The following is a 56,053-nucleotide window of genomic DNA, read 5'->3' as shown; positions in this document are numbered from 1 at the left end:
TCGGGCGCGAGTACCGCGAGACGTACGGGGGCAAGGGGTCCGACATGGCCGTCCAGGCGGCCCGGCTCGGCGCCGACGTCGCGTACGTCGGGGCGGTGGGCGACGACGCGCACGGCGCGGAGTTCCGCGCCCTCATGGCCGCCGAGGGGGTCGACGACTCCCGCGTGACGGTCGACCCGACCGCGCCGACGGGGGTCGGGTTCATCGTCAAGGACACCGGGGGGCGCAACCTCATCGTCGTCGACAAGGGCGCCAACGACGGGCTCCTGCCCGACGTGCTGGACGCGTCGGCCGACGCGCTGCGCGGGGCCGACGTCGTCCTGGCCCAGCTCGAGATCCCGCTCGGCTCGGCGCTGCACGCGCTCGATGTCGCGCGGGACGCCGGCGTGCCGACGGTGCTCAACCCGGCACCCGCCGTGGACCTGCGGGGCGTCGACCTGTCGGCCGTGGACGTGCTCACGCCGAACGAGCACGAGGCACGGGTCGCGCTGGGCCTGCCGCCCGGCGACCCGACCCCGGTCGAGGAGCTGGCCCGGCGGCTGCTCGCCCTCGGCCCGCGGGCCGTCGTCGTCACCCGCGGGGAGGACGGGGCGCTCGTGGCGGACGCCGCGGGCACGACGGCCGTGCCGACCGCGTCGGTCGACGTCGTCGACTCCAACGGCGCGGGCGACAGCTTCAACGCGGCGCTCGCCGTCGCGCTCGGGGAGGGGCGCGACCTGCGGGGCGCCGCCGCCTTCGCCGGCGTCGTGGCGGCGCTGTGCTGCGAGCACTGGGAGACGGTGCCGTCCTACCGGACGCGCGCCGAGGTCGAGGCGTTCCTCGCGAGGACGAAGGAGACGGCATGAGAAGCGGACGGATCCTGCACCCCGGCCTGGCCGGGGCGCTCGCCACGCTGGGGCACACCGACGTCGTGCTGGTGACCGACGCCGGGTTCCCGATCCCGCAGGGCGCGCACCGCGTCGACCTCGCGCTCACGCGCGGGCACCTCGACGTGCGGACGATCCTGCGGGTGCTGCTGGAGGAGGTCTTCGTCGAGGAGGTGCACATGGCCGGCGAGGTGCGGACGCACCACCCGCGCCTCTACGGCGACGTGCAGGACCTCTTCACCGGCTCGGGCGCGACGTTCCGCGGCACGACCCACGAGCACCTCATCGAGCACTGGGCGCCGCGCGCCAAGGTCGTGGTGCGCTCCGGCTCGTTCGAGCCCTGGGCGAACTTCGCGCTCGTCGCGTCCACCGCGCCGTTCGAGTGGTTCGCCGACGACGACGTGACGATCCTGCCGGAGTACGTCGAGCGGCGGCGGCTGATCGCCGAGGGCGTGCGACCCGAGCTCGGGTAGCACGCCCCCGGCGACCGGCGTGGGCCGGTCGAGGACCGGCCGGGGCGACCGTCAGGCGTCGTCGAGCGCCGCCAGCCAGTCGGCCCAGAACGCCTTCCACAGCTCGGCCTCGGCCGCGGAGCCGAGCCGCTCATGGGTCACGGTCAGGCGCAGCCGCGACCCGGCCGGGTCCAGCGAGAACATCGCGACGCCGTGCTCGCCGTCGTCGTCGGACACCCCGAACCGCGGGCTCTTCACGCCAGGGCGCGACCGCGGTGCGAGCGTGAGGCCGGGTACGAGGCCGGCGCGGTCGGCGTCGTCGTCGAGCAGGGCGCGCAGCGCGTCGCGGTCGACGGCGAGCAGCCGCGACCGGCTGACCGAGAACGTGCCGTCGGGCCGCTGGCCGGGCACGCGCAGCCCGGTGATGCGCTCGTAGCCCACGGTGACGGACTGCGCCCACCAGCCGGAGACGCCGTGCTCGCCTGCGACCCAGGCGGCGATGGCGGTGTGCCCGGCGTCGCGGCCGGGGCCGGCGTCGACGAGCGCGACCCACTCGTCCCACCCGCGGCCGGTGCCCTCGCGGATCGTGTCGTCGGAGAGGTCGGGCTCCGACACCCAGGCGCGGGCGCCGGCCGGGGGAGGTGCCGCCCGGTCGAGGAGGGTGCGGCGCGCGGCGCTGTACTTCTCGCCCGTGGCGGCCATGCGCGCGCGGACGCGCTTCTTGAACGACTCCTGCGTGGTCATGAGGACTCCTGCGTGCTCGCTCGGTGCGCCACCCGCGGCTCGCGCCCGCCGGCAGGCACCGGTGAACACGGTGTCCTGACCGCGTCGAGCACTCGAGGTCCCCTCTGTCCCCACCGCTCGCGCGGTCCCGACGGCGCGAGCGCCGGTCCGGGGATCGGGCGGGACGCGCCGCCCTGCCGACCAGCATAGGGCGCGGCGCCGCCGGGCGCCCGGGACGGCGCCCGCGACGTCAGGCGGCGGGGGTGACCAGCGCGCGCAGCTCGTCGCGGGGGAGGTTCGCGCCGAACGCGGGGGTGCCGGGCTGCAGGCGCGCGCCGGCGGAGAGCGGGCCCGCGACGACCGGGTCGAAGCCGAGCCGGTCGACGAGGCCGGCGACCTGCGCCACGTCGTCGGCGTCGTCGCCCGCGACGGCGATCGCCCGGCGGCCCGGCGCTCCCGCGGGACGAGCCCCGGCGTCCAGGTCGTGGTAGCCCATGTGGTTGAACGCCTTGACGACCCGCGAAGCGGCCAGGAACTCCTGCACGAGCTCGCTCGTCGAGGCGGCCGGGTCGCTGAGGTCGGCCCGGTGCCCGTCCACCTCCCACCAGTAGTTCATGGCGTCGACGACGAGCTTGTCGGCCAGCGCGTCCGCGGGCACGGTGCGGTACCGGCCCAGCGGCAGGGCGAGCACGACGACGTCGGCCTTCGCCGCGGCCTCCTCCGCCGTGACGGCCTGCGCGCCGGGCGCGAGCACCTCGACGGTCAGCGCGATCCTCGCGGGGTCGCCGGAGCCCGCGACGAGCACGCGGTACCCGGCCTCCACGGCGAGCCGCGCCAGGACCGTGCCGACCTTGCCCGCGCCGAGGACGCCGATCGTGGCGGTCACGCGGCACCGCCCGCCCTGACGGGCTCCACCGGGGACGCCGTCGACGCCGCGGCCGCCGCGGCGTGCTCGGCGACGAGCTCGCGGACCCGCGGGACCACCTGCGTGCCGTACAGCTCCACGTTGCGCAGGCGGGCCTCGGCGGGCTGCGCGCCGGTGGTGTAGATCATGTCGAACCGGCCGACGCCGAGCTCGGTCACCGCGGACGCGATCTTGCGGGCCACGGTCTCCGGCGAGCCGATGTACAGGGATCCGTGCGCGACCTCGGCGTCGTACTCCTCGCGCCGGATCGGCGGCCACCCGCGGGAGGCGCCGATGCGGTCGCGCTGGAGGCGGTAGTGCGGCCAGAAGATCTCCACGGCCTCCTCGTCGGTGTCGGCCACGAACCCGGGGGAGTGCATGCCGACCGGGTGCGTCGTCGTGCCGAGCTGGGCGGTCGCGCGCCGGTACAGGTCGACGTACGGCGCGAACCGGCCGGGCTCCCCGCCGATGATCGCGAGCATGAGGGGCAGGCCGTAGTGCGCGGCCCGGACCACGGACTGCGGGGAGCCGCCCACGCCCACCCACGTCGACAGGTGGCCGGACTCCGTCTTGGGGAAGACGTCGGCGTCGCGCAGCGCCGGCCGGGTGGTGCCGTTCCAGGTGACCGGCTGCTCCTTGAGGAGCTCGGTGAAGAGGTGGATCTTCTCGTCGAAGAGGAGGTCGTAGTCGGCCAGGTCGTAGCCGAACAGCGGGAACGACTCGGTGAACGAGCCGCGCCCGAGGATGACCTCCGCGCGGCCGTCCGAGAGCGCGTCGAGGGTGGCGAAGCGCTGGAAGACGCGCACCGGGTCGTCGGACGACAGCACCGTGACGCCCGAGGCGAGGCGGATCCGCTCCGTGCGCGACGCGATCGCGGCGAGCACGGTCTCCGGCGTCGAGATCGCGTACTCGGGGCGGTGGTGCTCGCCGAGGGCGACGACGTCGACGCCCACCCGGTCGGCCAGCACGGCCTCCTCGACGACCTGGCGGATCGCGGCGGCGTGCGAGACGAGCTCGCCGTCGGCGCCCACCGGGCGGTCGCCGAACGAGTCGAGCCCGAGCTGGAGCGTGGTCATGATGCCTCCCGTGACGGTGTCGGTCGGCGGGGGTAACGTCGGAATTGACGTGTCAATTCCCGAGGGGCTGGAGGGCGGCATGACCCGGGGCCGGGACGGCGGTCGGCGCTCGCCGACCAGCGACCAGCTGCGCACCTGGCGCGAGTTCGTCGAGACCACGGACGCGCTGCGCTCGCGCCTGTCCGCGCGGCTCCAGGTCGAGTCGGGGCTCTCGTCGTCCGACTACGCCGTCCTGCTCGCCCTGCACGACGCCGCGGGGCACTGCCTGCGCTCGTCGGCGCTCGCGGACGCCGTCGGCTGGGAGCGCAGCCGGCTGTCGCACCAGGTGGGCCGCATGGAACGGCGCGGCCTGGTCGCCCGGCAGGGGAGCCGCGCGGCCGGCGTCGCGCTCACCGACGACGGCGCGGCGACGTTCCGCCGCGCGTCCGTCGCGCACCTGCGCGTCGTGCGGCAGCTCTTCGTCGACGCGCTGACCGACGACCAGCTGGCCGCCGCCGGCGAGATCGCCGCCGCGCTGCGGGCCGCGCTGGACCGCCCCGTGCCGTCCCCGGAGCAGGCCCCGACCGAGGGCTGAACCGCTCGGCGGGCAGGCCGCGCGCGCGTCGGTGGGCCGTGCCACGCTCGTCGCATGTCCACCTCTCCCGGGCGCGGCCCGGTGACCCCGCTCGTCGACCTGCACGGCAGGTCCGCGTGGAGCGTGCTCCCGCCGCTCATCCTCGGCTTCTTCATGATCATGGTCGACACGACCATCGTGAACATCGCCATCCCCACCCTGACCGAGCAGTTCTCCGCCTCCCTCATCGAGGTCGGCTGGGTCAACAGCGCCTACCTGCTCTCGTACGCGGTGCTGATGCTCCTCGCCGGCCGGCTCGGCGACCGCTACGGGCAGAAGTCGGTGTTCATCGCCGGCCTGATCGTGTTCACGACGTTCTCGTTCCTGTGCGGCTTCTCCGGCAACATCGGCTCGGCGCCCGAGATCGGGTGGCTCATCGGCTTCCGGGTGGTCCAGGGCGTCGGCGCGGCGATGATGACGCCGCAGACGATGTCGATGATCACGCGCGTCTTCCCGCCCACCCAGCGCGGAGCGGCGATGGGGCTGTGGGGCGCGACGGCGGGCGTGGCGACGCTCGTCGGCCCGCTGCTCGGCGGCGTCTTCGTGGAGACGATCGGCTGGGAGTGGATCTTCTACGTCAACATCCCGGTGGGCGTGGCGGCGCTGTGGTTCTCGGTCGCGCGGCTGCCGCACCTGCCGTCGCACGGCACCACGATCGACCCGCTGGGCGTGGTGCTGTCCGTCCTGGGCCTCGCGGCCGTCGTCTTCGGCCTCCAGGAGGGCGAGAACTTCGACTGGGGCCACATCTGGGGGCCGATCTCCGTGTGGTCGCTCGTGGGCCTCGGCGTCCTCGTGCTCGCGGTCTTCGTGTGGTGGCAGCACCGCCAGGGTCCGCGCGCGCTGCTGCCGCTGCGGCTGTTCCGCTCGCGCAACTTCTCGCTCGCGAACGTCGACGGCATGGTCGTGACCTTCGCGATGATCGGCATCTTCTTCCCGCTGACGATCTTCCTGCAGTCGATCCTCGGCCTGACGCCCATCAACGCGGCGCTCGTGATGATGCCCGGCTCGCTCGTGTCCGGCGTCGTCGCGCCGTTCGCGGGCCGGTTGTCGGACCGGGTCCCCGCCAAGTGGGTGGTGGCGGCCGGGTTCGCCGCCATCGCCGGCGCGGTGCTGTGGCTGGCCGCGGTGCTCGACCCGGACCTGTCGCCGTTCGCGCTGCTGTGGCCGATGGCGCTGTTCGGCGTCGGCACGGGGCTCACGTTCTCGCCGCTGTCCAACCTGGCGACGTCGGGGCTCGACGCGCGCACGGCCGGCGCGGGCGCCGGTGCGTTCAACACCAACCGGCAGGTGGGCGGTGTCATCGGGTCCGCGGTCGTGGTCGCGACGCTCTCGGCGCGCCTCGGCGTCACCGTCCCTGCGGCCGCGCAGGACGTCGCCGCACAGCTGCCCGAGCAGTACCGCCAGGCGTTCGTCGACGGCATCTCGCAGGCGAGCGGCAGCCTCGGCACGACAGCGGTCGGGTCGGTGCAGCTGCCCGACTCGGTGCCCGCATCGGTCGCCGAGCAGGTCGGGGCGGCCGCCCAGCAGGCGTTCTTCGCGGGCTTCGCCGACGCGGCGGCGCAGACGCTGCTGCTGGTGGGCGTGGTGCTCGTCGTCGGGGTGCTCTGCGCGGCGGCGATGTCCCCGGTGCAGCACCGCGAGCACGAGGCCGCGCCGACGGCGGCCTGACACCACCGGGAAACGCTGTGGGCGCTCGTCCGGCGCCATTCCTTCCCGGAACAGAGCCAGACGAGCGCCCACGACGCTCGGGGGGTCAGGCGCGGATGTCTCCGCTGAAGTCGACGTCCCTGGTCTCCTTCTGCAGCCACAGCGCGACGAACGTGATCGCGGCCATCGCCGTGAGGTACACGCCCACCAGCACCGGGGACTCGGCGGCCTCCCACAGCCACACCGCGACGAACGGGGCGACGGCGGCACCCAGGATCGACGCGAGGTTGTAGGCCACCGAGGCGCCCGTGTAGCGCACGTTCGCGGGGAACAGCTCGGGCAGCAGGGCCGCCATCGGGCCGAACGTCAGGCCCATGAGGGTGAAGCCGATGACGAGCAGGGACTGCACGCCGATCGTGCCGCCCGCGAAGAGGGGCACGAACAGCAGGCCGAAGGCGGCGATGCCCCCGGTGACGACCAGCAGCATCGGGCGGCGGCCGTACTTCTCGGCCAGGGGCCCGGACGCGAGCGTGAAGAGGCCGAAGAACACGCAGCCCACGATGAGCATCCAGAGGAAGTCGATCTTCTCGTAGCCCAGGCCCGCGGGGGAGCCGTCGGTGGGGGAGGTGGCCGCGACGCCGTAGTTCAGCGTGAACGTGGTCATCAGGTAGAAGAGCCCGTACGTGGCCAGCATGATGAACGTGCCCGAGACGATCTTGCGCCACGAGGTGCGGAAGACCTCGGCCACCGGCACCTTCGCCACGGCCTCCGCCTCGACGACCTTGGTGAACGCGGGCGTCTCGATGAGCTTGAGCCGCACCCACAGGCCCACGATGACGAGCACCGAGCTGGCGAGGAACGGCACGCGCCAGCCCCACGACGTGAACTGCGCGTCGGTGAGGGTCTGGGACAGCCCGATGAAGACGAGGTTGGCCAGGATGAAGCCGATCGGCGCGCCGAGCTGCGGGAACGTGCCCCAGATCGCGCGCTTGCCGGCCGGCGCGTTCTCGGTGGCCAGCAGGGCGGCGCCGCCCCACTCGCCGCCGAGGCCCAGGCCCTGGCAGAACCGGCACAGCACGAGGACGAGCGGCGCGAGCACGGCCCAGCCCGGCGTGGTGGCCGCGGGGATCACGCCGATGACGACGGTGGCGATCCCCATGGTGAGGAGCGACGCGACGAGCGTCGTCTTGCGCCCCACCCGGTCGCCGAAGTGCCCGAAGAGCACCGACCCGAGCGGTCGGGCGACGAACGCGACGCCGAACGCGGCGAACGACGCGAGCAGCGCCGTCGTGCCGTCCTGGTTCGGGAAGAACAGCGCCGGGAACACGAGCGAGGCCGCGGTCGCGTACGCGTAGAAGTCGTAGAACTCGATGGAGGTGCCGATGAGCGACGCGACGATGACGCGGCCGCGCGAGTTGACGGCCGGCGTCGGCGTGCTGGGGGCGCCCGACGTGACGGAGGTGGTCATGGTCGTCGACCGTAGGCCCGGCGTCCCGCATCATGAACAATCGTCTCAGGATATGAATCGCGCCCCGCTGCGTGCCGGTGCCCGCCGCGTGAAGGTGTGGTGAACGTGAATAAGCCCGCCGGGGCGCGTGTTGGCACCACCGTGCCGGGCGAGGCAGGATCGACGGCGCGCTGGGACGACGGCATCGACGGCATCCCAGGACCACTGCATCCGTAACGACGGGACGAACACGACGACATGAACGATCTGCTGCACGTCAACGGCGGGACTCCTCTCGAGGGCACGATCACGGTCCGGGGGGCGAAGAACTTCGTCTCCAAGGCGATGGTGGCGTCGCTGCTGGGCGAGTCGGCGAGCGTCCTGCGCAACGTGCCGCAGATCCGGGACGTGGGCGTGGTCACGGGCTTGCTGGAGCTGCACGGGGTCACGGTGAAGTCGGACCCGGACGCCGGGATCCTGGACCTCGACCCGTCCAACGTGGAGTCGGCGCACGTGGCGGACATCGACGCCCACGCGGGCTCGAGCCGGATCCCGATCCTGTTCTGCGGGCCGCTGCTGCACCGGCTCGGTGAGGCGTTCATCCCCGACCTGGGCGGCTGCCGGATCGGCGACCGGCCGATCAACTACCACCTGGACATCCTGCGCCAGTTCGGCGCGGTGGTGGACAAGATGCCCAACGGCATCCAGCTGCGCGCGCCGCGCCGGCTGCAGGGCACCAAGATCTCGCTGCCGTACCCGTCGGTGGGCGCCACGGAGCAGCTGCTGCTCACCGCGGTGCGGGCCGAGGGCATCACGGAGCTGACCGGCGCGGCGACCGAGCCGGAGATCATGGACCTGATCGCGGTGCTGCAGAAGATGGGCGCGATCATCTCGGTGGACACCGACCGGGTGATCCGGATCGAGGGCGTGGACCGGCTCGAGGGGTACTCGCACACGGCGCTCGGCGACCGGATCGAGACGGCGTCGTGGGCGTCGGCCGCGCTGGCCACCGGCGGCGACGTGACCGTCAAGGGTGCGACGCAGCCCGAGATGATGACCTTCCTCAACACGTTCCGGAAGGTGGGCGGCCGGTTCGACGTGCAGGAGGACGGGATCCGGTTCTGGCACCCCGGCGGGGACCTGGACTCGATCGTGCTGGAGACGGACGTGCACCCCGGCTTCATGACGGACTGGCAGCAGCCGCTCGTCGTGGCCCTCACGCAGGCCAAGGGCCTGTCGATCGTGCACGAGACGGTGTACGAGAACCGGTTCGGGTTCGCCGACGCGCTGCGGAAGATGGGCGCGACGATTCAGGTGTACAAGGAGTGCCTCGGCGGGCGCGACTGCCGGTTCGGGCAGCGCAACTTCCACCACTCGGCCGTCATCTCGGGCCCGACGCCGCTGTCCGCGGCGGACATCGAGGTGCCGGACCTGCGGGGCGGGTTCTCCCACCTGATCGCGGCGCTGGCCGCGAAGGGGACCTCCACGGTGCGGGGCATCAGCCTGATCGACCGCGGGTACGAGTCGTTCCAGGACAAGCTCGTCGCGCTCGGCGCCGACGTCTCCCGCGGCTGAGGCGCCTCGACCGCCGGGGCGCGGGAGGTAGGCTCTGGCCCCGTGCCGATCGCCCGACCTGACTCCCGTGGTTACCGCCTCGTCGCGCGCATCGTGCGGCCGCTGCTGTTCTCGATGGTCCGCTACGACTGGGACGGCGGCGAGGAGAACCTGCCCCGTGAGGGCGGGTTCATCGCCGCCGCCAACCACGTCACCGAGTACGACGCCCTGACCCTGGCGCACTACCTCTTCGACAAGGGGTTCGAGCCGCGGATCCTGGCGAAGCGCGGTCTGTTCACCGCGCCGGTGGTCGGGTCGGTGCTGCGCGCGACGAGGATGATCCCGGTGGACCGCGGCACGTCCGCGGCCGCCCGGTCGCTCGAGGACGCGGGCAACCAGCTCGGCAGCGGGGCCTGCGTGGCGATCCTGCCGGAGGGCACGCTCACGCGGGACCCCGACCTGTGGCCGATGGAGGGCAAGACCGGCCTGGCGCGGCTGGCGCTCGTCAGCCGGCTGCCGGTCGTGCCCGTCGCCCAGTGGGGCGCCCACAAGATCCTGCCGCGGTACGGGCGCCTGCTGCGGCCCTTCCCGCGCAAGCCCGTGACGATCGTCGCCGGCCCGCCCGTCGACCTGTCGGACCTGTACGACCGGCCGGTCGACACGCAGACCCTGCGCGAGGCCACCAACCGCGTCATGGCCGCGATCACCGTGCAGCTCGCGGAGATCCGCGGCGAGGCGGCCCCGTCCGCCCGCTTCGACCTGCGCAAGCACCCCGAGTACGAACGCAAGCAGACCGTCTACCCGCCCGTGGAGCGCCCATGACGAACCCGACCACCGCACCCCCGTCCGGGAACCCGTCGGCGCGCACCCGTGTCGCCGTCCTGGGCTCCGGGTCCTGGGGGACGACCTTCGCGATGGTCCTCGCCGACGCGGGCTGCGACGTCCGCCTGTGGGGCCGGGACGCCGCCGTCGCGGACGAGGTGACGACCCGGCGCACCAACAGCAAGTACCTGCCCGGCATCGAGCTGCCCGCGATGACGGGCACCACCGACGCCGCCGCGGCGCTGGCCGGCGCGCAGATCGTCGTCGTCGCCGTGCCGTCGCAGGTGTCGCGCGCGACGCTCGCCGGCCTGCGCGACCTCGTCGAGCCCGACGCCGTCATCGTCTCCCTGATGAAGGGGGTCGAGCTCGGCACCGACGAGCGCATGAGCCAGGTCATCGTCGAGGCGCTCGACGTGCCGCTGTCGCGCGTGGCCGTCGTCTCCGGCCCGAACCTCGCCGCCGAGATCGCCCGCCGCCAGCCCACGGCGACCGTGGTGGCCTGCCAGGACGAGTCGACGGCGAGGTTCGTCGCCGACGCCTGCTCGAACTCGTACTTCCGCCCCTACACCAACGACGACGTGGTCGGCGTGGAGCTGTGCGGGGCGGTGAAGAACGTCATCGCGCTGGCCGTCGGCATGGCGCAGGGCCGCGGCTTCGGGTCGAACACCGCCGCGACCGTCATCACGCGCGGCCTGGTCGAGATCACGCGCCTCGGCCTCGAGCTCGGGGCCGACGCCGCGACCTTCTCCGGGCTCGCGGGGATGGGCGACCTCGTGGCGACCTGCACGTCGCCGCTGTCGCGGAACAACACCCTCGGCCGCCACATCGGCGAGGGGATGTCGCTGGAGGAGGCGGTGGTGGCCACCGGCACGACGGCGGAGGGCGCCAAGTCCTGCCGCTCCGTGCTCGACCTCGCCGCCAAGCACGGCGTCGACATGCCGATCACCGCCGGGGTCGTCGCGGTGCTGTACGAGGGCCTCCCGGTGGAGGAGATGGCCCGCGGCCTGCTCGCCCGCCCGCAGAAGTCCGAGGGCGTCGACGGCTGATCGTCGCTCGCCGTACGGTGGCGCCATGACTCCCGCGCCCCGGCCCGTCCTGGTGTTCGACGTCCTCGGCACGCTGGTCGACCAGGCGGGGAGCCTCGAGGCCGCGGTGCAGGGCGCGGGGCTCGACGCGGGGACCGCGCGCGACGTCGTGGCGACGTGGCTCGGCCGGGTCACCGACCGGGAGCGGGACGTGGTCGCGGGGCGTCGTGGCTTCGCGCCGAGCGGCGTCCTGGACCGCGAGGTGCTCGCAGGGCTGGCGGCCGAGGGCGCGCTGCCGGCGTCCGCCGTCGACCGCCTCGCGACCGCCGCCGAGCGGCTGCGCCCCTGGCCGGACTCCGTGACCGGCGTGGCGGCGCTGGCGGGTGACTTCACCGTGCTCGGCCTGTCCAACGCCGACCGTCGTACGCTCGCCGCGCTGCGCGGGGACGCCGGCCTGACGTGGCACGACGTGCTGTCGGCGGAGGACGTCGGTACCTACAAGCCGGATCCGGCGCTCTACGCCGCGGCGGTCGCGGCGGCGACGGGCGGTGCGACGGACGGTGCGACGGGCGAGATGAGCGCCGGCCCGCCCGTCATGGTCGCCGCGCACGCCTGGGACCTGCGCGCGGCGGCCGCCGCGGGGATGCGCACCGCCTACGTGCCGCGGCCGCGGGGCGACGCCCCGCGGGACGACGACGCGTTCGACCTGCACGCCGCCGACCTGGCGGACCTGCACGGTCGCCTGCTCGCCGGGGAGCTGCGGACGGTGGACTGACGCGTCAGGCGGCGGAGCCCGCCCCCGCGCGCAGCGCCTGGTCGAGGTCCGCCCAGAGGTCCTCGACGTCCTCGATGCCCACGGACAGGCGGAGCAGGTCCTCGGGCACGGTGAGCGACTCGGTGGCGAACCGCCGGCGACGCTCGAGCGTGGACTCGACGCCGCCGAGGGACGTGGCGGGCACCCAGAGTCGCACGGCGGCGACGACGGCGTCGGCGGCGGCGGGACCGCCGTGCGGGCGGAGGCCGAGGATCGCGCCGAAGCCGTTCATGAGGCCGGCGGCGCGCTCGTGCCCCGGGTCGCCGGGCAGCGACGGGTGCCGCACCTCGGCGACGCCGGGGTGCTCGGCGAGGCGGCGGGCGAGCTCGGCCGCCGAGGCGTTCGCCCGCTCCACCCGCAGGTGCAGCGTGCGCAGGCCGCGCAGCGCCAGCCACACCTCCATCGGTCCGGGGATGGCGCCGTGCAGCGTGCGGTACGCCCGCAGCCCGGCGGCGGTCTCGTCGTCGCGCGTGACGGCGGCGCCCAGCACGACGTCGGAGTGCCCGGCCAGGTACTTGGTCACCGAGTGCACGACGACGTCGGCACCGAGGTCGAGCGGGCGCTGGCCGAGCGGCGTCGCGAACGTGTTGTCGACGACGCTGCGCACGCCGCGCTCGCGCGCCGCCGTGAGGATCGCGGGCAGGTCCGCGACCTCGAGCATGGGGTTGGTGGGAGACTCGGCGAGCAGCACGTCGGCGCCGTCGAGCGCCGCGACCACCTGCGCGGTGTCGGCGATGTCGACCCGGCGCACGTCGACCCCGTGCCGGGCGGCGAGGTCGTCGAGGTAGCCCAGCGACACCTGATACGCGTGCCGCGGCACCACGACCGCGCCTCCGTCGGGCACGTCGCCGACCGCCGCGATCACGGCCGCCATGCCCGAGCCGAAGACCACGCCGTGCCGGGCGCCCTCCAGCGCCGCCAGCGCCTCCTCGAACGGGTGCCACGTCTCGGTGTCCATCCGCGTGTACAGGAGCTCGCCGGGGCCGGTCACGCCCTGGTTGACGTAGGTCGAGCTGAGCACGACCGGCGGGTTCACGGGACCGCCCTGGACGCGGGGCGGTCGGCCCGCCGTCACGGCGAGGGTGGCGGGGGAGAGCGGCACATGCGGTCCGTGCGGGTCGTGCGTCATGGCCGCAGGGTACGACGGCGCACCCGGCCGGCGGCGCGCCGTCCCACCGACCTGTCAGGACGAGCGCGCGGTATACCCGGCGCTCGCCCTGACACGTCCTGACGACTCGGGTCAGACGGCGGCGCGCGGCTCGACGAGGCGGGCCAGCAGCTCGACCAGCAGACGCTCGACGAGCGGCGCGGGCAGCGCCTCCACGAGCGCCAGCAGCGGCGCCATGGGCCCGACGCCGGGCGCGGCGTCCGGGTCGCCGCCGACCGCGCCCAGGCCGACCGCGTCCAGCAGGGCCGCCGCCGTCGCGGAGTCGAGGGGCGCGGCGGGGTCGAGGGGCGGGAGGGAGCCGAGCAGCGCGCCGGCGTCGGGCCGTGGCAGGCCGCGGACGTCGTCGGCCGCCGCGCGCAGCACGGGCACGAGCTCGCCGAGCACCCCCTCGGTGACGGGGGTGACGGTGAGGTGCGTGGTGTGCGGCAGGCGGGTGCCGTCGGCCTGCTCCAGCCCGGGCTGGGCCTGGAGCGTCCAGCCCCGGGTGGCGACGGCGTCGGCCCACACGTGCGGGTCCACGCGGCGCTCCGCCGGCACGGCGTCGTCGGCGGCGACGGCGAGCAGCGGCCCGACGGGGGAGCCGACGACGCGCAGCCCGTCGATCCCGGCCGGCCCGTCGACGGCGTCGCGCAGGGCGAGGGTGGCACGCCGGGCGCGGCCGGCGAGCGTCGCGAGCCCGTCCCTGCCGAGGGCCTGCAGGATCGCCCACGCGGCGGCGAGCGGGCCGCCGGAGCGGGAGCCGAGCAGCGTCGGGTTCACCACGGGGTAGCCGGGCCAGCGGGTGGTGGCGAAGTACTGCGCCCGCTGGCGGTCGCGGTCCCGGTGCAGCAGCACGGACGCGCCCTTGGGGGCGAAGGCGTACTTGTGCAGGTCGGCGCTCACGCTCGTGACACCGGGCACGCGCAGGTCCCACGCGGGCAGGCCGGGCCAGAACGGCAGCGCGAAGCCGCCGATGCACGCGTCCACGTGCACGGGCACGCCCGCCGCGGAGGCGAGGGCCGCGACGTCGGTCACCGGGTCGGCCGCGGCGTGCGGGTACGACGGCGCGGAGACGACGACGAGCGCGACGTCGGCGGCCCCCTCCGGTCCGGCGGCCAGGCGCGCGCCGAGGGCCGCGGCGTCCACGGCGCCCGCCGCCGGGCCGTCGGCGGCGACGGGCACGAGGTCGAGCTCCAGCCCGTACAGGTGCGCGGCCTTCTGGAACGCGGCGTGCACCGTGACGGGCGCGACCAGCCGGGGTCGCGCCTCGCCCGGCCGCAGCCCGCGGGCGGCGAGCCACCCGTCCCGCGCGGACTGCACCGCGAGCAGGCAGCTCTCCGTGCCGCCGCTGGTCACCGTGCCGACGGTGTCGGCGTCGCCGCCGAGCAGGTCGCGGGCGAAGGCCACGACGTCGCGCTCCAGGGCGGCCACCGAGACGAACGTCGTCGGGTCGAGCCCGTTGACGGGCTGCATGGCGCGCGCGGCGTCGCCGGCGAGCGCGTCGAGCTCGGGGACGCCGGGGTCGTACACGTAGCTGAGCACCCGGCCGCCGTGGGTGGGGGCGTCGCGGTGGCGCAGGGTGGCCAGCGCGGCGAGCACGGCGGCGGGGTCCTGGGCCAGGTCGAGCGCGTCGGCGGGCAGGGCGGGGCGGTTCACGGGGCCTCCTGGGGTCGGTGAGCGGGGGCGACGTCGGGCGCGTCGTCGGGCGCGTCGACGTCGCGGCGGCGCAGGGGGTACCGGCCGAGGGGCAGGAGGCTGGCGGCCACGAGCAGCGCGGGCAGGAGGCTGAACGACGCGACGATGCCGAGCACGGCGGCGGCGGGCTGGACGACGGTCTGCCCGCCCGTGGACTCCACGTAGCCGGTGACGGCGAGCACCACGGTCAGCAGGGTGGTGCCGAGCGCCATGCCGGTGGTCTCGCCCGCGGTCCAGACGCCGCCGAACGCGCCGGCGCGGTCGGTGCGCGTCGTGCGGGCGTCGTGCGCGACGACGTCGGGGAGCATCGCCATCGGCAGCGACTGCATGCCCGCGTACGCCGCGCCGGCGAGGGCCACGGGCCCGTACACCCAGGCGCCCGGCGCCCAGGCGAGGGGCAGCAGCGCGAGCGCCGCGACGGCGAACAGCACGGATGCCAGCCGGAACGCACGCTCCTTCCCGACGCGCCGGGCGAGCACGCCCCACGCCGGCGTCACGACGAGCGCCGGCCCCACCAGGGCGACGAACAGGAACGTCACGGCGGCGGTGTCGTGCAGCACCCAGGTCGCGACGTACTGGGCGCCCGCGAGCATGGCGCCGGTGGCGAGCGCCTGCAGCACGAAGGTGCCGAGCAGCGTGCGGAACGGCCGGCTCGAGCGCAGCAGCCCGAGTCCCTCGCGGTAGTGCGCGGCGAGCCGCGCCCGCGCAGGGACCGGACGGGGCGGGGCGGGCGGCCCCGCGGAGCGCTCGACCGTCGACGCCACGAGCAGCGCCGCCCCGAGCACCAGCGACGCGGCCGTCGCCATGAGCAGGTACCCGAGCCGCTCGTCGTCGCCCCCGAGCCCGCGCAGCGCGGGCCCGCCGCCGCCGAACAGCAGGATCGCGGCGGTGAGCACCACCACCCGCGCGGTGAGGAGGCGGGTCCGGGCGTCGTAGGTGCCGGCCAGCTCGGCGGGCAGGGCGATGTACGGCACCTGGAACAGGCTGAACGCCGTCGCCGCCGCGAGGAACGCGAGGAGCACCCAGGTGGCGGCGCCCGCCGGGGCGAGGGAGGCGGGGACGGCGAACGTCAGGGTGAAGAACACCGGCAGGGCGAGGCCGCCGACGACCATGAGGCGGCGACGGCGCCCGGTGCGGGCGCGCTCGCGGTCGCTGGCGGCGCCGATGAGCGGGTCGATGACGACGTCCCACACCTTCGCGGCGGTGACCAGGAGGCCCGCGAGGGCCGCGGCGACGCCGAGCGTGTCGGTGAGGTAGAAGACGAGCACCAGGCCGGGGAGCGTCGCGAACCCGCCGGTGCCGACGGACCCGACGGCGTACCGGGCGACCGTGCCCCTGCGCAGCGTCATGACGCGGGATCGTAGCGGTCCGGGAATGCCGCGGGCGCCGCCGTGCTTGTGCGTGCTGTGACCCAGGCGACGAACTCTGCCCCGGCCGGCCCCGCGCTCGGCTCCCTCGACCTCGACGCGGCGCCGCTGGTGCTCGGCGGCAACGTGTTCGGCTGGACGGCGGACGACACGGCGTCCTTCGCCGTCCTCGACGCGTTCGCCGACGCCGGCGGCCGCATGGTCGACACCGCCGACGGCTACTCCGCGTGGGTGCCGGGCAACTCCGGGGGCGAGAGCGAGGAGACGATCGGGCGCTGGCTGGCGCGCACGGGACGTCGCGACGACGTGCTGGTCGCGACCAAGGTCTCCGCGCACCCGCAGTTCCGCGGGCTGGCGGCGTCGAACGTCCGAGCCGCCGCGGAGGCGTCGCTGAAGCGCCTCGGCACCGACCGCATCGACCTGTACTACGCGCACTTCGACGACGCCGAGGCCCCGATCGAGGAGACGGCGGCGGCGTTCTCCGCCCTCGTCGACGACGGCCTCGTGCGCGAGATCGGCGTCTCCAACTACACGCCGGAGCGGATCGACGAGTGGTTCGCCGCCGTCGACGCCGGCGGGCTGCACCGTCCCGTGGCACTGCAGCCGCACTACAACCTCGTGGAGCGCGGGTTCGAGGACGCGCTGCGGGGAGCCGCCGAGCGGCACGGGCTCGGGGTGCTGCCGTACTACGCGCTCGCCTCCGGCTTCCTCGCCGGGACCTACCGCGACGGCGAGGCGCCCGACAGCCCGCGTGCGCAGGGCGCGGCGCGCTACCTCGACGACCGCGGGCGGCGCGTGCTGGCCGCGCTCGACGACGTCGCGGCCGCCCACGACGTGCCCGTCGCGTCCGTCGCGCTGGCCTGGCTGCGCGCGCAGCCGACCGTCGTCGCGCCCCTCGCCAGTGCCCGGCACGCGGGCCAGCTCGGCGCCCTGCTGCGCTCGATGACGCTGGAGCTCACCCCCGACGAGCTCGCCCGGCTGGACGGCGCCTCCGCCTGAGCCCCGCAGGTGTCAGGACCAGCGCGCGGTATGCCCCGCGCTGGTCCTGACGACTCCGGGGGCGGGGGTCAGTCCTCGAGCGGTCCGAGCACCGCCTGCGCGACGGTGGAGTGCGCGGACTCGTCGTCGCTGGGGTGGAAGATGCCGGCCAGGACGTCGCGGTAGAGCCGCCCCAGCTCGGAGCGGTTGAAGTACGTGGAGCCGCCGGAGCAGCGGATCGCCTCGTCCACGACCTGCCGGGCCGTCTCCGTCACGCGGACCTTGAGCCCCGCCGTCGAGCGGAAGAAGCCGGCCCCCTTGTCGACCTGGGCGTCGACCTCCCCCGCCACGAGGTCGAGCTGCGGCCACAGGCCGTCGAGCGCGAGGGCGGCCGTGCCGATGCGCCAGCGGATGTCCGGGTCCTGCGAGTAGGCCTTGCCGGTCTTCATCGAGCGCCGCTTGCCCACCGTCTCGACGGCGAGGGCCAGCGCGCGGTCGGCGATGCCCAGGTACACGCTCGCCAGCAGGATCTCGAACGACGTGAAGATGCCCAGCACGTACGGGTCGAGGCTGGGGCCGGGCGTGATGCGGCGCAGCACGCGGTCGGCGGGCGCGTGCGCGCCGTCGAGCACCGTGGTGCAGGACTGCGACGCGCGCATGCCGAGCGTGTCCCAGTCGTCCTTGATCTCGAAGCCGCCGCCGTCGCGGGTGACGAACGCGTGCACGATGCGCGGGTCGTCGGCGTCGGTCGCGTCGTCCAACCCCATGACGCCGAGGCGGGTCCACCCGGGGGAGTTGGACGTGAAGATCTTCGTGCCGTGGAAGGAGTACCCGCCCTCGCCGTCCGGGCGGGCCTCGGTGCGCGAGCCGAGCAGCACCAGGTCGTTGCCCGCCTCGGAGTAGCCGAAGCCGAAGACCTCGCCGTGCGCCGTCTCCTCGAGCAGCCAGTCCAGCGAGTGGTCGCCGCGCTCGTGCAGGAACCGGGCCACGCCCACCCACACGTGGTGCATGTTCACCGCGAGGGCGGTGGCGGGGGCGGCGCCGGCGAGCCGCGCCTGCTCGCGCGCGGCCTCCCGCAGGGTCAGCCCGGCGCCGCCCAGGTGCTGCGGCACCATCGCCTGCAGGTACCCGGCGGCCTTCAGGTCGGCGAGGTCGTCGGCGAAGAACGCGTTCTCGCGGTCGTACGTCGCCGCGCGGCCGCGGATGGTCTCGAGGAGCTCGTCGGTGAGGATCTGGCGCGGGGCGGAGAGCGGGGAGGGGAAGGACGACGGCGCGGCGTCCGGCGAGGTCACAGGCATGACCTCACCGTACGCCGCGCCCTGGCCCGGCCGCCCGGGCTTCGACGGCGGCGGGCCCGACGACGGTTCAGACGTCCGCCGTCGCCTCCTGCGCCTGCGGCAGCAACCGGCGCAGCACGTCGGCGAGCGTGACGACGCCCAGCACGTCCCCGTCGCGGCGCACGAGCGCGAGCTGCTCGCCGGCCTCGCGCAGCAGCGCGATGGCGGCGTGCACGGTGGTCGACGCGTCGAGCACGAACGGCGCGCGCGCCACCGGCGCGACCGACGCGTCGTCCGCGAGCAGCAGCGTGTCGCGCACGTGCACGACGCCGGTCACCTCACCGTCGACACCACCGTCGGCACCGCCGTCGCGCAGCAGGATGCGCAGGTGCCCGGAGGTCACGGACGCCGCACGCACGTCGGCCGCCGTCGCGTCCGCCGGCACCGCCGTGGGCCGCGCGCCCGGGGCCACGAGCGTGTCGACCGTGAGGGTCTCCAGCTCCAGGGCGCCCGCGATCTGCGAGGAGTACGCGGCGTCGAGGGCCCCGACGTTCGCCGAGTGCTCCACGAGGTGCCGCAGCGTGGTCGGGTCGTGACCCGCCTCGATGTGGTCCACCGGCTCCACGCCGACGGCCCGCAGGCACCGGTTGGCCAGCGCGTTGAGCCAGCGCAGGACCGGCCGGGTGAGCCACATGAACGCCCGCATCGGCAGGGCCAGCAGCGTGGCGGACGCCTCGGGGTGCGCGATGGCCCACGACTTGGGCGCCATCTCGCCCACCACGAGGTGCAGGAAGGTGACGATGATCAGCGCGAGCACGAAGCCCGCGACGTCGGCCACCCAGTACGGCGCCCCCCACCCGGCGAAGAGCGGCGTGAGCCAGTGGTGCACGGCCGGCTTGGTCACGGCGCCGAGCGCCAGGGTGCACGCCGTGATGCCGAGCTGGGAGCCGGCGAGCAGCAGCGTGAGCTCGGACGAGCTGCGCAGCGCGGCCCGCGCGGACCGGCTGCGCGGAGCAGCGTCCTCCAGCCGGTGGCGGCGCGCCCCCAGCAGGGCGAACTCCACCGCCACGAAGAACGCGCTCAGCGCGATGATGACGACGGTCGCCGCGACGACGACCCAGGGGTTGCTCATCGGTCGTCCTCCTTCGCGGGGGCGGGCGTGGCGTCCGGGGCGGGCTCGACCGTGCCCTCCGCGGTGCCCTCGAACAGGCGCACGCGCACCAGGTGGGGCACGTGCCGCTCGACCGAGATCACGTCGACCTCCAGCCAGCGACGGCGGGGCTCGTCGTGCACGAGGTCCGCCGGGTCCGGCGGCAGCTCGACCGTCACCGCGTCGCCCGCGCGGGGCAGCGCGCCGGTCTGCGCGATGAGCAGCCCGGCGACCGTCTCGTGGTCGCCGCGCGGCAGGTCGTGCCCGATGGCGCGCTCCGCCTCGTCCAGGTGGACGTCGCCGCCCATCACCCAGGCGCCGTCGTCCTCGGACGACACGGTGACCGGCAGGGCCGGGTCGTGCTCGTCGGTGATCTCGCCGACCAGCTCCTCGGCGAGGTCCTCGAGGGTGAGCACGCCCGCGAAGCCGCCGTACTCGTCGACGACGACGGCGAGCTGGTTGCGGGTCCGCGTCAGCTCGGTGAGGGCGTCCGGCAGCGCCATGAGGGTGGGCAGCACCGTGACCGGCCGCATGAGCTCGGTGACGGGAGCGGCGTCGCCGAGGCCGGTCCGCAGCAGGTCGGTGAGCTGGACGACGCCGAGAGCGCGGTCCTCGGCGTCCACCACGGGGTAGCGGGAGTGGCCGCCGGCCATGAGCGTGCGCAGCTCGCCCACCGTGAGGGCGGGGTCGACGGTGCCGACGCGCGAGCGCGGGATCATGGCGTGCTCGACGTCGTGCTGCGGGAAGTCGAGGATGCGGTCCAGCAGCACCGACAGGTCGTCGGGCAGGTCGCCGCTCTCGCGGGAGTCCGCGACGATGTGCTCGAGGTCGCGGGCGGTGGCGGAATGCTCGACGTCGTGCACGGGCTCGATGCGCAGCAGCCGCAGCAGCGCGTTCGACGCCTTGTCGAAGACGGCGATGAGCCAGCCGAGCACCGTGAGGTACGCCGTCGTCGAGCCGGCCAGGCGCAGGGCCGTGGGCTCGGGGCGGGCGATGGCGAGGTTCTTCGGGAACAGCTCGCCGAAGAGCATCTGCACCAGCGTCGAGACGACGAGGGCCGCGACGGTGCCGACGGCCACGCCGACCCCGGTCGGGACGCCGACGCCGCCGAGCAGGGTGCCCAGCGCGTCGCCCACGAGGGGCTCGGCCACGTAGCCGACCAGCAGGCCGGTCACGGTGATGCCGAGCTGGGCGCCCGAGAGCACGAAGGACGTGCGGCGCGTGACGGCGAGGGCCCGCTTCGCGGTCACGTCACCGGCCTCCGCGCGGGCGGCGAGCCGGGAGCGGTCCACGGTCATGTAGGCGAACTCCTGGGCGACGAAGTAGGCCGTCGCCGCCGTGATCACGAGGATCACCAGGATGCCGAGGAGGAGGGAGAGGACGGCGGTCACCGGCGGTGCACCGCCTCAGGGTCGAGCGGAGTCGGGGGCTGCGGCGAGCCCGGACTATGACTGGGATCGTCGGCGGGCGCGGCCTGGTCCTCGGCCGCGGGCGCCGCGAGGGCGTTCGTGTCGTTCGTGATGTCCACGATCGCCCCAACGTCGCTCCCGTGCCATCGGTTCCCGGCGCTACGCTCCCGTGCACACGGTCGACGAGGACCGTGCCGCACGAAGGGACCGCCATGTCCGAGACCAGCACCGACCGCTCCCTCATCCGCAGCCCGCACGCCGACGTCGAGATCCCCGACGTCACCCTCCACGAGTTCCTCTTCGCCTCGCTGGACGACGCCGACCGGGACCGTGTCGCCCTGGTCGACGGTCCGAGCGGTGCCACGACCACGTACGGCGAGCTGCGCGAGCGCGTGGACGCCATCGCCGGGGCGTTCGCCGCCCGCGGCCTGGGCGTCGGGGACGTGGTGGCCCTGCACAGCCCCAACGTGCCCGCGTTCGTCGCCGTCTTCCACGGCCTGCTGCGGGCCGGCATCACGGTGACCACGATCAACGCGCTCGCGTCCGGGCGCGAGGTCGCGAAGCAGCTCGAGTCGTCGGGGGCGAAGGCGCTCGTGACGGTCTCCGCGCTGCTGCCGGCCGCCGAGGCGGGTGCCGACGCCGTCGGGATGGCGGCCGCCGACGTGGTCGTGCTCGACGGCGCGGAAGGCCACCCGTCCCTCGGCGCGCTCCTCGCGGGCGGTCACGCCGCGCCCGACGTCGCGTTCGACCCCCGCACGCACCTCGCCGTCCTGCCGTACTCGTCCGGCACGACCGGGCTGCCGAAGGGCGTGATGCTCACCCACCGGAACCTCGTGGCGAACGTGGTGCAGACGGAGGCGTACCTGCCCCTCACGCGCGACGACGTCATCCCCGCGGTGCTCCCGTTCTTCCACATCTACGGCATGACGGTGCTGATGAACGGCGCGATCTACCAGCGGTCGACGCTCGTCACGCTGCCGCGGTTCGACCTCGCCGAGTACCTGCGCGTCGTCGAGCAGCACCGGGCCACCGTGCTGTTCGTCGCGCCGCCGATCGCGCTGGCGCTCGCCAAGCACCCCGCGGCCGCCGGCCGCGACCTGTCGAGCGTGCGGATGCTCATGTCGGGGGCGGCGCCGTTCGACGAGCACCTGGCCGAGGCCGTGGCCCGACGCCTGCCGGGCGCCCGGGTGCTGCAGGGGTACGGGATGTCGGAGATGTCGCCGGTCTCGCACGTCGTGCCCGTCGACCGGACCGACATCTCCCCGGGCACCGTCGGCCTGCTGGTGCCGAACATGCTCGCCCGGGTCGTCGACCCCGCCACGGGGGAGGCGATCGCGCAGCCGGCCGAGGGCGTGAGCGCGCCCGGCGAGCTGCTGTGCGCCGGTCCGAACGTCATGGTCGGGTACCTCGCGGACGAGCAGGCCACCCGCGACACCCTCGAGCCGGACGGCTTCCTGCACACCGGCGACATCGTGACGGTCGACTCCGACGGCGCGTTCACCGTCGTCGACCGGCTCAAGGAGCTCATCAAGCACAAGGGCTACCAGGTGGCGCCGGCGGAGCTGGAGGCGCTGCTGCTGACGCACCCCGAGATCGCGGACGCGGCCGTGATCGGCGTGCCCGACCCGGAGTCGGGGGAGGTGCCGAAGGCGTTCGTCGTGCGGGCCGAGGGCAGCGCGTTGACCGCCGCGGACGTGCAGGGCTTCGTCGCGGAGCAGGTCGCCCCGTACAAGAAGGTGCGGGTTGTGGAGTTCGTCGACGCGGTCCCGAAGTCCGCCGCGGGGAAGATCCTGCGCAAGGAGCTCCGCACCCGCTGAGGCGGTCGGGACGGCGGGCCGGGGTCCGGTAGGTTGGGCGGCGATGTCCGACGCCACCGCCGCTCCCACGACGAGCCCCGTTCCTGCCGTCCCGCCCGCGGGAGCCGGCACCCCGCGCAAGACCCGAGTCGCCGTGCTGTTCGGCGGGCGCTCGGGCGAGCACGCCATCTCCGCGTCCACCGCGGCCGGCGTCCTGCGTGCGATCGACCGCGACCGCTACGACGTCGTGCCCGTGGGCATCACGCGCGAGGGCCGCTGGGTGATCGCCGCCGACGACCCGGAGCGCTGGCAGATCACCGACGGCCGCCTCCCGGAGGTGACCGCCGACTCGGGCGCCGAGGTCGTGCTGTCGCTCACCCAGGGCGAGCGCACCCTGCGCGTGCTGGAGCCGGGCCAGGTGCCCGCGCTGCTCGGCGAGGTCGACGTCGTCTTCCCGCTGCTGCACGGCCCGTTCGGCGAGGACGGCACGGTGCAGGGCCTGCTGGAGCTGTCGGACGTGCACTACGTCGGCGCGGGCGTGCTCGCGTCGGCGGTCGGCATGGACAAGCACTTCATGAAGCTCGTGCTCGCCGGCCAGGGCCTCACGGTCGGCCCGTACGTCGTGATCCGGCCCCGGGACTGGGAGCGGGACCGCGCCGCGTGCGTCGCCGCCGTCGAGCCGCTGGGCCTGCCGCTGTTCGTCAAGCCCGCCCGCGCGGGGTCGTCGCTCGGCATCACGCGCGTGGACGACCTGGCCGACCTGCCCGCCGCCGTCGAGGCCGCGCGCGAGCACGACCCCAAGGTGGTCGTCGAGGCCGGGATCGAGGGCCGCGAGATCGAGTGCGCGGTGCTCGGCGGGCACGACGGCGCCCGGGCGCGCGCGTCGCTGCCCGGCGAGATCGTCGTCGACCACGGCAGCCACGCGTTCTACGACTTCGAGGCGAAGTACCTCGACGAGGCGCACGTCGACCTGCGCTGCCCGGCCGAGCTGCCGCAGCCCGTCATCGACGAGATCCGCGAGGTCGCGGTGCGCACCTTCGAGGCCGTGGAGGCCGAGGGGCTGTCCCGGGTCGACGTCTTCGTCACCCCCGACGAGCGCGTGATCGTCAACGAGATCAACACCATGCCGGGGTTCACGCCGTTCTCGATGTACCCGCGCATGTGGGAGGCCTCGGGAGTGAGCTATCCCGAGCTCGTCGACGAGCTCATCCAGCTCGCCCTGGAGCGCCCGACCGGCCTGCGCTGACCGCGCCTCGCCCGGAGGGTCAGGGCACCACGAGCTCGCCGAGCGGGCCCGGCGCGTGCGCGACCTCCCACAGGAACCCGTCGGGGTCGGTGAAGTAGCCGGAGTAGCCGCCCCACTCGCGCCGCACGCCGTCGCGGACGGTCGGCGCGCCGGCCCGGCGCGCCTGCTCGAGGACGGCGTCCACGCCGGCAGGGGCCCCGACGTTGTGCGCGAGGGTCAGCGGCGCGGTGCCGCCGCGCACGACCGGCCCGATCTCCTCGGTGGCGTGCTCCTCGTCCCACATCGACAGCACGACGTGCTGGCCGACCTGGATCATCAGCACCTCGCCGGGGGCCTCGAGGAGCGGTTCCCAGCCCAGGCCGTCCACGTAGAACCGCCGGGTGGCGGCGAGGTCGGCGACGACGAGGGTCACGAGGCTCAGGCGCTGGTCCATCCGGACACCGTGCCACGGGCGTCCGACGCGCGCCTCGGCAGTCGCGTCAGGTGCACTGCGCGGTCGGCGGCACGTTGCTCACGGCCTGCGCGAGGTCGCCGATGAACGACGTCGAGTGGCTCTCGGTGACCGACGGCGGCACGACGACCTCGACGGCGGGCTCGCGGCCGTAGGTGGTGAACCGCCACGTGCCGTCCTTCCCGGCCTCGACGATCCAGTCGACGGCGCCGGCGGGCGACTCGACCCGCTGGCAGTCGGGCGACGGCCCGGGCGGGGTGACGCCGCAGCGCAGTGTCACGGCGGCCCCGGGCTCGCCCCAGGCGGCGGTGGCCTGGGCGTTGGTCTTCGCCTTGTCGAGGTCGCCCGCGAGCACGTCGGGCAGCGCGAGCATGACGGGCGCGCAGTCCGGGTTCGCGGCGTCCTCGGCGGGCGTCGCCCCGATCGTGGTGGCGCAGGCCGCCAGCGGGAGGACGAGGACGCCCAGCGCGGCGGCGCGGGCGGCACGGGACGGCATCAGGGCACGAGCACGACGGGGCACGGCGACCACGCTACCGGGCGGGACGAGCCGGCCGACCGCCTACAGTCGTCCCCGTGACCGACGCCACCCGCCCCCTCGTGCGAGACCTGTCCGAGGAGGACCTGCTCGCGCGGATCTTCCCGCTGCTGCCCGCGGCGTCGGCGACCCTGCTCGGCCCGGGCGACGACGCGGCGGTGGTGGCGGCCCCGGACGCGCGGTTCGTCGTCACCACGGACGTCCTCGTCGAGGACCGGCACTTCCGCCGGCGCTGGTCGGGCGGGTACGACGTCGGGGCGCGGGCCGCGACGGCCAACCTCGCGGACGTCGCGGCGATGGGCGCGTGCCCGACCTCCCTGGTCGTGTCGCTCGTGGTCCCGGGGGACCTGCCGGTCGACTGGGTGACCGGGCTGGCCCGCGGCCTCGCTGACGTGGCCGCGCCGGTCGGGGCGGGCGTCGTGGGCGGGGACCTGTCGGGAGGCGAGAGCGTGGTCGTGGCGGTCACCGCGCACGGTGACCTGGAGGGGCGTGCCCCGGTGACGCGCGCCGGCGCGCGGCCGGGCGACGTGCTGGCCTACGCGGGGCACCGCGGGCTCTCGGCGGCAGGCCTCGCGCTGCTCGACGCCGGCGCGGCGACCCCGGCCGACGCGACGACCGTCGACGACGCGGGGGTCGGGGCCTGCGTGGTCGGCTACCTGCGCCCTCAGGCCCCGCTCGCCGCGGGCCCGGCGGCGGCCCGGGGCGGGGCGACCGCGATGCTCGACGTCTCCGACGGCCCGCTGCGCGACGCCGGCCGGCTGGCTCGTGCGAGCGGCGTCGGCGTGGACGTCGAGGCGGGCGCGCTGGCGGGCGACGTCGAGCGGCTGCTGCCCGCCGCCCGGGCGCTGGGGCTCGGCCCGGAGGCCGCGCTGGGGTGGGCGCTCACCGGGGGAGAGGACCACGGCCTGCTCGCCACGTTCCCGCCCGGTGTCGCGCTGCCGACGGGGTTCCGGCGGGTGGGGAGCGTGCGGCCGGGGCCCGCCACCGTCACCGTCGACGGCACGGAGCCCGCCGCGCGCGGCGGCTGGGACCACTTCGGCGGCTGAGCCGCGGGCGACGATGCTCAGCCGCGGCGGTAGCGCACCTCGGTGACGGGGGTGTCGCCGATGTCGTCCATGCGCTCGACGCCGTCCGCCTGGAAGCCGTGGCGGCGGTAGAAGTGCTGGGCGCGCTCGTTCTGCGCGAGCACCCACAGCGACATCGGCGTGCCGACGGGGACGTCGGACAGGACGGTGCGCATGAGGTCGCGGGCCACGCCGCGGCCCCAGGACTCGGGATCGAGGTAGATCGCGTAGAGCTCGAGGTCGCCGTCCTCGGCGTCCTCGTCGCGCGACGGCCCGTAGCTCGCGAAGCCCAGCAGGCGCCCGTCGCCCTCGGCGACGAGCGTCGTGCGGCTGCCCTCGTCGAGGATCTGCTGCCACTGGGCGGCGCGCTCGGTCGCGTCGAGGGAGTCGAGGTACTCGGCCGGCAGCACGCTGGCGTAGGCGCCCTTCCACGAGGTGAGGTGCACCTGAGCGATCCGCCCGGCGTCGGTCACGGCGGCGGGCCGGATCTCCACGTCGCTGTCGGTCTGCACGATCATCTGCTCAGAGTGCCACGCCGCCGCCGCCTCGGCCAAGGCAGTTTGGTGAATCCTTCACGAATTCTTTGCCGGTGTCCGCGGGCGACCGGCGCGACGGGGACGCGGGGCCGCCGGGGTGTGCGCGGGGACGACGAGACGCCCGCCGGGAAGATCCCGACGAGCGTCTCGTGGAAGCGTCGATGCACCGGGCGTGCCCGGTGCGCAGGCTCAGGCCTGGCGCGTGACCTTGCCCGCCTTGAGGCAGGAGGTGCAGACGTTCACACGCTTGGGGGTGCCCGCGACCACGGCACGGACGCGCTGGATGTTCGGGTTCCAGCGGCGCTTCGTGCGGATGTGGGAGTGCGAGATGCTGTGCCCGAAGCCCGGGCCCTTGCCGCAGACGTCGCAGTTGGCAGCCACGGTCTCTCCTGAATCGTCGTGACACGACCCGCGCCAGGGCAGCAGGACGTGAAGCTTGGTGGTTGAGGGAGCCCGGAACAGGCCGGGCAACCACACGAGGATAGCCGATGTCGGGAGTGCCCCTCAACGTGGGGTCCCTCACCGCTACCGTGGGGGGCGTGCAGCAGCCCGAGCTCCTCGACGCCGCCGTCGTCCGTGCCTGGGTGAGCACCGCCGCCCGTGCCCTGGCGGAGGCTCGCGCCGAGATCGACCGCGTGAACGTCTTCCCGGTGGCCGACGGGGACACCGGGACCAACATGTACCTCACGATCCGCGACGCCGCGGCGGCGGTCCGCGCCGCGCCGGCCGACGCGGGTGGTGCGCGGCTCCTGCGGCTGGCCGCCCGGGCCGCGCTGCTCGGGGCCCGGGGGAACTCCGGGGTGATCCTCAGCGAGTGGCTCCGCGGCCTCACGGTCGCGGCCACGCGGGGCGACAGCCTCGCGATCGCGCTCGACACCGCGGCCCGGACCGCGCGCCGCGCCGTCGCGCACCCTGCACCGGGCACGATCCTCACGGCGGCGGAGTCCGCGGCGGCGGCGGCCCGGCACGCCGAGGCGGGCGGGATGGTCGGTCCCGCCGGGGCGGCCGCGCGACTGTCCTCGACCGACGCGGCGTGCCGCGGCGCGCGGGAGGCGGCGCTGCGCAGCGTGGGCGCGCTGGAGCCGCTGCGTGCCGCGGGCGTGCTCGACGCCGGCGCCTGCGGGCTGGTGCTCGTGCTGCTGTCGCTGGCGGCGGCGCAGCGGGCGGCCGCCGAGGGAGTGTCGGGGGCGTCCGGCAGCATCGGCCCCGTGCTGCTGGACATCGACCTGCGCGGCCACGTCGGTCATGACGCTCCCGCCCCCGCCGCGGGGGACGACGCCTCGTCGCCCGACCAGGGCGCGGCGTCCGGTGGCGTCCGCGACGCCGGTCGGCACGGGCACGAGCACGGCGGCGTCGCGACGGACGACGTCGAGCTCATGTTCGTGCTGGAACGGTCGGCGTCCGCCGCCGACTTCAGCCCCGGCGCGGTGGCGGACGCGCTGCGCGCCGACCTGGACGACGTCGGGAGCTCCGTCGTCGTCGTGGGCGGCGGCGCCGAGGACGGTGCCGGGGCGGGTGACGCCGACCGGTCGCTCTGGCAGGCCCACGTGCACACCGCGGACCTCGACGCCGCGCTCGGCGTGGCACGGCGCTGGGCGTCACGGGGCGCGGTGTCGCGGGTGTCGGTGCGCCACCTCGCGGTCCCGCCCGACCGGTGGGCGGTGGTGGTCACGACGGCCGCGCCGGCGCTGGCCGCCGAGCTCGCGCGCGGCGGTGCCGTCGTGGTCCTGGACCTCGACGTCCCCCCGACCGCGGCGGACCTCGTCGCCGCGGCCGTCGGGGCGGGGGCCCCGCGGGTGCTGGTCCTCGCGCCCGAGGCGCTGCAGCCCGACCCCGTGGGCCCGGGGGCGGAGGCTGCGGACGGTCCCGAGGCCGCACCCGAGATCGTGCGGGTCGTCGCGCCCGGGGACGTGCACCTCGTGGCGGGGATGTCCGCGCTGGCGGCGACGCTCGACGATCCGCGGGAGGAGGACGCGGGCGTCCCCGACGCCGTCGGCGCGGTGGTCGCCGGGCTGCGCGTCGGCGGTGGCCCGGCCGTCACGGTCGGTGCCGTCGTCAAGCGGCTCGTGGCGGGTTCCCCGACCGCGATCGTCACCCTGCTGCCGGACGACGACGTCCCCGACGCCACGGTCGAGGTGCTCGCGTCGAGGGCCGCGGCCGTGTCCGGCGGCGCGGACGTCGTCGTCATGCGCACCGGTCGCCCCGGGGACCACGTGGCGATCGGCGTCGAGCCGCTCGACGCCGACGCGGCGGAGGGGCGCGCGTGACCGGGCGCGAGGGCGAGGCCCTGACCAAGGTGCTGGGGGCCCGCAGCGCGGGCCCGCTCGCGAAGCTGGGGCTCGTCACCGTCGGGGACCTGCTGCGGCACTACCCGCGCCGGTACGGCGACCCCGGCACGCTCACGGACATGGACAGGCTGGCGCTCGGCGAGCACGTCACCGTGATGGCGCGGGTCGCGCGGGCGACCGTCCGGACGATGCGCTCGCGCGCGGGCGCCATGCTGTCGGCGGTCGTCACGGACGGCCGGCACGAGCTCGCGCTGACGTTCTTCGCCAAGCGTGCCGGCGCGCTGCGGCCGCACGAGGACAAGCTGCGGCCGGGGCGCGTGGGGCTGTTCACGGGGGTGGTGAGCGAGTACCGCGGCACCCGCCAGCTCACCCACCCGGACTACGTCCTCGTGGGCGTCGACGCGGACGACGCCGAGGAGGCGATGTTCGAGGCGAGCCGCCCCATCCCCATCTACCCCGCGTCCTCGTCCGTGCCCTCCTGGCGCATCCAGCGGGCCGTGCGCACGGTCCTCGACCCGCTCACGGAGGCGGACGTCGAGGACCCGGTGCCCGACGAGGTCCGTGCCCGCTACGGGCTGCCGAGCCGGCTCGACGCCCTGCGCGCGATCCACCACCCCGTCGACCAGCGCGCGTGGCAGCAGGCGCGCCACCGCTTCCGCTTCGAGGAGGCCTTCGTGCTGCAGGCGGCGCTCGCGCAGCGCCGGGCGCACGCCGCCGAGCAGGAGGCCACCGCGCGACCCCTCCGCGGCCCGGGGGAGCCGAGCCTGCTCGCCGACTTCGACGCGGGCCTGCCCTTCACGCTGACGGACGGGCAGGCCTCGGTGGGCGAGGACCTGTCGCACGAGCTCGCGCAGGCCCGCCCCATGCAGCGGCTGCTGCAGGGTGAGGTGGGGTCCGGCAAGACGGTCGTGGCCCTGCGGGCGATGCTGCAGGTGGTCGACGCCGGCGGGCAGGCCGCGCTGCTGGCGCCCACGGAGGTGCTCGCGGCGCAGCACGCCCGCACGCTGCGGTCGCTGCTCGGGCCGCTGGCCGAGGGCGGCCTGCTGGGCGGGGCCGCGCACGGTACCCGGGTGGCGCTGCTCACCGGCTCGCTCGGCGCGGCCGCGCGCAAGGAGGCGCTGCTGCAGGCGGCCAGCGGCGAGGCGGGGATCGTCGTGGGCACGCACGCCCTGCTCGGCGACCAGGTGCAGTTCGCGGACCTGGGCCTCGTCGTCGTCGACGAGCAGCACCGGTTCGGCGTCGAGCAGCGGGACGCGCTGCGCGCCAAGGGGCGGGTGGCGCCGCACGTGCTCGTCATGACGGCCACGCCCATCCCCCGGACGGTCGCGATGACGGTCTTCGGCGACCTCGAGACGTCGTCGCTCACGCAGGTGCCGGCCGGCCGGGCCGGCATCACGTCGCACGTGGTCCCCGCCGGCAACCCGCGGTGGATGGAGCGCACCTGGTCGCGCGTGCGCGAGGAGGTCGACAAGGGCCATCGCGCCTACGTCGTGTGCCCGCGGATCCACCCCGACGACGACCTGCCCGCCGGCGGCGGCGCGGCGAAGGACTTCGACGACGTCCCCGACCTGCTCGAGCTCATGGACGGCGACGGCGCGGGAGACGAGCGCCCGCCCCTGCGCGCCGTGCTCGAGGTGGCGGACATGCTGCGCGACACGCCGACGCTCGCGGGGCTCGACGTCGGCGTGCTGCACGGCCAGATGGCGCCCGCGGACAAGGAGTCCGCGATGGCGCGGTTCGCGGCCGGCGAGCTGCAGGTGCTGGTCTCCACCACCGTGATCGAGGTCGGCGTCGACGTGCCCGAGGCCACGGTGATGGTCGTCTTCGACGCCGACCGGTTCGGGCTGTCCCAGCTGCACCAGCTGCGCGGCCGCGTCGGGCGCGGCGCGGCACCGGGGCTGTGCCTCCTGGTCTCGACGGCGCAGCCCGGTACGCCCGCCGCGACCCGGGTCGAGGCGCTCGCGGAGACGACCGACGGCTTCCGGCTCGCGACCCTGGACCTCGAGCTGCGCTCCGAGGGCGACGTGCTCGGGGCCGCCCAGTCCGGCCGGTCCAGCTCCCTGCGCCTCCTGCGCGTCGTGCAGGACGCCGACCTCATCGCCGACGCGCGGCGCGAGGCCACCGCCGTCGTCGACGCCGACCTCGAGCTCGGCTCCCACCCGGAGCTGCGCGCGGCGATCGCCGCCCAGCTGGACGACGAGCAGGAGGAGTTCCTCGAGAGGGCGTGACCGGTCGACTGGTTAGGCTCGGCGCCATGACGAGGATCGTGGCCGGCCGGTTCGGCGGGCGCTCGCTGCAGGTGCCGCCGAAGGGCACACGACCCACCAGCGACCGGGTCCGCGAGGCGATCTTCTCGCGCCTGGACCACCTCGACGTGCTGGACGGCGCGCGGGTGCTCGACCTGTACGCGGGCTCCGGCGCGCTCGGCCTCGAGGCCGCGAGCCGTGGCGCCGCCGCGGTCGTGCTGGTGGATGCGAACCGGCGGGCGGCGGACGTCGCCCGCGGCAACGTGGCGACCCTGGGCCTGCAGCGCGAGGTGCGCGTCGTCGCCGACTCCGCGGAGCGGTTCGCGGCGGGTGCCTCACCGTCCGCCGGGACGACCGGGGCGTCCGGGTACGACGTCGTCTTCCTCGACCCGCCCTACGACCTGGCCGAGGACGCGCTCGCGACTGTCCTGGCGCACCTGGCCGCGCCCGGGGTGCTGGCCGCGGGCGCCGTCGTCGTCGTGGAGCGGTCCACCCGCAGCCCCGAGCCGGCCTGGCCCGCGGGCCTGGAGGCGTTCGCGCGCAAGGACTACGGGGAGACGGCGGTGCACTACGCCGAGCCTGCCGACCCCGCCGGGTCCGCCGGCCCGGACGCCCCGGGGGCCGGCGGGGCGTAGCGCTCCGCCCCCTCGAGGACGGCGACGGGTACGGCGGCCAGCGCCTCGGCGTGGGCCGGGTCGACGAGCGTCACGGACTGCCCCGCCGCCGCGTCGAGCAGCCGCCGGACCGCGGTATCGCCGGGCACGGTGCCCTCGCACTCCCGGAGGTGCTCGAGGAGGAAGCCGCGCACGGCGGCGGCCGGCACCGAGCCCGCGCCCGGTTCCGTCCCGAGCGCCACCAGCAGCATCGCGGGGACCCGCGGCGACCCCGGGCCGCCGATACCCGGCTGGAAGTAGGGCAGGGCGAGCGCACGCGCCCCGTGCCGCGCGTAGAAGCGCAGTCGGGCCGCCGGGTCGCCGTGGGTCGGGTGGACGGGGTGATGGCCGGGGTGCTCGACCTCCGCCAGCACGATCACCGGGTGCAGCTCCTCGCGCCACCCGGCGAGCGACCGGTCCAGCAGGCGACCGCCGACCCCGCCGCCACGGTGGCCGGGCGCCAGCGCGAGGTAGTCCACGAGCAGCACCTGCGTGGCCCGCGACCACGAGGCCACGATGCCGGCGACCACCTGCCCGTCCCGCTCCACGCCGTAGGCCGTGAGCTCGCCGGAGGTGAGGCCGGCCCGCAGGTCGTCGGGCGACGTGAGCTCGTCGGGCGGGAAGGACGGCGCCAGGACGTCCCGCCACAGCGAGTCGACCTGAGCGGCCCTGGTCAGGGGCACCACGGTCGGCTCCGCGGGCGACGGGTGGGGCGCGGCGTCGTCGGTCATGCCCCCAGGGTGTCCCCGTCGCGGGGTGACGGCACCCCGACCGGGCTCCCGGGGATCGCGACACCGCTGTACTAGCGTGACGGCGTGAGCATCGCCGTCTGCCCCGGGTCGTTCGACCCGATCACGCTCGGCCACCTCGACATCGTGCGGCGCGCGCGCCGCATGTTCGACGTCGTGGTGGTCGGGGTGGCCCGGAACGCCGCCAAGAACGCGCTGCTCGGCCCCGAGGAGCGGGTGGAGCTGGCCCGGGCGGCGCTCGCGGCCGACCCGGAGACCGCCGACGTGCGGGTCGAGGTGGTGCCCGGGCTGCTGGTGGACTTCTGCCGGGAGCGCGGGGCGGTCGCGGTGGTCAAGGGCCTGCGCGGCGGCGCGGACTTCGACTCCGAGCTGCCGATGGCCCTCATGAACAGGCACCTGACCGGGATCGAGACCGTCTTCGTGCCGGGCGAGCAGCGGTACGCGCACGTCGCGTCGTCGCTGGTCAAGGACGTGGCCCGGTACGGGGGACCGATCGACGACCTGGTGCCGGACGGCGTCGCGGACGCGGTGCGAGCCGCCCTCCGCAGGTGACGCAGGGCTGATGAGCCGGACCGAGCAGCAGGGCAAGGAGCAGGGGATGAGCGAGACGACCGAGACCACGACCGGGACCGGCCAGGGGGACAACCCGGCCGGCGGCCTGCTGGACATCCTGGACGACCTGGCCGCGCTGGTCGAGAACGCGCGCTCCGTGCCGCTGTCGACCAACGTGAAGGTGGACCGCGACCAGGCGCTCGCGCTCGTGGACGAGCTGCGCGACGCGCTGCCCACGCAGGTGGCCCGCGCCGACGAGGTGCTCGCGGCCGCCCGCGACACCCTGGACGACGCGCACCGCCAGGCGGAGGAGATCGTGGCCGCCGCCCGCGCCCGCGCGATCGAGCTGGTGCAGTCCGAGCAGGTCGTCGTGCAGGCCCAGTCGCGGGCGGCGGAGGTGGTCGCGGAGGCGGAGACGCGAGCGGCGGCGCTGCGCACCGACGCCGACTCGTACTGCGACGGGCGCCTGGCGGACTTCCAGCAGGACCTCGAGGCCCTGACGAACCAGGTGCGGGCCGGCCGGGAGAAGCTGGCCGAGCGCCTCGAGCAGGGGGCACCGCGGGTGCGGTGGGACGCCGTCGCCGACCCGCGCTGGCCGCAGGAGCGGCGCTCCTGACCTGCGCCGGCGGGTCCAAGGGGGTCGTCGCCAGGCGTGAGAGACGCGTCACTCCCGGGCGTGCTGCGCCGCGGCGCCAGGATGGCCTAGACTAGGTCGCTGGCCCGAGTCCGGGCCCCACCCCCTTCCCGCCCGTCGGGTCCACCCCTGTTCATCGGAGCCTGCCATCGCCACCGCGAAGTCCTCGCCGCTCGTGCTCGACACGCACGAGCTGTCTCGGCGACCCGGTTCGATGGAGGAGGTCGCGCGCGTCGTGCCCGCCCCCGCTGACATGGGGACCGCCGTCATCGGCGTGCCCGAGGGCGACGACCTCACCCTGGGCCTCCGCCTGGAGTCGGTCATGGAAGGGGTGCTGGTGTCCGGCGTCGTGCGCGGCACGGCGGTGGGGGAGTGCGTGCGCTGCCTCGACCCGGTCTCCCAGCAGGTGACGGTGCGTGTGCAGGAGCTCTTCGCCTACCCCGAGAGGGCGCAGGCGGCGGAGGAGTCCGGGGACGAGGACGCCGAGGACGAGCCGGTCCTGGTCGACGACCAGGCCGACATCGAGCCGGCGGTTCGGGATTCCCTCGTGACTGCACTACCATTTCAACCGCTGTGCCGTCCGGACTGCCCCGGCCTGTGCTCCGTCTGCGGGGCGCGGCTGGCGGACGACCCGGACCACCATCACGACCTCGTCGACCCCCGGTGGTCGGCGCTGCAGACCATGCTCGAGGATTCGAGCGTGTCCGACGAGACGAAAGAGAGCTAGCCGTGGCTGTTCCGAAGCGCAAGATGTCGCGCAGCAACACCCGTGCGCGCCGTTCGCAGTGGAAGACCACCGCGGCGGTTCTCACGACGTGCCCGAGCTGCAAGGGGCAGAAGCTGTCCCACGCCGCGTGCCCCACCTGCGGTGCCTACAAGGGCCGCCAGTACGCCGAGGCGCTGCGCACCGAGCACGCGGGCTGACATGCCTGCATCCGGCAACCGGCCCCGGCCGGAGCCGACCGCTCTTCTCGAGAAGCTCGGGGTCCACCTGGACCCCGAGCTTCTCGTGCTTGCGCTGACGCACCGGTCGTTCGCGCACGAGGCCGGGGGCATCCCGACCAACGAGCGGCTCGAGTTCCTGGGCGACACCGTGCTGGGGCTGGTCGTGACCGAGGCGCTGTACCGGCGCCACCCCGACCAGTCCGAGGGCGAGCTGGCGAAGATGCGCGCGGCGACGGTGTCGCAGCGCGCGCTCGCGGCGATCGCCCGCCGCCTCGACCTCGGCGGGTACGTGCTGCTCGGCAAGGGCGAGCTCCGCACCCGCGGGTTCGACAAGGACTCGATCCTGTCCGACACCGTGGAGGCGCTGATCGGCGCCACCTACCTGTCGCACGGCCTGGAGCCGGCGCGAGAGCTGGTGCACCGCCTCGTGGACACGACGCTGGACGCCGCCGCCGGGCTCGGCGCGGGGCTCGACTGGAAGACGTCGCTGCAGGAGGCGGCCGCCGTGCGCGGCTTCGGCGCCCCCGTGTACGAGGTCACCGGCGAGGGCCCCGAGCACGCGCGCGTCTTCCACGCCCAGGTGACCGCCGGCCCGGTGCTGGGCCTCGGCACCGGTTCCGCGAAGAAGCACGCCGAACAGGCCGCCGCCGAGGAGGCGTACCGCGCCCTGCAGCAGGTTCCGGTGCCGGGCGCCGAGCCGACGTCGGGCGTGACGTCGATGGCCGAGGGCGACGCCGCCGGTGCCTGAGCTCCCCGAGGTCGAGACCGTCCGCGACGGCCTCGACCGGTTCGTCGTGGGCGCCGTCGTGCGGGACGTCGAGGTGTTCCGCGACTACTCCGTGCGGCGGCACGACGGCGGCCCCGCGGGGTTCGCCGACCAGCTGCGCGGCCGGCGTCTGGCCGCCGCCGTGCGTCGCGGCAAGTTCCTCTGGCTGCCGCTCGGGGGCGACGCGCCGGGGACCGCCGACGCCGCCCCCGCGGCCGCGCTGCTCGCGCACCTCGGCATGTCCGGGCAGCTGCTGGTGCGCGACCCCGCCGTCGCGGGCGACTGGGCGCACCCGCACCTGCGCGCCCGCCTGCACCTCGCGAACGCCCCGAGCGGTGCCGAGTATCTCGACTTCGTCGACCAGCGCACGTTCGGGCACCTGTCCGTCGTCGACCTGGAGCCGACGTCCGACGGCGCCCCCGGCGGCCTGGGCAGCGACCTGCCGGCCGTGCCGGAGCCGGTGGCGCACATCGGCCGCGACCCCCTCGACCCCGCGTTCGACGCCGACGCGGTGGTCGCCGCGACCCGGCGGCGGCGCACGGGGATCAAGCGGGCGCTGCTCGACCAGACGCTGCTGTCCGGCGTCGGCAACATCTACGCCGACGAGGCGCTGTGGCGCGCGCGTCTGCACTTCGCGCGCGCGACGGACCGCCTGCGGGCGGCGGAGGTGCGCCGCGCCCTGGACGCCGCCGCCGAGGTGATGTCGGAGTCTCTCGCGCAGGGCGGCACGAGCTTCGACGCCCTGTACGTGAACGTCAACGGCGAGTCCGGCTACTTCGCGCGCGGCCTCGCCGTCTACGGCCGCGAGGGCGAGCCCTGCCCGCGCTGCGGTACTCCGATCCGGCGGGACGCGTTCATGAACCGCTCGTCGTACACCTGCCCGGTCTGCCAGCCGCGGCCGCGGAACGGCCGCTGGTGACGCGCTCCTGACGCCGCCGGCTCACCGGCCCAGGGCCCAGGCTGCCAGGTCGTCGACCGCGCGCCGGTCGAGCGCGCCGGCTCCCGCGTTGCGCATGGCGTACTCGCCGAGCAGGGCGCGGTAGAGGATCGCGGCGCGCCGCGGGGCGTCCGGGGCGCCGGCCCCGGTGAGGAGCCGTTCCAGGTAGGCGGCCCGTGCCCCGTCGACGGCGTGCACCGCGTCGCGGGCGCGGGCGTCGTGGGCGGCCCAGGCGCGGACGGCGCCGTCGAACCGGCCGTCGAGGACCGCGCCGGGTCCGCCGCCCGCGTGCTCGAAGGCCAGGCGGGCGAGCCCGAGCAGCCGGTCGGCGGGGTCGTCGGACGCCTCCTCCACCCGCGTGATCACGCCGGCGGTGCCGACCGTGCGCCAGTGCTCGAGCACGGCGTCGAGCAGGGCGGCACGGTCGCCGAAGTGCCAGTAGAAACTCCCCTTGGAGACGCCGAGCTCGCGCGCGAGGGGCTCGACGCGGACGGCGTCGACGCCGTCCGCCGCGAGCCTCTCGGCGGCGGCGCGGACCCAGTCGGCGACGGAGAGCGAAGCCATCCGTTGACCATACGCCACCGTACGGTTACCGTGGCCGTACGCCACCGTATGGAGGATCCGATGTCGATCGCCGCCGCCGTCCTGCTCGCCGCCGTCGCCACGCTGCACTCCGTGCTCGGGGAGCACGTGATCGTCCGCCCGCTCCTCGCCTCGCCCGGCTGGCGCACCCGGCTCGCGCATCCCTGGGACGGCCGGCTGGTCCGCGCCGTCTGGCACGCGCTGTCGCTCGCCTGGTACGCGCTCGCCGCGATGCTGCTCGGCTGGTCGGTGCCGGTCACCGTCGGTGCGCTGTGCCTGGCCACCGGGGCCCTGATCTTCGCCTTCGTACCCGGCCACCTCGCCTGGCCGGTCTTCGCCGCGGCGGGACTGCTCGCCCTGGGGGCGGGCGGTGCGATCCCCGAGGCCGCGCTGTGGGCGGGAGCCGGGGCCGCCGTCCTCGCCGCGCTCGTCGCCGCGGGCTTCCACGCCGCCTGGGCGGTGGGCGCGACGGCCGGTGCGGGCCGGGTGCTGCCGCAGCGCCGCGGCACCCGCGAGCCCGTGGTCCGGCCGGGGCCGCTGGCGACGCTGGCCGTCGTCGTGGCGCTCGTCGCCTACGCGGCGGTGGTCGTCGCCCTCGCCCTCGGTGCCGACGGTGGCTGGTGGCGTGGGCTCGGCGTCGCGGCCCTGGTCGTCCTGCTGGCCCGCGTCGTGGGGGACGGGCGGTACGTGGGCGTCTCGAAGCGGGTGCGGGGCACCCGGTTCGCCCGCGCCGACGACCGGTGGTGGACGCCGGCCGTCGGCCTGCTCGCGGCGGGCGCCGCCGCCGGCCTGGCCCTCGCGGCCTGACCTCCGAGGGTCGCTACGTCGTCGACGGGTGGCGTTTCATGGGCCCTCTCGCATGCGTCGGCGACTCAGCGCGCGACGACGTTGCGCAGCCCGGCGGCGCCGTCGGCCTGCCAGGCCCGTACCTGCTCGGCGACGAAGCCGGCCGCGCCCTGCGGCCGCCCGCCCGCGACGTGCGGCGTGAGGATGAGGTGCGGGGCGTCCCACAGCGGCGAGTCCTCGGGCAGCGGCTCGGTCTCGGTGACGTCGAGCGCGGCGCCGGCGATCGTGCCGTCGCGGAGGGCGGCGACCAGCGCCTCCTCGTCGACGGTGGCCCCGCGGCCGGCGTTGACGAACCGCGCGTGCGCGGGCAGCAGGCCGAGCACGCGGGCGTCGAGCGCGTGGTGCGTCGCCTCCGTCGCGGGCAGCAGGGAGATGAGCACGTCGGTCGTGGGCGCGACCTCGTCGATCGACGCCACCACCGGGAAGCCGTACCGCTCGCCCGCCGACGACGCGACCCCGGTCACGCGCGCGCCGAGCGCCGCCAGCAGCGGGGCGAGGACGGCGGCGATGGAGCCGAAGCCCCAGATCGTGACCCGGGCGCCGTGCAGCGTGAACTGCGACTCGTGGTTCGCCTGCTCCTTGCCGAGGTCCCGGTCCCAGCGGCGCTCGTGCTGCGCCTCGAGCGTACGGTCGAGGCGCCGCACGGAGGCGAGGACGAGCGCGAGCGTGTGCTCGGCGACCGTCGCGTCGTGCAGGGAACGCCCCGACGAGATGACGACGTCGGGCGCGAACCCGGCGGCGAGCGCCTGGTCGGGTCCGGCGTTGAGGGTCTGCACCCAGCGCAGGTGCGGCATCCGGCGCGCGGCGTCCTCCATGACCCGCTGCGGGCTGGACCACGTGACCAGGGCGTCGGCGTCGGTGTGCTCCTCCGGCACCGGGTCGCGCATTACGTAGCGCGCCACCTCCACGCCGGGGACGTCGATCGTCAGGTCGAAGGGCACGTTGCCGGGCACGAGGAGCTTCACGCCTCGCGACGTTAGCAGCCCGCCGGCGGGCGGTTCGGTGCCGTTCGCCGTGCGCCCCGTGACCTGCGCTCATATCGTGCGAGAGGCCGGCGTCCGCCGGGTGGGCAGAGTGTCGAGGAGGTCGGCATGACGACGTCGGGGACGGGGACGGCGCCGCCGACCCGCGAGCAGGTGCGGCAGGCGATGACGGCGCGCACGCCGCGCAACTACATCACGTGGATCACGCTCGCGTTCATGATCACGTCGTCGGTGGCGAGCCTCCGGGCCGCGCCGACGATGGCGGTCTACGGGCTCGCGGCCGTGTTCCTGTACGTGGTGCCGGCCCTGGTCTTCCTGCTGCCGACGTCGCTGGTCTCGGCGGAGCTGGCGTCCGGATGGTCGGGGGGCGTGTACCGATGGGTGGCGGAGGGGCTGTCCAAGCCGCTCGGTTTCCTGGCCGTGTGGTGCCAGTTCGCGATGACGATCTTCTACTACCCGAGCCTGCTGGGGTACGTGGCCAGCACGTTCGCGTACGTCATCAACCCGGCGCTGGCGTCCAACGGCGTGTACGTGGCGATCGTCATCGTCGTCATCTACTGGGCCGGCGTGTGGGTGTCGTCGCAGGGCACGAAGACGGTGGCGGGGCTGTCCAGCGCGGGGCTCGTCATCGGCACGCTGATCCCCGCGGCCATCCTGGTCGTCCTCGGCATCGTGTTCCTCGGGCAGGGCAACCAGTCGGCGGCCCCGATGGACTCGTCCCACCTGCTGCCGCAGTGGACGGGCATCGCCTCCCTCGTGCTCATCGTCAACAACTTCCTGTCGTACGCCGGCATGGAGATGAACTCCGTGCACGTGAACACGCTGCGCAACCCGGGCAAGGAGTTCCCTCGCGCGATGTTCCTGGCGATCGGGCTCGTGCTCGTGATCTTCATCCTCCCGGCGGTCGCGATCAGCTGGGTGATCCCGGCCGACCAGCTCTCCCTCACCGCCGGCGTCATGCAGGCGTTCGACGCGTTCTTCGCGAACTTCGGGGTGTCGTGGCTGACGCCGATCCTCGGCCTCATGCTCATCGCGGCGTCGATCGGCGGCATGCTCACCTGGCTCGCCGGGCCGTCGAAGGGCCTGCTGACGGTGGCGCGCGAGGAGGGCTACATGCCGCCCTTCCTGCAGCGGCTCAACAAGAACGGCGTGCAGCAGAACATCCTCGTGGCGCAGGGCGTGTTCACCACCGTCATCGCCCTGCTGTACGCGTTCATCCCCGACGTCTCCAGCGCGTACTGGATCCTGTCCGTGATCACCACGCAGGTGTACCTGATCATGTACCTGCTGCTTTTCGTCGCGGCGATGCGGCTACGGCGGACCGCCGCCGACCACCCGCGCGGCTATCGTGCCCCGGCGCTCGGTCTCCTGTGCGTGGTCGGCTTCCTCGCCTCGGTGGCCGCGCTGATCATCGGCTTCGTGCCGCCCGCGCAGTTCTCCAGCGGCTCGGTCGGGGTGTACATCCTCATCGTCGGCGGCGGGCTCGGCATCATCGGCCTGCTGATCCCGTGGCTGTTCCTGAGGCTGCGCAAGCCGTCGTGGCGGCAGCCGGCGGACGTCGTGACAGACGCCCCGACGGGCGCCTCGACGGACGAGGGGGAGTGACATGACCACCACGACGCCGTCGCCGGGGACGGAGCCCGGCGCGCCGGTGCGGCACCGCTGGATCACGTACACGGCCGCCGCCGTCCTGATCCTGGTGCTGGGCGCGATCATGATGATCCAGTTCGCGGGCTACCAGGACCGGCAGGACGAGCGCGAGGCGGAGCAGAAGGCCGCCACGCTGCACGCCGCGTTCGCCGACATCGGCATCACCGCCTTCTCCGAGGAGACCATCGCCCGCGTGCTCGGGTCCGACGGCGGCGGGTTCTGCACCGATCCCGCCGCGCTCGTGGACGCCACGGCGAACCTGGGCTCGGCGAACGGCGCGGCCGGCCCGGGCCTGCGGCCCTCCGTGCTCGACGAGCGCCGACTCGAGGGGGACCGCCTCGTGATCGAGACCTACTGCCCCGACCAGCTCGACGAGTTCGACGCCTACGTCGACTCGCTGAACCTGGACGACACCACCACCCAGCCCGCCGGCGAGCCCAGCACCGATGCCAGCACCGAGGAGACCTCATGACCGCCACCGACGTCGAGGCCGTGCGCGCCGCCGTCGCGCCGCTGCTGCCCCGGGCGCTCGACGACCTGCGCACCCTGGTCGCCATCCCGTCCGTCGCGGACGAGCGGCTCTTCCCGCGCGAGGAGTGCGAGCGCGCGGCCCGGTGGGTGGTCGACGCGTTCCGCGCCGAGGGCATCGACGACGCGCGTCGCGAGCGCACCCCCGACGGCTCGGACGTCGTCGTCGGGTACCGGCCCGGCCCGCCCGGCGCGCCGACCGTGCTGCTGTACGCCCACTACGACGTGCAGCCGCCGCTCGACGACGCCGCCTGGACCACGCCGCCGTTCGAGCTCACGGAGCGCGACGGCCGGCTCTACGGCCGCGGCGCGGCGGACTGCAAGGGCAACATCGTCACGCACCTCACGGCGCTGCGGGCGCTGCGGTCGCTGGTGGGCGACGACCTGCCGGTGGGCGTGCGCATCGTGATCGAGGGCTCGGAGGAGCAGGGCACGGGCGGCCTCGACGGCTGGGTGGAGGCGAACCCGGGCGCCCTGGCCGCCGACGCGATGCTCATCCAGGACACCGGCAACGCGACGCTCGGCCTGCCCACGCTCACCGTGTCGCTGCGCGGCGCGACGAGCGTCGTCGTGCGCGTCGAGGCGCTCGAGGGCGAGATCCACTCGGGCATGTTCGGCGGCGCCGCCCCCGACGCCCTCGCGGCGCTGGTCGCGCTCCTGGCCTCGCTGCGCGACGCCGAGGGGAACACGACGATCGACGGCGTGGACGCCTCGGGGACGTGGCCGGGCGTCGGGTACGACACCGACCAGTTCCGCGCCGACGCGGGCGCGCTGCCGGGCACGCGGCTGCTCGGCGACGGCGCCGTGGCCGACATGCTGTGGGCCCGCCCGGTCGTGACGATCCTCGGCATCGACGCGCCGTCCGTCGTCGGGTCGGCCGCGGCGATCCAGCCGCGCGCCGCGGCCCGCCTCAACCTGCGCGTGCCGCCCGGCGCGGACGCCCGCGACCTGCAGGACAAGCTCGTGGCGCACCTCGAGGCCCACGCGCCGTGGGGCGTGCGCGTCACCGTGGAGAGGGACACGCCGGGCCAGCCGTTCGCCGCCCGCACCGAGGGGCACGTCTTCGAGACCCTCTCCACCGCGCTCGCGGACGCCTACGGCCGGGCCACCGTGACCGCCGGGCAGGGCGGGTCCATCCCGCTGTGCAACATCCTCGCGGGCCAGTACCCCGACGCGGCGATCGTGCTGCTCGGTGTCGAGGAGCCCGCCTGCCTCATCCACGCGCCGAACGAGAGCGTGCACCCGAGCGAGATCGAGAACCTCGCGGTGGGGGAGGCGCTGTTCCTGGCCCGCCTCGGCGCATGACGGCAGAGCGCCGCCCGGCCGCCGCCCGCTACGACGCCGTCGTGGTGGGCGGCGGGCACAACGGGCTCACGGCGGCCGCGTACCTGGCGCGGGCGGGGCGCAGCGTGCTGGTGCTCGAACGCCTCGACCACGTGGGCGGCGCGGCGGTGTCGGCGCGGGTGTTCCCGGGCGTGGACGCGCGGCTGTCGCGCTACTCCTACCTCGTGTCGCTCCTGCCGCGCCGGATCGTCGAGGAGCTGGGGCTTCCGGTGACCCTGCGCCGCCGCCGGTACTCCTCGTACACGCCCGTGGGGGACGCCGGCCTGCTGGTCGACACCGGGGACGACGCCGCCACGCGGGCCTCGTTCGCGGCCGTCGGTGCGGCGGGCGACCACGCGGCGTGGCAGCGCTGGTACGCCGCGACCGGCCGCCTGGCGCGCCGGCTCTTCCCGACGCTCACCGAGCCGCTGCCGTCGCGCGCCGAGGCCCGCGTCCTCGTGGACGACGCCGCGACCTGGCACGACCTCGTCGAGCGGTCGCTGGGGGAGGCGCTGCGCGAGCGGTTCGCCTCCGACGTCGTGCGGGGCGTCGTCGCCACCGACGGGCTGATCGGCACGTTCGCCGACCTCGACGAGGGCTCGCTGGCGCAGAACCGCTGCTACCTCTACCACGTGATCGGCCGCGGCACCGGGGACTGGGACGTGCCGGTGGGCGGGATGGGCGCCGTGTCCGGGGCGCTGCGGGACGCCGCCCTCGCCGCAGGCGCCACGGTCGTGACGCGGGCCGCGGTCGTCGCGGTCGACCCCGGGAGCGGGGCCGAGGCCCGGGTCGCCTGGACCGACGACGACGGACGCGACCGCGAGGTCGCGGCGGGCGCGGTGCTGTGCGGGGCGGCCCCCGACACGCTCGACCGCCTGCTCGCGGCGACCGGGGCCGCGCCGTCGGGCCGCGCCACCTCACGGCCCCCCGAGGGCGCCCAGCTCAAGGTGAACCTGCTGCTGCGGCGCCTGCCGCGGCTGCGGGACGGCGTCGACCCGGCCGCCGCGTTCGGCGGCACGTTCCACGTCAACGAGTCGGCCGCGCAGCTCCGCGCCGCGCACGCGCAGGCGGCGTCGGGGCAGATCCCCGACCTGCCGCCGTGCGAGACCTACTGCCACTCCCTGACGGACCCGTCGATCCTCGGGCCGGAGCTGCGCGCGTCGGGCGCCCACACGCTCACCCTGTTCGGCCTGCACATGCCCGCGCGGCTGTTCCGCGGCGACGCCCTCGGTCCCGACAGCTCCCACGACGCCGCCCGGGAGCGGGCGCTCGCGGCCACGCTCGCGTCGCTCGACTCCGTGCTCGCCGAGCGGATCGAGGACGTGCTGCTGCGCGACGCCGAGGGTCGCCCCTGCCTCGAGGTCCGCAGCCCCGTGGACCTGGAGGGGGACGTCGGCCTGCCGGGCGGGCACATCTTCCACCGCGACCTGTCGTGGCCGTGGGCGCCGGACGACGACGAGGCCGGCCTCGACCGCCCGGGCTCCTGGGGCGGGGAGACCGCGCACCCGCGCGTGCTGCTGGCCGGCGCGGGAGCGCGGCGCGGCGGGGGAGTGAGCGGCGTCCCCGGCCGCGCCGCGGCGATGGCGGCGCTGGGCGTCTCGGGTCGGCCCGGCTAGCGGATCTCGGTCCGCAGCAGCCCGCGGAGCCCGACGACCAGCGGGACGCCGACCCACAGGAGCGTCGACGTGCCCAGCTGCGCCCAGGTCTCTCCGGTCACCTGCGGGGCCGAGAAGGCCTGCAGCGTCGTGGCGAGGTCGAACCAGAGCCCGTGCGCGGCCCACCAGGCGACGTACCCCGCGGCGATCGCGGACAGCATCGGCGCGACGAGCACGAACCCGAGGTAGGCCACGAGCGCCGGCGCCGACGACCTGATGAGCACGCCGAGGGCGAAGCCCACGGCGACCGAGAGCACGTTGATCAGCAGGGCGCGGGCGGCCTGGTCGGCGGTGAGGTCCCAGGCGACCGGGACGTCGTGGACCGCGCCGCCCACGAGCACGCCGACGACGGCGACGGCGACGGACAGCACCGTCGCCGCCAGCGTCACGAGCAGCGCCGCGAGCGCCTTCGCGGCGACGACGCGGCCGCGGCGCGGGACCAGGGCGAACGTGGTGAGCGCGCCGCGCTGGCTCCACTCGCCGGTGATCGCCAGGACGGCGACCATCGGCAGCAGCAGCTGCATCGGCATCACCTGGACCGAGACGAAGGAGCCCAGGGACGCGCTCGAGCCGACGCCCCAGAGCATGCCCATCCCCGTGATGCCGACGACCATCAGGGCGATCGTGACGAGCAGCCAGGCGCCGGCCCGGGTGTTGCGCACCTTGCGGAGCTCGACGCCGACGAGCCGCCCCAGCGGGGGCGCCGTCGTGCCGCGCAGCGCCGGGGCCCCGGCGTCCGAGGCGGGCCGTGCGGTGGTGCCGACGGCGGTCATGCGGCGGCTCCGGTGCTCGCGCGCGGGGTGTCGCGCTGGGTGTCGGTGGTGAGCGCGAGGAAGGTCTCCTCGAGGCTGGCGCCGTCGCCGGCACGCAGCTCGGTGACGGCGATCCCGGCGGCGAAGGCCGCGGCGCCCGCGGCGGTGAGGCCGGCGTCGGTGGTCACCGCGCCGTCGGCGGTGGGGGCGGCGGTGAACCCGGCGCCGGTCAGCGCGGCGGCGAGCGTGGCCGGGTCGGCGGCGCGCACCAGCGTGCCGTGCCCGGCGAGCAGCTCGTCCTTGGTGCCCTGCGCCACGACGCGGCCGTTCCCGATGACGACGATGTCGTCCGCGATCATCTGGATCTCCGCGAGCAGGTGGGACGACAGCAGCACGGTGCCGCCGTCGTCGGCGAACCCGCGCAGCAGGTCGCGCATCCAGCGGATGCCGGCGGGGTCGAGGCCGTTGGCGGGCTCGTCGAGCACGAGCACCTGCGGCCCGCCGAGCAGCGCGGTCGCGACGCCGAGGCGCTGGCGCATGCCGAGGGAGTAGTCGCGCACGCGCCGGTGCGCCTCCGCCTCGGTGAGGGAGACGAGGTCGAGCACCGCGTCCACGCGCCTCGCGGGCAGGCCCAGGGTGCGCTGCGCGAGCGTCAGCGTCTCGAGACCGGTCCGGCCGCCGTGCTGGGCCGAGGCGTCGAGCAGCACGCCGACGTCGAGTCCCGGGTTCGGCAGGTCGGCGTAGCGCCGCCCCAGCACGCTCGCGGTGCCGGACGTCGGCTCGCCCAGCCCGGTGAGCATCCGCAGCGTGGTGGACTTGCCGGCGCCGTTCGGGCCGAGGAAGCCGGTCACCCGGCCGGGGCGCGCGGTGAAGGAGACGTCGTCGACGGCGGTCACCCCGCGGTACCGCTTCGTCAGGGCGTCGATCGTGATCATGCGGCGACCCTACGGGCGCCGGGACGCGGCCCGGCATCCGGCATCACCCTGGGAGGACCCTGGCTTCCCCGGCCCGCTCCTGGTCGGCCGCCCAGGCGTAGGCCGGCTCGTCGTGCAGCAGCGCCGCGTGCGGGCCGCGGGCCACGACGCGTGCGGCGCCGTCGTCGCCGGCGTCGGCGGAGGTGCCGAGCAGCAGCACCTCGTCCGCGACGGCGAGCGGCGTGAGGCGGTGCGAGGCGACGACGACCGCGCGCCCGGTGCCGCGGGCGTGCGCCGCGAGGGTGGCGACGAGCGCGTCGGCGGTGGCGGCGTCGAGGTGCTCGGCGGGCTCGTCGACGAGGAGCACGTGGGCGGGCGCCAGCAGGGCCCGGGCGATCAGGAGCCGCCGGCGCTCGCCGCCGGAGACGTCGGCGCCGTCCGGGCCGAGCATGGCGTCGAGGCCGTCGGGCAGCCCGGCGAGCCAGGCGTCCAGGCCGACGGCTGCGAGCGCGTCGCGCGCGTCGTCCGCGGTGACGTCGGGCCGCGCGACGCGGAGGTTCTCCAGCACGGTGGTGCCGAACAGGTGCCCGTCCTCGGCGACGAACAGCGCGCCGCCGTCGCCCGCCCGGACGGCGCCGGAGCGCGCCGGCAGCAGCCCGGCCGCCGTGAGCAGCAGCGTCGTCTTGCCCGCGCCGGACGGTCCCGCCAGCGCGACGACGTCGCCCGGCCGCAGCGCGAGGTCGACGCCCGCGACCACGGTGCGGTCCGCCCATCCGGCGTCGACGGCGTCGAGCTCCAGCAACGTGTCAGACGTGTGGGGTGCCCCGGTGGGCCGGGCGTCCGACAGGTCGGGGAGGAGGGCCACGAGCCGGCGGGCGGCCTCCCGCGACCGGCGCAGCTGGACGGCGGCGGCGGGCAGCGTCGACGTCGCCTCGAAGACGGCGAGCGGCGTGAGCACGACGACGGCCAGCTCGACGGGCGTCAGCGTGCCCGCCGCGACGGCGGGGAGCCCGAGCAGCAGCGAGCACAGCACGGCGAGGGTCTGCGCCCCGGCGTCGATCGCGGCCGACGTGCCGGAGATGCGCGCGCCGTCGTCGGTGGAGCGGGTGAGCCGAGCGTCCGTGGCGCGCAGGCCGGCGAGCCGGTCGTCGAGCCGGCCGGCGACGCGCAGCTGCTGACCGTCCTCCAGCAGCTCGAGCGCGCGTCCGGTCACCTCGGCCCGGGCGGCGGCGCCCCGGCGCTCGACCGACGCCGCCGCGCGGGACGCCAGCCACGGCGCCAGCACGCCGGTGAGGAGCAGGCACCCCAGCAGGGTGGCCCCCGCGGCGGGCAGGAACGCCCCCACGAGGACCACGGAGCCGAGCCCCACGCACGCGGCCACCCCGGCCGGGATCAGCGCCCGGACGACGACGTCGCCCACCGCGTCGACGTCGGCGCCGACGCGGGCGAGCAGGTCGCCGCGGCGCAGCGCGATCACGCGCGTCACCGGCCCGCGGGCCAGCGCGTCGTAGAGGTTGGCGCGCAGGGCGGCCATGCCGCGCAGCGCGACGTCGTGGGAGGCGAGCCGCTCGAGGTAGCGCAGCACGCCGCGGCCGGTGCCGAAGGCGCGCACGGCGACGACGGCCACCGAGAGCTGCAGCACGGGCGGCATCTGCGACGCGCGGGCGATGAGCCATGCCGCGGCGGCGGCCAGGCCCACGGAGAACCCGAGCGCCAGCGTGCCGAGCGCGACGGCGCGCGCCACGCGGGTCCAGCGCACCTCCAGCAGGGGCAGCACCCGGCGCAGCGGGTCGACGGGGCGGGTGGCGGCGCTCACGACGCCCCCGCCTCGGCCGGCCCGACGGCGCGCGAGGCGACGTCCACCACCTGGTCCGCGAGTGCCAGCAGCGACGCCCGGTGCGCGACGACGACGACCGTGCGCCCGGCGTCGCGCCAGGCGCGCACGGTGTCGAGCACGACCTGCTCGCCGCGGGCGTCGAGGTGCGCGGTGGGCTCGTCGAGCAGCACGAGGGGCGGGGGAGCGCCGTCGCCGGAGGCCTCCCCGTCCAGGAGGGCGGCCGCGAGCGCGACCCGCTGCCGCTGGCCGACGCTGAGGCCGGTGCCGCCGAGCCCGACCGGGGTGTCCCACCCCAGCGGCAGCGCCGCGACGACGTCGTCCAGGCCGGTGGTGCGGGCGGCGGCGGCCAGGGCGTCGTCGGGGACCGGGCGACCGTCCGTCACGGCGTCGCGCACGGTGCCGGGGGCCAGGGTGGGGCGTTGCGGCACCCAGGTGACCTGGGGCCACCAGGTGGCCGGGTCGACGTCGGCCAGGTCGACGGGGCGCGTATCGACGGGAGCCCCGCCGACGTCCTGCGAGACGGGCTCGACGAGCACCCGGCCCTCGTCGGGGCGCAGCAGCCCCAGGAGGACGAGCGCCGTCGTGGACTTGCCCGCGCCGCTGGCGCCGCGCAGCGCGACGACCCGACCGCCGCCGGGGCGGCCGCTGCCGAGCGGCACCCGCGCGGTGAGCCCGGCGGGGGCGAGGATGCCGCGGTCGCCGGCGCGCACGCCGACGCCGTCGAGCACGAGGGTCGCGCCGGCGAGCGCCGGCGCGGGCGTGGTGCCCGCGGCCGGGGCCGGCCGCTCGAGGAGGGCGAAGGCGTGCTCCGCGGCGGCGAGGCCGTCGGTGGACGCGTGGAACTCCGCGCCCACGCGGCGCAGCGGCAGGTAGACCTCGGGCGCGAGCACGAGCACGGCGATGGCGGGCACCAGGGCGATCATCCCCTCGACGAGGCGCAGGCCGACGCCGACGGCGACGATTGCGACCGACAGCGTGGTCAGCAGCTCCAGCACCATCCCGGACAGGAACGCGATCCGCAGCGTGCCCATCGTGGCGCGCCGCGACGCGTCGCCGAGGGAGCGCACGCGGGCGCCGGGCCCGACCTCGCGACCGAAGGCCCGCAGGGTGGGCAGCCCGGCCAGCAGGTCGAGCACCTGCGACCCCAGCCGCTCGATGGTGCGCAGCCGACGCTCCGAGGCGCCCGCGGTCATGACGCCGACCAGCCACATGAACAGCGGCACGAGCGGCAGCGTCACGACGCAGATCAGCGCGGAGACCCAGTCCAGGCCGAGCACGACCAGCACGAGCACCGGGGTGAGGATCGCCGTGAGCAGCAGCTGCGGCAGGTAGCGCACGAGGTACGGGCCCAGGTCGTCCAGACCGCGCGTGGCGAGCGTCGCCGTGGCGGCGGGCCCCTCGCCCTCGCTGCCGTCCCCGGCCGGCCGCGGGCCCAGCGCCACCGCGTGCGCCACGACCTGCTCGCGCAGCTCGGCGACGACGTCGGCCGCCGCCTTCTGCGCGTACCGCTCCTGCGCCCAGGCGATCAGGGCGCGCGCGGCGATCGCGGCGACGAGCGCCCCGAGCCACGGCGCGACGTCGGCCAGGGCGAGCGGCGCACCCGCGCTGCCCGCCGTGACCGCCGGCCCGAGGGTGTGCGCGATGGCGAAGGCCTGGAGCACGACGGCGCCGGCGGCGGCGACGCCGAGGGCCGCGGTCAGGGCGACGTACCACCGGGCCGCGCGCGCACGCCGCAGCAGGCGGGGGTCGAGGGGCTTCACGGGATCAGGCCAGGGGTCGGCACAGAGGTCAGTATCGACGACGGGGCGCGCGTCAGAACGCCGCGTCCTTGATCTTCTGCCACGACAGCCCGGCCGGGGCGGGGATGTCCTTGCTGGAGAGGCGACGGCGGAAGATCCAGTACGTCCACGCCTGGTAGGCGATCACGAGCGGCGTGAGCACCACCGCGACCCACGACATCACGGTGAGGGTGTAGGGCGTCGAGGCCGCCTCCGCCACCGTGAGGGCCTCGCCGCCGTCGAGGGCGGGGATGACGTCGGGGTACATGGATCCGAAGATCAGCACGACGGCGCTCGCGATGGCGACGGCCGACAGCGTGAACGCCCAGCCCTCCCGCCGCGCCCGGGCGGCCACGACCACGCCGACGAGCGCGAGAGCCGCGACCGCGACGGCCGCCCACGTCCAGGTCGTCGAGTAGGCGACCTGGGCCCATACCGCCCAGCCGCCCGCGACGACGAGCGCCACGACCGACAGCGCCGCCGCGAGCCGGCCCGCGCGCTCGCGCACGTCGCCGTCGGTCTTGAGGGCCACGAAGACGCTGCCGTGCAGGAGGAAGAGCACCAGCGTGGTGAGGCCGCCGAGCAGCGCGAACGGGTTGAGCAGCGCCCAGAACCCGCCCACGTACTGGTGGGACTCGTTCAGCAGCAGCCCGCGCACCAGGTTGCCGAACGCCACGCCCCACATGATCGACGGGATCCACGACCCGAACTGGATGGCGACGTCGCAGCGCCGCGCCCAGCGGGCGTCGGAGATCTTGCCGCGGTACTCGAACGCGACGCCGCGGGCGATGAGGCCCAGCAGGATGATCAGCAGCGGCAGGTAGAAGCCGGAGAACATCGTGGCGTACCACTCCGGGAAGGCGGCGAAGGTGGCGCCGCCCGCCGTGAGCAGCCACACCTCGTTCCCGTCCCACACCGGGCCGATCGTGTTGATCAGCACCCGGCGCTCCTTGTCGCGCTGCTCCTTGCCGCCACGCGGCAGGATCGACAGCAGCATGCCGACGCCGAAGTCGAAGCCCTCGAGCACGAGGTAGCCGGTCCACAGGACGGCGATGATGACGAACCAGAGGATCGCGAGGTCCACGGGGTCTCCCAGTCTCGGTCGAGGGCGCTCAGTACGCGAAGGACAGCGGGCGGTCGGCGTCGTCGGGGTCCTGCGCCTCCGGCGACTCGTCGCGGACGGCGTCCGGGACCCCCTCGACCGCGTACCGGTGCATGAGGCGGTACCAGACGACGGCGAGCACCGCGTAGACGAGCGTCAGCACGATCATCGACGTGAGGATCACCCCCGCCGGCACCGCCGTGGACACGCCTCGCTCGGTGAGCAGCCGTACCTGGTCGATGCCCGTCGGGTTCGGCGCCACCACCCAGGGCTGTCGCCCCACCTCCGTGAAGATCCACCCGAACGAGCAGGCCAGGAACGGCGTGGGGATGGCGACGAGGCCCAGCCTGGCGAGCCACACGTTGTCGCTCACCCTGCCCTTGCGGGTGGCCCACAGCGCCGTCAGCGCGAGCGCCAGGGAGAACACGGCGAGGCCGATCATGAGCCGGAACGACCAGTAGGTGATGGCCAGCGGCGGCGTGTAGGTGACGGGCTCGCCCGAGGCGGTGACGTCGCCGTACCGCTCGGTGTACTGCTCCTGCACGTCGTAGACGCCGGGCAGGTAGGACTCGGGGCCCGAGAAGTGGCCGGTGCCGAGGAAGCTCGTGACGCCCGGCACGGAGATGAGGTGGTCCACGTCCTCGCACCCGGCGTACAGGGGGCCGACGGCCAGGATGGAGAACTCGGCGGCCTCGGTGCCCTCGCACAGGGCCTCGGCCGACGACATCTTGCCCGGCTGCTGCTCGTACATGAGCTTGCCCTGGAGGTCGCCGGACCAGATCACGCCGGCGCCGGCGATGATCATGGTCCACACGCCGACGAGGACGGCGGGCCGGTAGACGGTGCGCGCCTTCTCGACGTTCTCCGGCCTCTTGCTGCGCACGAGCCGGACCATCCACCAGGTGGCGACGCCGCAGACGAAGGTGCCGGCGGTGAGGAACGCGGCCGAGATGGTGTGCGGGAACGCGGCCCACAGCGTGTTGTTGGAGAGCACCGCGCCGATCGACTCCATCTCGGCGCGCCCGGTCTCCTCGTTGTAGATCGTGCCCACCGGGTGCTGCATCCACGAGTTCGCCGCGAGGATGAAGAACGCCGAGAGGTTCGTCGCGAGGGCGAACAGCCAGATGGCCGCGAGGTGGACCTTCTTCGACACGCGGTCCCAGCCGAAGATCCACAGGCCGAGGAAGACCGACTCGACGAAGAAGGCGGCCAGCGCCTCCATCGCGAGCGGCGCGCCGAAGACGTCGCCCACGAAGCGGGAGTACTCGCTCCACGCCATCCCGAACTGGAACTCCTGCCAGATGCCGGTGACCACGCCCAGCGCGAAGTTGATGAGCAGGAGCTTGCCGAAGAACTTGGTCAGCCGGAGCCAGCGCTCCTTCTTGGTGACGACCCACGCCGTCTGCATCCCGGCGACCAGCGGTGCGAGACCGATGGTCAGCGGGACGAAGATGAAGTGATAGACGGTCGTGATGGCGAACTGCCAGCGGGCCAGTGCGAGGGCGTCCACGGGTTCTCCTTGCTCACTCGTCCGAGCGGTCCTTCGACCGTAGGACCACCGGTGTGCGGGCGCACGACCAGTGCTGTCGTCGTCACGGGACGGGGTTCGTGAAGACTTTCACGATCTAAGTAGTGAAGGTCTTCACAAGTCAAGCCGGCGCGTCGCCGGCCCGGTGCCCGACCGCGCCGTGCGGCGGCGGGTCACGCGGTGGGGCCCTCAGGATGCGATACTGGTCCGAAGCCGTCCTGGCCCACATCCCGGGGCGGCCCACGAGCTCGCAGCACTCGCGATCCGCACGCGATGCCGCCGCCAGGCACGAGGCCGGGCGGCGCGTCCGCGAAGAGCGCGGTGCCGCAGCCGGAACCGAGACTTCCGTCGGCCGGCGCGCCGAGCAGCGCGCCTGTCCGACGACGACCACCGGTGGCCCGCACGTGTGGGGGCGGGGCCGCCGGAGCTGGAGCGCCTTCCGTGACGTCCGACAACCCGACCGACGCCGCCCGCAAGCCCGCCCGCCGTCGCGCCACCCGGCCCGCCGCCGCCCCGACGGGCCCGCAGGCCGAGCAGGCCGCTGCCCCGGCAGCGACGCCCGACGTGGCGCCGCCGTCGTCTCTCTCCGACCTCGTGCTGCCGGAGCGCGCCGACGCCCGGGCCGACGCGTCCGCAGGGGCCAGCGCGTCCCTCGCCGACATCGTCCTGCCGGAGAGCCCCGCCGGCCGCGCGGCCGAGGGCGCTGCCGAGAAGCCGGCACGTACGCGGCGCCGCGCCACCCGCGCCACCGGCGCGCAACCCGCCGCGGAGCCCGCGACCGAGCCGGCCGCGAAGCCCGTCGAGGCGGAGCCGGCCGGCGACGCCCCCGCCGCCGAGGCTGAGGCCGCACCCGCCACGGGGCGTGGCGCGTCCGGCACCGCCCGCACCCGGGCCCGTCGGACCGCGGCGCCGAAGGCGGAGGCTCCCGCCGGGACGACCGAGGACGTCGCGCAGGCCGAGGCCGCCGACCCCGCCCCCGCGACGAAGGCTCCGGCGAAGAAGACGACCCGGAAGGCCGCCACGCGCAAGGCCTCGGGCGGGGAGAAGTCCACCGAGAAGGTCGCCGAGAAGGACACCGCGCAGGCCGCGAAGAAGACCACCGAGAAGGTCGCCGCGACGCCGGCCGAGAGCGTCGCGGAGGCGCCCGCCGAGCAGACCGCGCCGCGGTCGCCGGCCGCGCGAGGCGGCGGGTCGGCCACCCCGCGGCTCGCGACGACCGCCGTGCTGTTCCAGGCCCCCGACCTGTCGACCGCGCGCCGGTCCCGCCGCGCCCAGGCCCCCGCTGGCCCGCCGCGTCCGCACGACGCCCCGGCCGAGGAGCAGGCGACCGCGCCCCAGCCCGAGGCGGCGGCGAGCGCGCCCGAGAAGACCCCCGCGGTCGAGCCGTCGAAGGGCGAGCCGACGCGGACCCGCTCGCGCCGTGCCACGCGCGGCACCCGTGCGGCGAAGGCCGCGGAGCCCACCGAGCAGGCGGCTCCGGAGGCCCCCGTCGAGGAGCCCGCTGCCGATGCGGCGCCCGTCGTGGAGGCCGTCGAGTCGCCGGTCGAGGCGCCCGCCGTCACCGACGTCGAGCTCAGCGAGGACGAGGCCGCCGCGGTCGAGGAGGTCGGCGCGATCGAGTCCGAGCTCGTGGCCGAGGGCGTCGAGCTCGTCGACCTGGGCCCGGAGGACCTGAGCGACGAGGAGGGCGAGGACGACGAGATCCGTCCGCGCCGGCGCCGTCGCCGGGGTGGTCGTGGCCGTCGCGGCGGTCGCCGCCCCGAGGGCGAGGCCGGTCCCGACGGCGACCTCGACGAGGACTCCGACGAGGGTGCCCGCGAGGACGAGCGCCCCGCCGAGGCGGACGCCGACGAGCAGGGCGACGACCGCGCCGAGGACCACGCCGGCGAGCAGGGCGACGAGCAGGGCGAGGACGAGGGCGGCGACTCCGCCTCGAGCCGTCGCCGTCGCCGTCGTCGGCGCGGCACCCGCCAGGAGCGGGCCGAGGCCGCCGTCGCGCGCACCCGCGACCGCGACGAGGTCACGGCCCTCAAGGGCTCGACACGACTCGAGGCGAAGCGTCAGCGCCGCCGCGAGGGCCGCGACGCCGGGCGGCGCCGCCAGATCATCACCGAGGCCGAGTTTCTCGCGCGCCGCGAGTCCGTGACCCGGTCGATGGTCGTGCGCGAGCGCGACGGCCGCACGCAGATCGCCGTGCTCGAGGACGGCGTGCTCGTGGAGCACTACGTCTCGCAGCAGTCGCAGGCGTCGATGGTGGGCAACGTCTACCTCGGCCGCGTGCAGAACGTGCTGCCGAGCATGGAGGCCGCGTTCGTCGACGTCGGCAAGGGGCGCAACGCGGTCCTGTACGCCGGCGAGGTGAACTGGGACGCCGCCGGGCTCGAGGGCCAGCCGCGCCGCATCGAGGAGGCCCTGAAGTCGGGCGACTCCGTGCTCGTGCAGGTCACCAAGGACCCGATCGGGCACAAGGGCGCCCGGCTGACCTCGCAGGTCACGCTCGCCGGTCGCTACCTGGTGTTCGTGCCGGGCGGGGGCATGACCGGCATCAGCCGCAAGCTCCCCGACACGGAGCGCAGCCGGCTCAAGAAGATCCTCCGCGACGTCGTGCCCGAGGGCGCGGGCGTCATCGTGCGCACCGCCGCCGAGGGGGCGAGCGAGGCCGAGCTGCGCGCGGACGTCGAGCGTCTCGAGTCGCAGTGGGCCTCGATCCAGAAGAAGTCGTCGTCCGCCAGCGCCCCGGCGCTGCTGCAGGGCGAGCCGGACCTCGCGATCCGCGTCGTGCGCGACATCTTCAACGACGACTTCTCGTCTCTGCAGATCGAGGGCCAGGGCGCGTGGGACGAGATCGCGCAGTACGTCGAGGAGCTCGCCCCCGACCTGCGCGACCGCGTGACGAAGTGGACGGAGAGCACCGACGTGTTCGCCGTGCACCGCGTGGACGAGCAGCTGGCCAAGGGCATGGACCGCAAGGTCTGGCTGCCCTCCGGCGGGTCGCTGGTCATCGACCGCACCGAGGCCATGACGGTCATCGACGTCAACACCGGCAAGTTCACCGGCGCGGGCGGCACGCTCGAGGAGACCGTCACGCGGAACAACCTCGAGGCGGCCGAGGAGATCGTGCGCCAGCTGCGGCTGCGCGACATCGGCGGCATCGTCGTCATCGACTTCATCGACATGGTGCTCGAGTCGAACCGCGACCTGGTGCTGCGCCGCCTCGTGGAGTGCCTGGGCCGCGACCGGACCAAGCACCAGGTGGCCGAGGTCACCTCGCTCGGCCTCGTCCAGATGACGCGCAAGCGCGTGGGCCAGGGCCTGGTCGAGGCGTTCTCCGAGACCTGCGAGCACTGCAAGGGCCGCGGGTTCATCGTGCACAGCGAGCCGATCGAGAAGAACGGCGCCCACCAGCACCACGACGGCGACCAGGGCGAGGGGGCGAAGCGGTCGCGCCGCAAGCGCGGCGGCAAGCAGGCCGAGGCCGCCCCGGCCCCCGCGGCCGAGGTGCCGACCCTGCCCGAGGACCGCTCGGAGGCGCGCGAGGCCGTCAAGGCCACGCTCGCCACGATCGCGGCCGCGGCGGCGCACGCCCACGAGCACGAGCACGACGCCAAGGACGGTGCCGCCGACGGCGCGAAGGACCGTGCGCAGGACGCCGCCCCGGCGGCGGACGCGCGCGCCGCGGCGGCTCCGGCCGCCCCGGCGCCTCTGGCCCTGCCGGAGCCCGTGGAGCCCCCCGCCGTGACGCCCGTCGCGCCGGAGACGCTCATCGAGCTGCCCGAGCGGAAGCCGGAGCCGGAGCCCGAGCCCGGGACGGCGGCCGAACCCGCCACGAAGCCCGTGAAGAAGGCTCCGCGCCGCGCGCGCAAAGGAGCCGGAGCCCCGAAGCCTGCTCAGTCGGGTGCTGGGGAGACTGCGGCCTCGGGAGTGACCGGCACCGAGTGACCTGACCGCGAGGTCGAGGCGAGGGCCCGGGGGCGATGTCCATGACATCGCCCCCGGGCTCTGTCGTCGGGTTCTGCCGTGTCGCCGGGGCGTGTCATGCTCGGGCCATGACGGCGGACGACCGCAGCGGTGGGCGGCTCGAGGTGATCGCCGGCCCGATGTTCGCCGGCAAGACGGAGGAGCTGGTGCGCCGCGTGCACCGGGCGCAGGTGGCGCGCCGCGGGGTGCTCGTCGTCGCGCACGAGCTCGACACGCGCAGCGGGCCCGGCCGG

The 56,053-nt window shown here is 75.4% G+C and carries 51 protein-coding genes (2 of these 51 only partly in view); 28 read left to right on the top strand and 23 right to left on the bottom strand.

Translation table 11 applies throughout. The features are described 5' to 3' along the window. Positions 1-845, top strand: the 3' portion of a protein-coding gene (locus ACFQ8T_RS06400; RefSeq protein WP_430545715.1) for a ribokinase. Its footprint begins 82 nt before the window's first position; only the last 845 of its 927 coding nucleotides appear in the window; the start codon falls outside the window, past its left edge; the stop codon is at positions 843-845. Beyond that, a complete protein-coding gene (gene rbsD, locus ACFQ8T_RS06395) occupies positions 842-1,339 on the top strand; it encodes a D-ribose pyranase (RefSeq protein ID WP_430545714.1) in 498 nt (165 codons plus the stop codon). Before ACFQ8T_RS06400 ends, rbsD begins: the two co-directional genes overlap by 4 nt. Before the next feature lie 51 nt (positions 1,340-1,390). Here rbsD and ACFQ8T_RS06390 read toward each other — a convergent pair whose 3' ends face one another. The 3 genes from ACFQ8T_RS06390 to ACFQ8T_RS06380 all read right to left on the bottom strand — a co-directional run bounded on the left by ACFQ8T_RS06390 (position 1,391) and on the right by ACFQ8T_RS06380 (position 4,021). Next, positions 1,391-2,062 carry a DUF4287 domain-containing protein gene (locus tag ACFQ8T_RS06390; protein ID WP_430545713.1) on the bottom strand — a complete coding sequence of 224 codons (672 nt, stop codon included), beginning with the start codon at positions 2,060-2,062 and terminating at the stop codon, positions 1,391-1,393. Between the two features lie 229 nt (positions 2,063-2,291). Next, positions 2,292-2,927, bottom strand: a complete 636-nt coding sequence (locus ACFQ8T_RS06385) for an NADPH-dependent F420 reductase (protein WP_430545712.1) — start codon at positions 2,925-2,927, stop codon at positions 2,292-2,294. Then, on the bottom strand, positions 2,924-4,021 hold the full coding sequence (locus ACFQ8T_RS06380; protein ID WP_430545711.1) for an LLM class flavin-dependent oxidoreductase: 1,098 nt from the start codon (positions 4,019-4,021) through the stop codon (positions 2,924-2,926). The genes ACFQ8T_RS06385 and ACFQ8T_RS06380 overlap by 4 nt, the downstream gene beginning before the upstream one ends. Before the next feature lie 79 nt (positions 4,022-4,100). Here ACFQ8T_RS06380 and ACFQ8T_RS06375 point away from each other — a divergent pair, with 79 nt between their 5' ends. Together ACFQ8T_RS06375 and ACFQ8T_RS06370 are read left to right on the top strand one after the other, a co-directional pair. After that, entirely contained in the window at positions 4,101-4,595 is a 495-nt protein-coding gene (locus ACFQ8T_RS06375) for a MarR family winged helix-turn-helix transcriptional regulator (RefSeq protein WP_430545710.1), read from the top strand. A gap of 54 nt (positions 4,596-4,649) precedes the next feature. After that, positions 4,650-6,302, top strand: coding sequence for a DHA2 family efflux MFS transporter permease subunit (locus ACFQ8T_RS06370; RefSeq protein ID WP_430545709.1), 1,653 nt, complete (start codon positions 4,650-4,652; stop codon positions 6,300-6,302). Between the two features lie 85 nt (positions 6,303-6,387). Here ACFQ8T_RS06370 and ACFQ8T_RS06365 read toward each other — a convergent pair whose 3' ends face one another. Continuing rightward, on the bottom strand, positions 6,388-7,749 hold the full coding sequence (locus ACFQ8T_RS06365; RefSeq protein ID WP_430545708.1) for an MFS transporter: 1,362 nt from the start codon (positions 7,747-7,749) through the stop codon (positions 6,388-6,390). Positions 7,750-7,986: 237 nt separating this feature from the next. Here ACFQ8T_RS06365 and murA point away from each other — a divergent pair, with 237 nt between their 5' ends. From murA to ACFQ8T_RS06345, 4 genes are read left to right on the top strand one after another with little or no spacing between them, the layout of a single operon-like run. Further along, on the top strand, positions 7,987-9,303 hold the full coding sequence (gene murA, locus ACFQ8T_RS06360) for a UDP-N-acetylglucosamine 1-carboxyvinyltransferase (protein WP_429763982.1): 1,317 nt from the start codon (positions 7,987-7,989) through the stop codon (positions 9,301-9,303). Positions 9,304-9,345: 42 nt separating this feature from the next. Beyond that, positions 9,346-10,104 carry a lysophospholipid acyltransferase family protein gene (locus tag ACFQ8T_RS06355; protein ID WP_430545707.1) on the top strand — a complete coding sequence of 253 codons (759 nt, stop codon included), beginning with the start codon at positions 9,346-9,348 and terminating at the stop codon, positions 10,102-10,104. Beyond that, positions 10,101-11,150 (top strand): NAD(P)H-dependent glycerol-3-phosphate dehydrogenase, encoded by a 1,050-nt coding sequence (locus ACFQ8T_RS06350; protein ID WP_430545706.1) that lies wholly within the window; start codon positions 10,101-10,103, stop codon positions 11,148-11,150. Before ACFQ8T_RS06355 ends, ACFQ8T_RS06350 begins: the two co-directional genes overlap by 4 nt. A 25-nt stretch (positions 11,151-11,175) precedes the next feature. Beyond that, entirely contained in the window at positions 11,176-11,904 is a 729-nt protein-coding gene (locus ACFQ8T_RS06345) for an HAD-IA family hydrolase (protein WP_430545705.1), read from the top strand. A gap of 4 nt (positions 11,905-11,908) precedes the next feature. On the opposite strand, the gene ACFQ8T_RS06340 is transcribed toward ACFQ8T_RS06345, so the two are convergent. The 3 genes from ACFQ8T_RS06340 to ACFQ8T_RS06330 form a co-directional block, all read right to left on the bottom strand. After that, positions 11,909-13,072 carry a trans-sulfuration enzyme family protein gene (locus ACFQ8T_RS06340; RefSeq protein WP_430545704.1) on the bottom strand — a complete coding sequence of 388 codons (1,164 nt, stop codon included), beginning with the start codon at positions 13,070-13,072 and terminating at the stop codon, positions 11,909-11,911. A gap of 111 nt (positions 13,073-13,183) precedes the next feature. Beyond that, positions 13,184-14,746 carry a pyridoxal phosphate-dependent decarboxylase family protein gene (locus ACFQ8T_RS06335; RefSeq protein WP_430545703.1) on the bottom strand — a complete coding sequence of 521 codons (1,563 nt, stop codon included), beginning with the start codon at positions 14,744-14,746 and terminating at the stop codon, positions 13,184-13,186. Then, entirely contained in the window at positions 14,743-16,134 is a 1,392-nt protein-coding gene (locus ACFQ8T_RS06330) for an MFS transporter (protein WP_430545702.1), read from the bottom strand. Before ACFQ8T_RS06330 ends, ACFQ8T_RS06335 begins: the two co-directional genes overlap by 4 nt. Positions 16,135-16,191: 57 nt before the next feature. On the opposite strand from ACFQ8T_RS06330, the gene ACFQ8T_RS06325 reads away from it, so the two are divergent. After that, the gene (locus ACFQ8T_RS06325) at positions 16,192-17,151 is read left to right on the top strand and encodes an aldo/keto reductase (RefSeq protein WP_430545701.1); all 960 of its coding nucleotides are present in this window, start codon (positions 16,192-16,194) and stop codon (positions 17,149-17,151) included. Between the two features lie 68 nt (positions 17,152-17,219). On the opposite strand, the gene ACFQ8T_RS06320 is transcribed toward ACFQ8T_RS06325, so the two are convergent. The 3 genes from ACFQ8T_RS06320 to ACFQ8T_RS06310 form a co-directional block, all read right to left on the bottom strand. Next, positions 17,220-18,428, bottom strand: a complete 1,209-nt coding sequence (locus tag ACFQ8T_RS06320; RefSeq protein ID WP_430545700.1) for an acyl-CoA dehydrogenase family protein — start codon at positions 18,426-18,428, stop codon at positions 17,220-17,222. Between the two features lie 67 nt (positions 18,429-18,495). Beyond that, a complete protein-coding gene (locus ACFQ8T_RS06315; protein WP_430545699.1) occupies positions 18,496-19,539 on the bottom strand; it encodes a CNNM domain-containing protein in 1,044 nt (347 codons plus the stop codon). Next, complete coding sequence (locus ACFQ8T_RS06310) at positions 19,536-20,948, bottom strand: hemolysin family protein (RefSeq protein ID WP_430545698.1); 1,413 nt, start codon at positions 20,946-20,948, stop codon at positions 19,536-19,538. The genes ACFQ8T_RS06315 and ACFQ8T_RS06310 overlap by 4 nt, the downstream gene beginning before the upstream one ends. A gap of 230 nt (positions 20,949-21,178) precedes the next feature. On the opposite strand from ACFQ8T_RS06310, the gene ACFQ8T_RS06305 reads away from it, so the two are divergent. Together ACFQ8T_RS06305 and ACFQ8T_RS06300 are read left to right on the top strand one after the other, a co-directional pair. Continuing rightward, positions 21,179-22,783 (top strand): AMP-binding protein, encoded by a 1,605-nt coding sequence (locus ACFQ8T_RS06305; RefSeq protein WP_430545697.1) that lies wholly within the window; start codon positions 21,179-21,181, stop codon positions 22,781-22,783. A gap of 43 nt (positions 22,784-22,826) precedes the next feature. After that, positions 22,827-24,008 (top strand): D-alanine--D-alanine ligase family protein, encoded by a 1,182-nt coding sequence (locus ACFQ8T_RS06300; protein WP_430545696.1) that lies wholly within the window; start codon positions 22,827-22,829, stop codon positions 24,006-24,008. A gap of 19 nt (positions 24,009-24,027) precedes the next feature. Here the strand turns inward: ACFQ8T_RS06300 and ACFQ8T_RS06295 are convergent, their stop codons facing one another. Together ACFQ8T_RS06295 and ACFQ8T_RS06290 are read right to left on the bottom strand one after the other, a co-directional pair. Beyond that, complete coding sequence (locus ACFQ8T_RS06295; RefSeq protein WP_429763996.1) at positions 24,028-24,441, bottom strand: VOC family protein; 414 nt, start codon at positions 24,439-24,441, stop codon at positions 24,028-24,030. Between the two features lie 46 nt (positions 24,442-24,487). Beyond that, on the bottom strand, positions 24,488-24,979 hold the full coding sequence (locus ACFQ8T_RS06290; RefSeq protein ID WP_430545695.1) for a DUF3515 family protein: 492 nt from the start codon (positions 24,977-24,979) through the stop codon (positions 24,488-24,490). 53 nt (positions 24,980-25,032) lie between these two features. Between ACFQ8T_RS06290 and ACFQ8T_RS06285 the strand changes: the two genes are divergently transcribed. Then, complete coding sequence (locus ACFQ8T_RS06285) at positions 25,033-26,040, top strand: thiamine-phosphate kinase (RefSeq protein WP_430545694.1); 1,008 nt, start codon at positions 25,033-25,035, stop codon at positions 26,038-26,040. A gap of 17 nt (positions 26,041-26,057) precedes the next feature. Here ACFQ8T_RS06285 and ACFQ8T_RS06280 read toward each other — a convergent pair whose 3' ends face one another. Together ACFQ8T_RS06280 and rpmB are read right to left on the bottom strand one after the other, a co-directional pair. Beyond that, entirely contained in the window at positions 26,058-26,576 is a 519-nt protein-coding gene (locus ACFQ8T_RS06280; protein WP_430545693.1) for a GNAT family N-acetyltransferase, read from the bottom strand. A 207-nt stretch (positions 26,577-26,783) separates the two neighbouring features. Continuing rightward, a complete protein-coding gene (gene rpmB / locus ACFQ8T_RS06275) occupies positions 26,784-26,975 on the bottom strand; it encodes a 50S ribosomal protein L28 (RefSeq protein ID WP_069984843.1) in 192 nt (63 codons plus the stop codon). Between the two features lie 107 nt (positions 26,976-27,082). Here rpmB and ACFQ8T_RS06270 point away from each other — a divergent pair, with 107 nt between their 5' ends. From ACFQ8T_RS06270 to rsmD, 3 genes are read left to right on the top strand one after another with little or no spacing between them, the layout of a single operon-like run. Further along, positions 27,083-28,861 (top strand): DAK2 domain-containing protein, encoded by a 1,779-nt coding sequence (locus tag ACFQ8T_RS06270; RefSeq protein ID WP_430545692.1) that lies wholly within the window; start codon positions 27,083-27,085, stop codon positions 28,859-28,861. Further along, positions 28,858-31,110, top strand: a complete 2,253-nt coding sequence (locus ACFQ8T_RS06265; protein WP_430545691.1) for an ATP-dependent DNA helicase RecG — start codon at positions 28,858-28,860, stop codon at positions 31,108-31,110. Before ACFQ8T_RS06270 ends, ACFQ8T_RS06265 begins: the two co-directional genes overlap by 4 nt. 26 nt (positions 31,111-31,136) lie before the next feature. Next, positions 31,137-31,763 carry a 16S rRNA (guanine(966)-N(2))-methyltransferase RsmD gene (gene rsmD, locus ACFQ8T_RS06260; RefSeq protein WP_430545690.1) on the top strand — a complete coding sequence of 209 codons (627 nt, stop codon included), beginning with the start codon at positions 31,137-31,139 and terminating at the stop codon, positions 31,761-31,763. Here rsmD and ACFQ8T_RS06255 read toward each other — a convergent pair. Next, positions 31,697-32,512: a GNAT family N-acetyltransferase gene (locus ACFQ8T_RS06255; protein WP_430545689.1), complete on the bottom strand. Its 816-nt coding sequence runs from the start codon at positions 32,510-32,512 to the stop codon at positions 31,697-31,699. The two genes, rsmD and ACFQ8T_RS06255, sit on opposite strands and share 67 nt — an antisense overlap. Before the next feature lie 84 nt (positions 32,513-32,596). On the opposite strand from ACFQ8T_RS06255, the gene coaD reads away from it, so the two are divergent. The 6 genes from coaD (at position 32,597) to mutM (ending at position 36,346) form a co-directional block, all read left to right on the top strand. Next, a complete protein-coding gene (coaD, locus tag ACFQ8T_RS06250) occupies positions 32,597-33,082 on the top strand; it encodes a pantetheine-phosphate adenylyltransferase (RefSeq protein WP_430545688.1) in 486 nt (161 codons plus the stop codon). A 46-nt stretch (positions 33,083-33,128) separates the two neighbouring features. Further along, a complete protein-coding gene (locus ACFQ8T_RS06245; protein ID WP_430545687.1) occupies positions 33,129-33,698 on the top strand; it encodes a hypothetical protein in 570 nt (189 codons plus the stop codon). A gap of 193 nt (positions 33,699-33,891) precedes the next feature. After that, a complete protein-coding gene (locus ACFQ8T_RS06240) occupies positions 33,892-34,443 on the top strand; it encodes a YceD family protein (protein WP_429764006.1) in 552 nt (183 codons plus the stop codon). Positions 34,444-34,445: 2 nt separating this feature from the next. Beyond that, positions 34,446-34,640 (top strand): 50S ribosomal protein L32, encoded by a 195-nt coding sequence (rpmF, locus tag ACFQ8T_RS06235; protein ID WP_079574722.1) that lies wholly within the window; start codon positions 34,446-34,448, stop codon positions 34,638-34,640. A gap of 1 nt (position 34,641) precedes the next feature. Further along, positions 34,642-35,409, top strand: a complete 768-nt coding sequence (gene rnc, locus ACFQ8T_RS06230; protein ID WP_430545686.1) for a ribonuclease III — start codon at positions 34,642-34,644, stop codon at positions 35,407-35,409. Then, a complete protein-coding gene (mutM, locus tag ACFQ8T_RS06225) occupies positions 35,402-36,346 on the top strand; it encodes a bifunctional DNA-formamidopyrimidine glycosylase/DNA-(apurinic or apyrimidinic site) lyase (RefSeq protein WP_430545685.1) in 945 nt (314 codons plus the stop codon). Before rnc ends, mutM begins: the two co-directional genes overlap by 8 nt. A 21-nt stretch (positions 36,347-36,367) precedes the next feature. Here mutM and ACFQ8T_RS06220 read toward each other — a convergent pair whose 3' ends face one another. Beyond that, a complete protein-coding gene (locus ACFQ8T_RS06220) occupies positions 36,368-36,928 on the bottom strand; it encodes a TetR/AcrR family transcriptional regulator (protein WP_430545684.1) in 561 nt (186 codons plus the stop codon). A 60-nt stretch (positions 36,929-36,988) separates the two neighbouring features. Here ACFQ8T_RS06220 and ACFQ8T_RS06215 point away from each other — a divergent pair, with 60 nt between their 5' ends. Beyond that, complete coding sequence (locus ACFQ8T_RS06215; protein ID WP_430545683.1) at positions 36,989-37,753, top strand: DUF3995 domain-containing protein; 765 nt, start codon at positions 36,989-36,991, stop codon at positions 37,751-37,753. A gap of 65 nt (positions 37,754-37,818) precedes the next feature. Here the strand turns inward: ACFQ8T_RS06215 and ACFQ8T_RS06210 are convergent, their stop codons facing one another. Next, a complete protein-coding gene (locus tag ACFQ8T_RS06210) occupies positions 37,819-38,757 on the bottom strand; it encodes an NAD(P)-dependent oxidoreductase (protein WP_430545682.1) in 939 nt (312 codons plus the stop codon). Between the two features lie 126 nt (positions 38,758-38,883). Between ACFQ8T_RS06210 and ACFQ8T_RS06205 the strand changes: the two genes are divergently transcribed. The 4 genes from ACFQ8T_RS06205 to ACFQ8T_RS06190 are packed head-to-tail and all read left to right on the top strand — an operon-like array spanning position 38,884 to position 43,892. Beyond that, entirely contained in the window at positions 38,884-40,380 is a 1,497-nt protein-coding gene (locus ACFQ8T_RS06205) for an APC family permease (protein WP_430545681.1), read from the top strand. Between the two features lies 1 nt (position 40,381). Next, positions 40,382-40,897, top strand: a complete 516-nt coding sequence (locus tag ACFQ8T_RS06200) for a hypothetical protein (RefSeq protein WP_430545680.1) — start codon at positions 40,382-40,384, stop codon at positions 40,895-40,897. After that, positions 40,894-42,258: a dipeptidase gene (locus ACFQ8T_RS06195; protein ID WP_430545679.1), complete on the top strand. Its 1,365-nt coding sequence runs from the start codon at positions 40,894-40,896 to the stop codon at positions 42,256-42,258. Before ACFQ8T_RS06200 ends, ACFQ8T_RS06195 begins: the two co-directional genes overlap by 4 nt. Then, positions 42,255-43,892 carry a phytoene desaturase family protein gene (locus tag ACFQ8T_RS06190; RefSeq protein ID WP_430545678.1) on the top strand — a complete coding sequence of 546 codons (1,638 nt, stop codon included), beginning with the start codon at positions 42,255-42,257 and terminating at the stop codon, positions 43,890-43,892. Before ACFQ8T_RS06195 ends, ACFQ8T_RS06190 begins: the two co-directional genes overlap by 4 nt. On the opposite strand, the gene ACFQ8T_RS06185 is transcribed toward ACFQ8T_RS06190, so the two are convergent. Genes ACFQ8T_RS06185 through ACFQ8T_RS06160 form a run of 6 tightly spaced genes read right to left on the bottom strand, consistent with a single transcriptional unit; the run spans position 43,889 to position 51,824 of the window. Next, entirely contained in the window at positions 43,889-44,704 is an 816-nt protein-coding gene (locus ACFQ8T_RS06185) for a hypothetical protein (protein WP_430545677.1), read from the bottom strand. The genes ACFQ8T_RS06190 and ACFQ8T_RS06185 overlap by 4 nt on opposite strands. After that, complete coding sequence (locus tag ACFQ8T_RS06180; protein WP_430545676.1) at positions 44,701-45,618, bottom strand: ABC transporter ATP-binding protein; 918 nt, start codon at positions 45,616-45,618, stop codon at positions 44,701-44,703. The genes ACFQ8T_RS06185 and ACFQ8T_RS06180 overlap by 4 nt, the downstream gene beginning before the upstream one ends. A gap of 43 nt (positions 45,619-45,661) precedes the next feature. Beyond that, entirely contained in the window at positions 45,662-47,413 is a 1,752-nt protein-coding gene (gene cydC, locus ACFQ8T_RS06175) for a thiol reductant ABC exporter subunit CydC (RefSeq protein ID WP_430545675.1), read from the bottom strand. Continuing rightward, the gene (cydD, locus tag ACFQ8T_RS06170; RefSeq protein WP_430545674.1) at positions 47,410-49,194 is read right to left on the bottom strand and encodes a thiol reductant ABC exporter subunit CydD; all 1,785 of its coding nucleotides are present in this window, start codon (positions 49,192-49,194) and stop codon (positions 47,410-47,412) included. The genes cydC and cydD overlap by 4 nt, the downstream gene beginning before the upstream one ends. Before the next feature lie 52 nt (positions 49,195-49,246). After that, positions 49,247-50,296, bottom strand: coding sequence for a cytochrome d ubiquinol oxidase subunit II (cydB, locus tag ACFQ8T_RS06165; protein WP_430545673.1), 1,050 nt, complete (start codon positions 50,294-50,296; stop codon positions 49,247-49,249). Positions 50,297-50,324: 28 nt separating this feature from the next. Continuing rightward, a complete protein-coding gene (locus tag ACFQ8T_RS06160; protein WP_430545672.1) occupies positions 50,325-51,824 on the bottom strand; it encodes a cytochrome ubiquinol oxidase subunit I in 1,500 nt (499 codons plus the stop codon). Between the two features lie 459 nt (positions 51,825-52,283). Here ACFQ8T_RS06160 and ACFQ8T_RS06155 point away from each other — a divergent pair, with 459 nt between their 5' ends. After that, entirely contained in the window at positions 52,284-55,781 is a 3,498-nt protein-coding gene (locus tag ACFQ8T_RS06155; protein ID WP_430545671.1) for an Rne/Rng family ribonuclease, read from the top strand. Positions 55,782-55,888: 107 nt separating this feature from the next. Then, positions 55,889-56,053, top strand: partial view of a thymidine kinase gene (locus ACFQ8T_RS06150; RefSeq protein WP_430545670.1) — the 5' portion only. It continues 414 nt past the right edge of the window; the window shows 165 of its 579 coding nt (coding positions 1-165); the start codon lies at positions 55,889-55,891; its stop codon lies beyond the right edge, outside the window.

It is taken from the genome of Isoptericola sp. NPDC056618 (assembly GCF_042792715.1).
GTDB lineage: Bacteria > Actinomycetota > Actinomycetes > Actinomycetales > Cellulomonadaceae > Isoptericola > Isoptericola nanjingensis.
This window is presented reverse-complemented; position numbering and strand designations above follow the sequence as displayed.

Bases quoted from the DNA above. Each gene is read 5' to 3' on its own strand.
- rbsD (WP_430545714.1), top strand. From the start codon at position 842: ATGAGAAGCGGACGGATCCTGCACCCCGGCCTGGCCGGGGCGCTCGCC.
- ACFQ8T_RS06390 (WP_430545713.1), bottom strand. From the start codon at position 2,062: ATGACCACGCAGGAGTCGTTCAAGAAGCGCGTCCGCGCGCGCATGGCC.
- ACFQ8T_RS06380 (WP_430545711.1), bottom strand. From the start codon at position 4,021: ATGACCACGCTCCAGCTCGGGCTCGACTCGTTCGGCGACCGCCCGGTG.
- ACFQ8T_RS06375 (WP_430545710.1), top strand. From the start codon at position 4,101: ATGACCCGGGGCCGGGACGGCGGTCGGCGCTCGCCGACCAGCGACCAG.
- ACFQ8T_RS06370 (WP_430545709.1), top strand. From the start codon at position 4,650: ATGTCCACCTCTCCCGGGCGCGGCCCGGTGACCCCGCTCGTCGACCTG.
- ACFQ8T_RS06365 (WP_430545708.1), bottom strand. From the start codon at position 7,749: ATGACCACCTCCGTCACGTCGGGCGCCCCCAGCACGCCGACGCCGGCC.
- murA (WP_429763982.1), top strand. From the start codon at position 7,987: ATGAACGATCTGCTGCACGTCAACGGCGGGACTCCTCTCGAGGGCACG.
- ACFQ8T_RS06350 (WP_430545706.1), top strand. From the start codon at position 10,101: ATGACGAACCCGACCACCGCACCCCCGTCCGGGAACCCGTCGGCGCGC.
- ACFQ8T_RS06345 (WP_430545705.1), top strand. From the start codon at position 11,176: ATGACTCCCGCGCCCCGGCCCGTCCTGGTGTTCGACGTCCTCGGCACG.
- ACFQ8T_RS06340 (WP_430545704.1), bottom strand. From the start codon at position 13,072: ATGACGCACGACCCGCACGGACCGCATGTGCCGCTCTCCCCCGCCACC.
- ACFQ8T_RS06330 (WP_430545702.1), bottom strand. From the start codon at position 16,134: ATGACGCTGCGCAGGGGCACGGTCGCCCGGTACGCCGTCGGGTCCGTC.
- ACFQ8T_RS06320 (WP_430545700.1), bottom strand. From the start codon at position 18,428: ATGCCTGTGACCTCGCCGGACGCCGCGCCGTCGTCCTTCCCCTCCCCG.
- ACFQ8T_RS06315 (WP_430545699.1), bottom strand. From the start codon at position 19,539: ATGAGCAACCCCTGGGTCGTCGTCGCGGCGACCGTCGTCATCATCGCG.
- ACFQ8T_RS06305 (WP_430545697.1), top strand. From the start codon at position 21,179: ATGTCCGAGACCAGCACCGACCGCTCCCTCATCCGCAGCCCGCACGCC.
- ACFQ8T_RS06300 (WP_430545696.1), top strand. From the start codon at position 22,827: ATGTCCGACGCCACCGCCGCTCCCACGACGAGCCCCGTTCCTGCCGTC.
- ACFQ8T_RS06295 (WP_429763996.1), bottom strand. From the start codon at position 24,441: ATGGACCAGCGCCTGAGCCTCGTGACCCTCGTCGTCGCCGACCTCGCC.
- ACFQ8T_RS06280 (WP_430545693.1), bottom strand. From the start codon at position 26,576: ATGATCGTGCAGACCGACAGCGACGTGGAGATCCGGCCCGCCGCCGTG.
- ACFQ8T_RS06270 (WP_430545692.1), top strand. From the start codon at position 27,083: ATGTCGGGAGTGCCCCTCAACGTGGGGTCCCTCACCGCTACCGTGGGG.
- rsmD (WP_430545690.1), top strand. From the start codon at position 31,137: ATGACGAGGATCGTGGCCGGCCGGTTCGGCGGGCGCTCGCTGCAGGTG.
- ACFQ8T_RS06255 (WP_430545689.1), bottom strand. From the start codon at position 32,512: ATGACCGACGACGCCGCGCCCCACCCGTCGCCCGCGGAGCCGACCGTG.
- ACFQ8T_RS06245 (WP_430545687.1), top strand. From the start codon at position 33,129: ATGAGCGAGACGACCGAGACCACGACCGGGACCGGCCAGGGGGACAAC.
- rnc (WP_430545686.1), top strand. From the start codon at position 34,642: ATGCCTGCATCCGGCAACCGGCCCCGGCCGGAGCCGACCGCTCTTCTC.
- ACFQ8T_RS06220 (WP_430545684.1), bottom strand. From the start codon at position 36,928: ATGGCTTCGCTCTCCGTCGCCGACTGGGTCCGCGCCGCCGCCGAGAGG.
- ACFQ8T_RS06215 (WP_430545683.1), top strand. From the start codon at position 36,989: ATGTCGATCGCCGCCGCCGTCCTGCTCGCCGCCGTCGCCACGCTGCAC.
- ACFQ8T_RS06205 (WP_430545681.1), top strand. From the start codon at position 38,884: ATGACGACGTCGGGGACGGGGACGGCGCCGCCGACCCGCGAGCAGGTG.
- ACFQ8T_RS06200 (WP_430545680.1), top strand. From the start codon at position 40,382: ATGACCACCACGACGCCGTCGCCGGGGACGGAGCCCGGCGCGCCGGTG.
- ACFQ8T_RS06195 (WP_430545679.1), top strand. From the start codon at position 40,894: ATGACCGCCACCGACGTCGAGGCCGTGCGCGCCGCCGTCGCGCCGCTG.
- ACFQ8T_RS06190 (WP_430545678.1), top strand. From the start codon at position 42,255: ATGACGGCAGAGCGCCGCCCGGCCGCCGCCCGCTACGACGCCGTCGTG.
- ACFQ8T_RS06185 (WP_430545677.1), bottom strand. From the start codon at position 44,704: ATGACCGCCGTCGGCACCACCGCACGGCCCGCCTCGGACGCCGGGGCC.
- ACFQ8T_RS06180 (WP_430545676.1), bottom strand. From the start codon at position 45,618: ATGATCACGATCGACGCCCTGACGAAGCGGTACCGCGGGGTGACCGCC.